Here is a 53,294-nt window from a genome sequence, read left to right as displayed (position 1 = left end):
GTCGATGTACTCGGAGGACGGCTCCGGGCAACGCGGGAAGGAGATGCTCTCGGACTTCTTCGATGCGTCGATCGCGGTCACGAGCTCGCTGCAGTTCGACATGGTCGACGCCATCGCCTGCGGGGACGAGGCGGTATTCCTCGGCACGCTGCGGGTCGGTCTCGGCGACAACGTGATGGACACCGACATCGTCATCAACTACCGCGTCGACGAGTCCGGGCTGCTGCGCAACCTTCGCGCCTTCTGGGAGTTCGAACGCGCGTCGGCCACCATCCACCCGGCGTCCTGATCGGCGCCCATCCCTACCGACGAGGAGACCTTCGCCGTGGATTTCTCGATTCCGATTGCGTTCACCCCGCTCGACCAGCTCGTCCCGCTCGCGCAGGCCGCAGAGCGTCTGGGGTTCGCCCGCATCACGCTCCCCGATTCCCTGTTCTATCCACGCTCACAGGAGAAGGAGTACCCGTACACCCCGGACGGCTCTCGGATGTGGGATGAGAACACCCCGTGGGTCGAGCCGTTCGTCGGCGCGATGGCGATGGCGCAGGCGACTTCGACGATCCGCATGTGCCCCTCGGTGGTCAAGTTCGGGCCACGGCAACCTCTACTTCTGTACCGGCAGGCCGCGTCTGTGGCAATGATGTCGGGAGGCCGGCTCGATCTCGGCGTCGGCATCGGCTGGGATCCCAACGAGTTCGAATGGTGCGGGGTGCCCTTTGCGAAGCGCGGCGCGCGGGTCGACGAGATGCTCGAGATCTTCCGCCTCGCCGGCACCGGCGATTTCTTCTCATACTCCGGCGAACATTTCTCGTTCGAGGAATTGAGCCTCGCTCCCGTGCCGCCGGATCCGATCCCCCTCTACATCGGTGGACACTCGAAGAAGGCGCTCGCCCGCGCCGCCAGAGTGGGAATGGGGTGGACCTCGGCGATGATCGAATTCGATCAGCTCTCCGACGTCATCGCCACTCTCGGCGAGAACCTCCGCGCCGCCGGCCGCAGCCTCGCCGACCGCGGGGACGGCAACCCGTTCGCGATTCAGGTCGTCTCGATGGACAAGTTCGGAACCGCCGGGTTCGCGGATCTCGCCGGGGCCGGGGTCACCGACGTCATCGTGATGCCGTGGATGATGTCGGGGCTCGGTTTCGACGCTCCCGTCGAGGACAAGATCGCAACGATGGAGACCTTCGCCGACAAGTACATCCGCGGCTGAGCGCTCAGCGCTCGTTACTCCCCCGCCGCGACTGGCCGAGACACTAGGGTCGGGGCATGACGGAATTCGACTCGAACGTGCTCGGACCCGACAGTGCTCTGCCCTCGTCGCTCGTCGAGGCGGCACGGGCCGCGGTGAGGGTCGAGGTGTTCACCGGCGCAGGGATGAGCGCCGACTCCGGGCTCGATACTTTTCGCGATGCCCAGACGGGCCTGTGGTCGAAGGTCGACCCGCAGGCGCTCGCGAGCTTGGACTCGTGGACACGGGATCCCGACCCGATGTGGGCGTGGTATTTGTGGCGGGCCACGCTCGCCCGGCGGGCCGCTCCGAACGCGGGCCACGAGGCAATCGCGCGCTGGGGCGCCGCCGACTCCGGCACAGACGTCCACGTGACGACTCAGAACATTGACGACCTGCACGAGCGCGGCGGCTCCGAGGAGGTTGCGCACCTCCACGGCAGCTTGTTCGATTTCCGCTGCACGATCTGCGAGAAGCCCGCGGCCGTGCCCGAATTCCCCGAAGAACCGGTCGAGCGACTCGCCCCGCCGGCGTGCTCACTGTGCGGCAATCCTGTGCGGCCCGGCGTCGTATGGTTCGGCGAGGCACTGCCGGTCAAGGACTGGGAGCGGGCGGAGGAGGCGATGCGCGGGGCGGACCTCGTCGTCATCGTCGGCACGTCCGGGGTGGTGACGCCGGCGGCGAATCTGCCGCTCATCGCACTGGAGCGCGGGGTGCCGATCCTCGAGATCAGTCCCGACGACACGGGGTTGACGTCGGTGTCCACGTGGTCGTGGCGCACGACCGCAGCGAAGGGCCTGCCGACGCTGGTTTCCGCCGCGGCCGACTAGCGAGGTGCGGGTCCGCCGACCAGCCCCTCGTCCCGAATATCGCCGAGACACCAGAGCAGCTCGCGATTGAGGTCCGCCGTCGCCTCGAGATGCATGAGATGGCCGGCGCGGCCGACGGTTCTGACGGCACGTACGACGTCATGAAAACGATGGAGCTTCTTGAGCGGCTCGCGCCCGTGAAAACCCTCGAGGTCCGGATCGTGCTCGGAGTAGAGGAAGTAGAAGGGCACCGGGTTGGTGGCGCGTTCGAATGCCTTGCGCGCAGCCCATTGGGCGTCGATCGCCCGATACCACTGCAAGGGGCCGGTGAATCCTGTGCGCGCGAACTCGTGCTCGTAGCGGTCCATCTCCGCGACCGAGAGCCACGGCCACGGCAGCGGCGGCGCCTCGGGCAGCGCATCGATGTACGCGGTTCCCGGCGGATGCATCCAAACGTCGAGGTAGTGGTAGTCGGCGGAGAGCGCCCAGAACACGCGCTCGAGAAAGGTTCGGACGTGCGCGTCCATCGACGCCTCGGCCCGGCCTGGATGCTGGAAATAGTCCATGTGGAAGAAGTGCCTGTCCGCCATCTCCGCGAAAGTCTCGCTCGGGGGACGGTCGCCAAGTGCGGCGACGAAGGGATTTTCGAACCCGATGACGGCGCCGACCCTTTCCGGCAGGAGGTGGCAGAAGTCGTAGGCCGCCGCGGCCCCGAAATCGAAACCGCAGAGCACCACTTTTTCGTCGGCGGCGATACCGGCGTCGTCGAGCACCGCCACGATGTCTCCGGTGATCGGCTCGGGCGCATAGTGCTGGGCGCCGACCGGCGCGCTCGACGCCCCGAATCCCCGCATGTCCGGAACGAGGACCCGCCAACCGGCCTCCTGTAGCACCGGGATCTGGCGATGCCAGGTGTAGTGGAAATGCGGAAAGCCGTGGAGCAGCACAACGGTCGGCGCCGGCTCCTGGAGCGGCCTCGTGGCCGCATCCGGCGGGCAGTCGAGGTATGCGATCGTGACGCCGTCTGCGGAACCTGCGGCGCGAACCTTCCCGCCGAACGCTTCTTCCATGTTCGTATTCCTCTCCTACGCGAACGTCGGCACCGGAATGGCCCTGTGGGTGCCTCCGATGCCGACGTGTGCGGTGTTGGTCGAGCCTCGCTTGTGTTGCCGGCGCCTAGTTCGCCTTGGCAGCAGGGCAGAAGCTCACGGGCCACTCGGTGATCCCGTTGAGCCATCCGGAGCGGAGACGCTTGCGGTCGCCCAGCGAGGCGATGTCCGGAAGGTGATTTGCGATCGCGTTGAAGATGAGCTCGATCTGCAGCTTCGCGAGGTTCGCACCCGGGCAGTAGTGCGGTCCGTTACCTCCGAAAGTGACGTGCGCGTTGTTCTCGCGGGTGATGTCGAAGTTAAACGGATCCTCGAAGACGTCTTCGTCGAAGTTGGCGGAACCGTAAGCCATGACGACGCGCTCGCCCGGCTTGATCGTCTTCCCGCCGATCTCGATCTCCTTGACCGCCGTGCGCTGGAACTGGGTCACAGGGCTGGCCCACCGGAGGATTTCGTCGTACGCCGTCTCGGGACGTTCGGACTTGAACAGCTCCCACTGCTCCGGATTGTCGAGGAATGCGATCATTCCGTGCGTGGTGGCATTACGGGTCGTCTCGTTGCCGGCGAATGCGAGGAGAATGAAGAACCAGCCGAACTCGTCCGGGGTGAGCTTGCCCCCCTCCACATCGGCGTGGACGAGCTTCGAGACGAGATCATCCTCGGGCTGAGCCTCACGCTTAGCTGCCATCTCCATGGCGTACTCGAGAATCTGCGCGGCGGCGGTCTGGGAGGCCTCGGCAACCTCGGGATCGTCGTAGCCGGCCATGTTGTTCGACCACTCAAACACCTTGAAGCGGTCTTCCTGCGGAATTCCGAGAAGCTCCGCGATGGTCTGCAGCGGCAGTTCGGAGGCGACCTCGACGATGAAATCGCCCGAGCCCTTCGCTGCCGCACGCTCGACGATGTCCTTCGCCCGGGCCTCGAGCGCCTCGCGCATCGATCGGATGTTGCGCGGGGTAAAGCCCTTGGAAATCGTCCGGCGACGCACCTTATGGTCTTCGCCGTCCTGGTTGATGATCAGCAACTTGATCATCTCGAGGACGTCGTCCTCGGTTCCGGGGGCGTAGCGCGGAATCGCCGTGTGCTGATTGGTGATGAAATAGTCGTTGGTGAGCCGGGAGATCTCCTTGATGTCGTCATACTTCGACGCGAGCCAGTAGCCATTGTCCTTGAAGCCGTCGCTGCCCGGCTCGATCTCGACCCAGTGGATCGGTTCGGCTTTCCGCAGTTCCGTCCATTCCGGGTGCGGAAGGCGCTTGGAGAACAGTTCCGGACTGGTGAAGTCGAACCCCGCGGGAATGGTGAGTTCGGGCGTAGTGGCGTTGGTCATCGTTGCTCCTTAGACGAAGATGCCCGTCCTAGATGAGTCGTCGGTTTCGCGAGAAAGTGCGTCCACACCCACTCGCCCCCTTCGAGAGAGAACCAAGTTCGGCCCGTCCAGGCGTTGTGACTCATCACACTTTCAAACCGTAATCTAGAACACGTTTCAGTGACCATACTAGAACATGTTTCAATAATGGAAGGGGCAGTTCCACGAGAAAGAACTCCTTTTCGGACAAACGTCCGAATACAGCGGTCGCCACAACTCGTCGGCGACCGTCAAATGCCGCTCTACCTGCGCGCACTCGATTCGCTCGCGCAGCCCACGAGGAAGGACCACCATGGGAAATCCCGTCATCGTCGAGGCAGTTCGCACCCCCATCGGCAAGGCGCGAGGCGCCCTCTCCGGCCTTCACCCGGCTCATCTTCTGGGCGCTTCACAGAAGGAAGTGATCAGGCGTGCGGGAATCGACGCCCAGCTCGTCGAGCAGGTGGTCGGCGGCTGCGTGACCCAGGCCGGCGCGCAGGGCAACAACGTCACCCGCGGCGCCTGGCTCGCGTCGGGGCTGCCGTGGCAGACCGCTTGCACGACGATCGATTGCCAGTGCTCCTCGGCCCAGCAGGCCACTCATTTCATCGCAAACCTCATCGCCGCCGGCGCGATGGACGCCGGGATCTCCTGCGGGGTCGAGTCGATGTCGTGGCTCTCGCTCCGCGCCGCGGTCGGAGACGGTTCCAATGGGATGCCACGTCCCGACGATTGGAATATCGACCTTCCCGACCAGTTCACCGCCGCGGACAGGATCGCTCAGCGCCGCGGGCTCACTCGCTCCGACCTCGAGGAGCTCGGCGTGGCATCGCAGAACAAGGCGAAGCGTGCATGGGACGAAGGGCGCTTCGAGCGCGAGACCTTCGCCGTCACCGCTCCCGAGCGCCAGAAGGACGGCACTTACACCGGTGAGGACATCACGGTCACCAAGGATCAGGGTCTGCGGGACACGACCGCGGAGGCGCTCGCCGGACTCAAGCCCGTGATCGAGGGCGGGATGCACACCGCGGGCACCTCGTCGCAGATGTCCGATGGCTCGGCGGCCGTGCTCCTCATGGACGAGGACGTCGCGAGGGCCCAGGGGCTGACGCCGCGCGCACGGATCACCCACCAGGCGCTCGTCGGCGGCGAGCCGGAGTTCCACCTCGACGGCCCGGTGCAGGCGACTGCGCGCGTGCTCGAGCGCTCGGGCATGTCCATCGGCGATTTCGATCTCTTCGAATGCAACGAGGCCTTTGCCGCGGTGTTGCTGAGCTGGGCCCAGGTTCACGGGCCCGACATGGACAAGGTCAACGTCAACGGCGGCGCGATTGCCATCGGTCACCCGGTCGGCTCGACGGGCGCCCGCCTCATCACCACCGCACTACACGAGCTCGAGCGCAGCGACGGCGAGCGTGCGCTGGTGACGATGTGCGCCGGCGGCGCACAAGCCTCGGCCTCGATCATCGAGCGAATCTAGGGCGCACTTCGCGGAGACCCGTTGGCACGGAAAGGGGTTGCAGATTCCCCGAAATGTGAACACACCTCTCCCGATGGGCACCTGAAAATATTCTGGGAATACACTGTATGACGTCGGCGGCGCTCGATCGCGTGGCCGACGCTTCATCCTCGGGCGGCTCAACTCTCGCCCCGAGCCGCCCGAATCTTCCCGGAGGACGAACGTGCGCTACGTACTACTGCATGGTCTGGCGTCATCGCCGAATGTGTGGTCCGCCGTCAAAATGCGGATGCGTAAGGAATTGTCGAATGGAAAGACCGACATTCTCGCGCCGACACTCGTTATGGACGGGTCCATCGAGGACGAGGCGGATCGGGTCGCCTCCGCGATGTCCGTGCCCGCGGCGCCCGGCACCATCGTCGGCCATTCGATGGGCGGGCTCGTCGCGGTCGCGCTCGCAGAAAGACGCCCAGAACTCGTCGAACGGCTCGTATTACTCAATTCCCCTACGTCCGTAGAGTCACGCCTGTCGTCGAAGCACCGGTCCGAGCGCGCGCTACGCAACCGCCGGATCGGCCCGGCGATGTGGCGGATGATGGGCGAGCGAGGCGCGCGACGCGGGCTGGCCAGCGCCTTCGCCCCCGGCTACCAGGTTCCGCAGCCCATTGTCGACGCGTTCCTGCGCACGCCGTACGAGACCTTCGTCGGCTCCACCGAGGCGATCGACACCTATCTCGCCGCGCAGCCGCTGGCGGACCGCCTCGCGGGGCTCGACGTGCCGGTCACCGTGCTCTTCGGTACCTCCGACCAGCGGGTGGATCCGTCCATTGCCCTCGAGCAGTACCGCAGCATCGACTCGGCCTCAGTGTCTGTGTCGGTGGCGGTGCACCCCATGTCGTACGTCGGGCACACGCCACCTATCGAGAACTCGCTCGCCACGTTCCGCGCGATCGTCAGCGACGACGACATCGCGGCCTACCTGCAGGAAGACCGCGACGAAGAGCCTTCGACCGCTGCTGACTAGCGAGCGCCGTAGACCGGCACCGGGGCCGGGGACTCGGCCAACAGCCCGGGGATGACCTCGGTGAGCTCCTCGGGAGCCCAGCGCTCGCCCTTGTCGGAAGCGGCGGCGCGCTGCCAGCCGTCGCACACGGTGACCTTTCCACCCTCGGCCTCGAATACCCGCCCCGTGACATCGGCGGCGGCATCCGAGCCGAGCCAGACGACCAGAGGAGAGACGTTGCCCGGGTGCATTGCGTCGAAGGACCCGTCCTCCGGCGCGGCCATCGCCGAGGCCATCTCGCCCCCCGCCGAGGTGGTCATGCGGGTTCGGGCCGCCGGCGCGATCGCGTTGACGTTGATCCCGTAACCGCCCATCTCGGCGGCTGCCTGAACGGTCAGCAAAGCGATTCCCGCCTTCGCCGCGGCGTAGTTGCCCTGGCCCACGGATCCGAAAAGTCCCGCGCCGGACGTGGTGTTGACGACGCGGGCCGCGCGCGGCCTGCCCGCCTTGGACTCTGCGCGCCAGTAATTCGCGGCGTGGTTGAGCACCGCGAAGTGGCCTTTGAGGTGGACGCGGGTGACGTTGTCCCAGTCCTGTTCGGACATCGACACGAGCATCTTGTCGCGCAGGAAGCCGGCGTTGTTGACGATGGTGTCGAGCTGTCCGTACGTGTCGACCGCCTGCTTGATAAGTCCTGCCGCCTGTTCCCAGTCCGCCACGTCCGCGCCGTTGACGACGGCCTCGCCGCCCGCGTCGACGATTTCCTGGACGACCTGCTCGGCGGGGTGCTCCCCGGTGTCCGCGCCGTCGAGACCGGCACCGAGGTCGTTGACGACCACCTTCGCGCCGGCAGCGGCAAAAGCGAGCGCATGCTCCCGGCCGAGGCCGCGGCCCGCGCCGGTGACGATAACTACGCGACCATCACAGATTCCCATGTGAATTCTCTTTTCTCCCGCTCTCAAACGGGTTCCGATCCTTGAATGAACAGTTGTGTCCCTGTGCCCGTGAAGGGCGGCCGTTAACCCTTGTTCGCCGTCGACGCATCGAGGAATGCGGGGCGTTCCCCTCCCCCGTGCACGAGCAGCTCCGCGCCGGTGATGAAGCGGGCGAGCGGCGAGGCGAGGAACGACACGGCGTGGCCCACGTCGACAGGGTCGGCCATACGCCCCATGGGCACGGTTGCGTCGACCGCCGCGATGCCGTCGCTATCGCCGTAGTGCATTTCGGCGAGCTCGGTCTTCACCGGACCGACAACCACCGAATTGACCCGGACGTGCGGCGCCCATTCGACCGCAAGCGAGCGCGTGAGCGAGTCGACCCCGGCCTTCGCCGCGCCGTAGGACGCCGTACCCGGAGACGGCCGGTGCGCCGATACCGAGGAAATGTTGACGATCGCGCCGCCGCCGGGCGTCTGGCCGGATGCTGCGTCCGACGTCATGACCCGGTGCGCCTCTTGGGAGACGGTAAGACCGGCCAGGAGATTGAGGGCGACGATCTTCGAGTGGAAATTGGCGCTGCCGTCGGCCGCCATGGCGAATGGGGCGCCGCCGGCGTTGTTGACGACGATGTCGAGCCTCCCGTGGCGGGCGACGATGTCGTCCATCATTCCGGCCACGGCCTGAGGATCGCGCAAGTCGGCGCTGTGGAATTCGAGGGCGGCCAGATCGGGGTCGTCGGCGGGGCGGCGCGCGCAGGTGATGACGGTCGCGCCCGCTGCGCTCATCACGCGCGAGATTCCCGCGCCTACGCCGCGGACGCCGCCGGTGACCAGCGCCACGCGCCCGGAGAGGCCGAGCCCTGCGAGGTCCACCCCGCTCGGCACCAAGGAAGAACTAAGCGATGCGTTCATAAGTGCTATCGTAACAAGCAAACCAAGCAAGCGTTTGGTTGCTTGCGGGGATTGCACCTCGAAGTTGTTGTGCGAAAGGTGACCGATGGGCATCAGTATCGAGAAGGATCCCGGCGGGGTCGCGACCATCACGGTCGACTATCCGCCGGTCAACGCCATTCCGTCGGCGGGCTGGTTCGAGCTCGCCGACACACTGCGTGAGGCAGGCCGGGACCGCGCGGTTTCGGTCGTCATCCTCCGCGCGGAGGGCAAGGGCTTCAATGCCGGCGTGGATATCAAGGAAATGCAGCAATTCGAGGGGTTCGACCACCTCATTGCCGCCAATCGCGGTTGCTACGCGGCCTTCGCCGCGGTGTACGAGTGCGAGGTTCCGGTAATTGCGGCGGTGGCCGGGTTCTGCGTCGGTGGAGGAATCGGTTTGGTGGGCAACGCCGATTCGATCGTCGCGTCCGAGGGCGCGAAGTTCGGTCTTCCCGAGGTCGACCGCGGCGCACTTGGCGCGGCCACACACCTCGCGCGGATGGTCCCGCCGCACGCGCTGCGCACGATGTACTACACCTCTACAAATGTGACGGCGGAGCAGCTCCACAGCTGGGGCACCGTGCACCGCGTGGTTCCCCGGGAAGAGCTCGACACGGCAGCGCGCGAGCTCGCGGAGCAGATGGCCGCGAAGGACACCCGCGTGCTGCGCGCCGCGAAGGAGGCGCTCAACGGCATCGATCCGGTCGACGTGAAGAAGTCGTATCGCTTCGAGCAGGGCTTCACTTTCGAGCTCAACCTCGCGGGCGTCGCCGACGAACACCGCGACGAGTTCGTCACCTCCGGCAAGAACCTCGACACCCGTTCGCAGAGCGACACAACTGGAAAGGACTCCTGAGCAGTGGACTTCACCCCACCAGCCAAGCGCGATAAGCGCTCCACCCTGGATGAGATGGTCGGCCGGCTCTCCGACGGCATGACGATCGGCATCGCAGGCTGGGGCTCGCGGCGCAAGCCCATGGCCCTCGTACGCGCGATCCTGCGCTCGGATCTCAAGGATCTGACCATCGTCGCCTTCGGTGGCCCCGACATCGGCCTACTGTGTTCGGCGGGCAAGGTACGGCGCGCCTACTACGGTTTCGTTTCGCTCGATTCCGCGCCGTTCTACGATCCGTGGTTTGCGCGGCGACGCACCGAGGGCTCGATCGAGGTGCGCGAAATGGACGAGGGAATGGTGCGCGCAGGCCTGCAAGCTGCCTCGCAACGCCTCCCCTATCTCCCGATCCGCGCGGGGCTCGGATCATCCGTGATCGACTTCTGGAAGGGCGAGCTCGCCACCGTCGACTCCCCGTACGGTTTCGAAGGCCCGATCGCGTCGACCGACGGCGCCAAGGAGACGCTCCTCGCCATGCCGGCCCTCCGGCTGGATGCGGCTCTCATCCACCTGGACAAGGCGGACAAATACGGCAACGCCGCCTACACCGGGGTCGACCCGTACATGGACGATCTATTCGCGAACTCCGCCGATCTCACCTTGCTCGAGGTCGACGAGATCGTCGATTCCGCCGACGAGCTCATCAACGAGGTCGGCGCGGAGCGCATGCTCCTTAACCGCATGCAGGTCGATGCGGTCGCCGAGGCGCCCGGGGGCGCGCACTTCACATTGTCCGGCTCACACCGGAGGGACGAGGCATTCCAGCGCCACTACGCGCAGGCCGCGAAGCAGGACGACACCTGGGAGGAGTTCCACCAGCGATTCCTGTCCGGGACCGAAGAGGACTATCAAACCGCGGTCAAGGCTTTCGCCGCCGAGAACGCCGTGAAGGGAGACGCCAAATGAGTACACCCTCGACAAAAATAGAACGTGCGGACTACTGCGCAATCGCCTGTGCGGAGATCTTCGCGGGGGCCGGCGAGATCTTCGCCTCCCCGATGACGCCGATGGCGACCGTCGGCGCACGGCTTGCCCGCCTGACGACCGAACCCGACCTCCTCATCTCCGATGGAGAGTCGAAGTTCCTGGGCTCGACGCCGCCTGTTGGAAAGGTCGAGGACCTCGAGGGGTGGATCCCCTTCGGCCGCGTCTTCGAGACCCTGGCTAACGGCAAGCGCCACGTCGTCATGGGCGCCAATCAGATCGACCGATACGGCAACCAGAACATCTCCGCCTTCGGGCCGCTCGACCAGCCGAAGCGCCAGATGTTCGGGGTGCGCGGCGCCCCGGGCAATTCCATCAACCATGCGACGAGCTACTGGGTGGCGAAGCACTCCACGCGCGTGTTCGGTGAGTCCGTCGACGTCATCTCGGGAATCGGCTACGACCGCTACGAGCACGGCGACCCGGCGTTTCGCTTCCACCACCTGCACCGCGTGGTGACCAACCTCGGTTCTTTCGACTTCTCCGGGCCAGGTGGAACGCTCCACGCGCGGACGTTGCACCCCGGCGTATCCGCCGACGAGGTGCGGGAGAACACGTCGTTCGAGGTCTCGGGCCTGGATTCTGCGGAATCCACGCGAGCCCCCTCGGAACAGGAGCTCTACGTCCTCAACGAGCTCGTCGACCCGAAGGGACTGCGTTTCCGCGAGGTTCCCCGGGAAGAGGACGCCAAGTGAGCGCGGCACCACTCGAGACCGATTTCACGTCGCTCGTCGGCATCGAATATCCCATCGTGCAGACGGGAATGGGCTGGGTGTCGGGCCCACATCTGACCGCGGCGACCGCCAACGCGGGCGGACTCGGCATTCTCGCTTCGGCGACCATGACCTACGACGAGCTCGAACAAGCGATCCGTCGCACAAAGGAACTCACCGACAAGCCGTTCGGGGTCAACCTCCGTGCCGACGCCGAGGACGCGGAAGCCCGCTGTGAGCTCATGATTCGCGAGGGCGTCAAGGTCGCCTCGTTCGCGCTCGCACCGAAACCGGAGCTCATCGCACGACTCAAGGACAACGGTCTCGTTGTCGTCCCCTCGATCGGCGCCGCCAAGCACGCGGTCAAAGTCGCCTCGTGGGGCGCGGACGCGGTCATCGTCCAGGGCGGCGAGGGCGGAGGCCACACCGGGCAGGTCGCGACGACGCTGCTACTCCCCTCGGTCATCGATGCGCTCGGCGGTCCCGGGAACACCTCGATCCCCGTCGTCGGCGCCGGCGGCTTCTTCGACGGGCGCGGCCTGGTCGCCGCACTCGCCTATGGCGCTTCGGGCATTGCGATGGGCACCCGCTTCCTGCTCACCTCCGACAGCCGCGTGCCCGACGAGGTCAAGGCACAGTACATCGAGCGCGGCTTGCAGGACACCGTGGTGTCGACGCGAGTCGATGGAATGCCGCACCGCGTACTTCGCACCGGGCTCGTCAACGCTCTCGAATCCGGCAACCCCGGAAAGAGCCTCGTCGCCGCGGTCCGGAACGCGCAGAAGTTCAAGTCGATGACGGGCATGAAGTGGCAGGCGCTGGCCAAGGACGGTCTCAACATGAAGAAGTCCTCGGACCGCACGTGGCAGCAGATCGTCATGGCCGCGAACACGCCGATGTTGCTCAAGGCGGGGCTCGTTGAGGGAAACACCGACGCAGGCGTTCTCGCCTCGGGTCAGGTTGTCGGCATGATTGATGACCTGCCCTCGTGCGACGAGGTGATACAACGCATCATGGCCCAGGCACACGAACGGTTGGCCGCCCTGCCCGGTCGCTGATCGGATCCGCAGGCTCCACGCACAACCGACAAAAGCGCCCGCAACCTGGAAATCTCAGGTTGCGGGCGCTTTCCGCGTGGGCGAGCGTGAGCCGGGTTAGTCGAGACGCTCGATGATCGTGACGTTTGCGGTTCCGCCGCCCTCACACATCGTCTGAAGGCCGTAGCGGCCGCCGCTGCGTTCGAGTTCGTTCAGCAGCGTGGCAAACAGCTTCGCACCGGTCGCGCCGAGCGGGTGGCCGAGGGCGATCCCGCCGCCGTTCGGGTTGACCCGATCGATGTCGGCACCGGTTTCGGCGAGCCATGCGAGCACAACCGGGGCGAAGGCCTCGTTGATCTCGACGACGTCTATGTCGTCGATGCTCAGGCCGGCCTTCTCGAGCGCGTACTTCGTCGCCGGGATCGGTCCGGTGAGCATCATGACGGGATCGTCGCCGCGGACGGTGAGGTTGACGATGCGAGCACGGGGCTTGAGACCGTACTTCTTCACCGCGTCAGCGGAGGCGATGATGCCGGCGGAGGCGCCATCGGAGATCTGGGAGGCGACGGCCGCGGTCAACGTCCCACCTTCGGCGAGCGGCTTGAGCCCCGCCATTTTCTCCATGGAAGTCTCGCGCGGGGTCTCGTCGACGGCGAAGTCGCCGAACGGAACGATTTCGCGTTCGAACTTCCCTTCCTTGATCGCCGCGAAGGCGCGCTCGTTCGAACGCAGCGCAAACTCTTCCATCTGCTCGCGGGACAGGTTCCACTTATCGGCGATCATCTGCGCGCCGCGGAATTGGGAGATCTCCTGGGTGCCGAAGCGCTCGGTCCATCCCTTCGAGCCCGTGAACGGATCGTCGAAGCCATACTCGCGGCCCGCCGTCATCGCCGAGGAAATGGGCAGGGCGCTCATGTTCTGCAGACCACCGAACACGACGACGTCCTGGGTCCCGGACATGACCCCCTGGGCGGCGAAGTGGATCGCCTGCTGCGACGAGCCGCACTGGCGGTCGACGGTGGTGGCGGGAACCTCGAGTGGGAGTCCGGCGGCAAGCCAAGCCGAACGGCCCACGTTGCCCGCCTGGGGGCCGATGGTGTCAAGGCAGCCGATGACTGCATCGTCGACCACCGCCGGGTCGAGCCCCGTGCGGTCGAAAACGGCCTTCAACACGTGCGCGCCCAGGTCCGCCGGGTGAACCGCCGACAGGCTGCCGCCGCGCTTGCCCACCGGGGTGCGCAGCGCCTCGACTACGAATGCTTCCTGAACCATGTGAACTCCTGGGTGATCGGTATCGGTATTAGTCGTCCGCAAGCCCGTCGAGGACTATGCGTAGGTATTGGTCGGCGATTTCTTCCTGCGAGACTTTGCCGCCCGGCCGGTACCAGCGGACGGCGACCCACACGGTGTCGCGCATGAAGCGATAGGTGAGGTTCGGGTCGAGATCGGCGCGGAACACGCCGCTCGCCTGCCCTGCTTCGAGAACCTCGATCCACATATCGCGGAACTCGCGGTTGCGTTGTTCGAGGTAGTCGAACCGGGAGATACCCTGCAGGTGTTTGACTTCGTCCTGATAGATGGCGACCTGGTCGCGGGAGTCGTGAATCGCCTGGAAAGAGGCGCGCACGAGCCGCTCGAGTGCATCTCGAGGTCCGTCGTTGTTCCGGACGATGTCGTCGTATGTCGCGAAGAGTCCGTCGAGAAAGCCCCGCAGTACCTCATCGACGATCGCTTCCTTCGACGAGAAGTGGTGGTAGAGACTCCCTGACAGGATGCCGGCGGCGTCCGCGATATGACGTACCGTTGTTGCGCGCACGCCCTGCTCAGCGAAGAGTCGGGCGGAAATCTCCAGCAGTTCCGCCCGGCGGGACTGTATCCCCCCGTGCTTCGCACGCGCCTGCTCCGTCTTTTGCGCCATACCGCCACTATAATCTAGCAAGCGCTTGGTTGGGACTGGGGTCGGGCGAAGACACCGACGCTTTTCACACCGAGATTTCGCCGCTCTCGGCCACCTCGCGCCGAAATGAACAAGGGAGCCCCACTGGACGCTTGGTTCAGATGCACTGGAGCACTTTAGGGTTCACAATCGTGAGATGGGCACTCGCTTTGGCTACACACTCATGACCGAACAGTCCGGACCGAACGAACTCGTCCGCTACGCAGCTTCGGCCGAACGCGCGGGTTTCGATTTCGAGGTCGCCTCCGATCACTACTTCCCGTGGCTCTCCGCACAAGGCCATGCACCGTATGTCTGGAGCGTGCTCGGAGCAGTGGCACAGGCCACCGAATCGATCGACCTGTGCACGTACGTCACGTGCCCGATCCTGCGGTATCACCCCGCCGTCGTAGCGCAGAAGGCGGCGACGGTGCAGATCCTCGCCGATGGCCGATTCATGCTCGGGATCGGATCGGGCGAGAACCTCAACGAGCACGTGGTCGGCCGCGGCTGGCCGGCCATTCATACCCGCCATGAAATGACCATGGAGTCCCTCGAGATCATTCGCGCCCTTCTCGCCGGCGGCATGGTCGACTACTCGGGCGAGCACTTTCGCGTGGAGTCCGCTCGCCTTTGGGACATTCCTGACGGCGGAGTTCCCATCGGCGTCGCGGCTGCGGGCTCCCGGGCCTTGGACGCCTTCGGCCATCTCGGCGACCACCTCATCGCCACCGAGCCAAATGCAGACCTCGTCGCGCAGTGGAACTCCATCCATTCCGGCAAACCCATCGGCGGCGGGTCGAGAGCGATCGGCCAGATCCCCATCAGCTGGGACCCCACCTCCGAGAAGGCGGCAGTCCAGAGAGCGCACGAGCAATTCCGCTGGTTCGCCGGCGGGTGGCCCGTCAACGCCGATCTCCCCACGACTGCCGGCTTCGACGGGGCCACGGCATTCGTGCGGGAGGACGACGTAGCAGAGCAAATCGCCTGCGGTCCGGACCTCGACGCAATGGTCGACAAGATCCGGCCCTACTGGGAGGCGGGCTTTACCGATGTCGCGTTGATCCAGATCGGCGATTCCACCCTGGACCGCTTCCTCGCCGAGGCCGCCGAACCGCTTCTCGCCCGGCTTCGAGAGGCCGCCCGGTAAATAACATCAACAACTTTGTTCCCGGCAATACCATTTGCGTGAAATTCGGTTTATACTCGCGTGTGACCTAGATCATGGCCGCGACCTCGGCGCGCGCCCCGAATCCTCAGAGGGATCTCATGTTTTCACGAATTCGCACTCGGGTCGCGGCCGTCGCCGCCACTTCCGCTCTCGTACTCGGCGCTTCGGCACTCGGCGCCGGCGCCGCGGGCGCTGTGACTAACGAATCCGCCGTCGACGCCAACGACGTCTCGGTGACCTTCAAGCTCGAATCCGGCGAGCTCGCCGGCAACTGCTATGCCGCCCTCGTCCCCACGGCCATCGCGCCGCAGTTCCTCGCGCTGATCTCGGGCCCGATCGACGTGGGCACCGCCGCTGACCTGTTCACTCGCGACGACGTTGTTACGCTCAATTCGGATCTCACAGGCCTCCCCACAGTTGCGCTCGCCGTAGTGGGCCGACAGTCTGCGAGCATGTCCGCAAAGGACGTGCCCAGCAACGTCTACACGCTTGCCACGTACTGCCTCGGAGACTCTGCCCCGGGAGTCAACCCGGCCGTCATCGTCGGCAACCCCATCGAGGCCGGGCTCGGCTCGATCCAGGCAGGCTCCTCGGGCGAGAACCTCGCCGCCGCCTCGGCTTCGCTGCCGACGCTGATCGGCCTCCTCGCCGGCGGCGGGATCAGCTAACTCCGCCCCACAAAGCACCACCTCTGACGCCGGACCTCCTGGAATTCCAGGAGGTCCGGCGTCAGGCGCGTTGAGAGGAAATCGAGACGACCTCGCCGGTCATGTAGGTCGCGTAGTCGGAGGCGAGCATCGCGACGGTCGCGGCGACCTCCCACACATCGGCGGCGCGGCCGAACGCCTCTTTCGCGGCAAGGGAGTCGAGCAGCTCCGAGGACGCGGACTTCTCGAGGAACTTATGCCGCGCGATGGAGGGCGCGATCGCGTTGATCCGCACGCCGAAGTCCGCCCCCTCGACCGCCGAGCACCTCGTCAGCGCCATGACCCCGGCCTTCGCGGCGGCGTAGTGCGCCTGCGCGCGCTGTGCGCGCCAGCCGAGCACGGACGCGTTGTTGACGATAACCCCGTTGTGCGGGACGTCGCGGAAGTAGCGAAGCGCGGCGCGCGTGGCACGGAAAGTCCCGTTCAACGTGATGTCGAGGACGCGATCCCAGTCCTCATCCGACATGTCGACGAGCTCCGCCTCGCCACCGAAGCCGGCGTTGTTGATGAGCACGTCGATCCGCCCGAGCTTCTCCGCGGCACCGGCGATAAGCGCGTCCACATCCGCCGTCGACTGCACGTTGCAGGTGATCCCGTCGATGAGCTGATCCGGGAACTCCTCCGCGAGCGCCGCGACGGATTCGCCGAGCCTGCGCTCGTGGAAATCGGACAGCACCACATCGGCGCCCTCCAGCGCCGCGCGCCGCGCGGATGCGAAGCCGATGCCGGTTCCGGCGGCCGCCGTCACGACCACCTTCTTTCCCGCCAGAAGGCCGTGCCCCGGGGTCTCGGGAGGAACGGTGGCGAGCGGGGATGCGGGGCGGTTGTCGTTGGTCACTGTGGCCTTGCCTCTCGTGGGAGTCCGAGTACGCGCTCGGAGATGATGTTGCGTTGGATCTCGTTGGATCCGCCGTAGATGGTGTCCGAGCGGGTGAACAGGAAGATTCGCTGCCACTCTGCGAGCTCGAGATGCTCGGGGTCGCGCAGGTCGTTCGCGTCACCCTCGGAGGTTTCGGTGGGCCCGAGCAGGCTCGGCGCGCCTTGGATCGCCATCGCGAGCTCACCGAGATCGCGGTGCCAGTTCGCCCACAGCAGCTTCGCCGCGGACGCGTTGCCGCCGGTGCTGTCGCGATCGGCGAGTGTGCGCAGCGCATGAGCGCGAATCACCTTGAGCCCGATCCACGCGTCGGTGATCCGCTCGCGAATCGCCGGGTAGCGCGCCTGACCGGTGTCCTTCGCGAGCTGCGTGAGCCGCTCCAGCTCGCGCGCGAAGCCGACCTGCTGGCCGAGCGTCGACACGCCGCGCTCGAACTCGAGGAGGGTCATAGCGACCTTCCACCCCTCGCCCTCGGCGCCGACTCGCATGTCCACGGAGGTTCGCGCGCCGTCGAAGAACACCTCGTTGAACTCGCTGGTCCCGGTGAGCTGCTGGATGGGCCGGATCTCCACCCCGTCCTGGTCCAGCGGGACGAGAAGGAAGCTCAGCCCCTTGTGCCGCTTGGATCCCTCCTCCGTCCGCGCGATGACGAACGCCCACTGCGACAGGTGCGCGAGCGACGTCCACACCTTCTGCCCGTTGATCACGTAATCGTCGCCGTCCCGCCGCGCCGTTGTCGCGACGTTCGCCAGGTCCGAGCCGGCGTTCGGCTCCGAATAGCCCTGCGCCCACAGCTCGTCGACCGCCACGATTCTCGGCAGGAACCGCCGCTTCTGTTCCTCTGTTCCGTGCGCGATGAGCGTCGGCCCCAGCAGCGTCTCCCCGAGATGGGAGACGCGCGCGGGCGCATTGGCCTTCGCGTATTCCTCGTGGAAGCGCACCTGTTGGGCAAGACTCGCCCCGCGCCCGCCGTACTCGGTGGGCCAACCCACGCACGTCCAGCCGGCGGCCGCCATGTGCCGCTCCCACTCCCTGCGCCGCGCAAAGAACTGGTGCTCGCTCCCCGGTCCGCCGGTGCCGCGAAGATCCGCGAAATCGCCGGTCAGGTTCTCGTCGAGCCACGCCCTGAACTCCCCCGCGAACTCCTCGGGGGTCTGCTTCTCGGCGCTCGGACGCTCCGGAAACTCTTCTGCCATACGCCCAGACTACCAAGCAATTGCTTGGTTGGTTCTCTGTGTCCCACCGCTGCCAACTTTTTCACCCATGACGTCGGACTTAAGGATTCTCAGGCCGATTTCCACCGCAGATAAGCGCAAACTGCACGTTGTTTCATACACTCATGACCATGACGATTCGAGGTATCCACCGAAATTCCCTGCGGACGAAGTCCGCCGCGGTCCTGGGCGCGGGCGTTCTCGCGTTGAGCGGCCTCGCCGCCTGCGGCTCCGACGACTCCGGCGATTCCGCAGGCGGGGCGGACCAGCACACCTCGTCAGAGTCCGCGGAGGTCACCGCGAACGAGGACGGATCCAACCCCGAGGCCGACGGCAAGCGCGCCGAGCGCGAGGAGAAGGCACTCGGCACAGACGAGGTCGAAGGACTTCCGCTGCAGGAAATCTCCAAGGAGCAGTTCGCGCAGACCGGGACGCTCACCGAGCAGCTCACCGGGAACACCTCGATGCATTCGGATCCGCCGGAGTGCGCGGATGTCTTCCAGAAGCTCCAGGGCACCGGCGGTGCCGACACGAGCGCCGCAGTGGGCCGGCTCGGCCAGGATCCGAATATCCCCGACACCGCCTTCACCCTCGTCCTCAACGATCCGTCGGCCACCGCAAACGACTACACCTCGGCCTTCGAGCAGTGCGGCGACGTGACGATGACTATGGACCTTCCCGGTAAGGACGGCCAGCCCCAGCAGATCACGTACACCATGACCAATGAGGTCACCGGCGCCGTCGCTCCGGAGGGCACCGAGGACTTCTTTGCCGTGAAGAACACCTCGAACGCCGATATCCAGGGCCAGCCCGTCACGTCCGGGATCTTCCTGGTCTCGGGCAACGTGGCTGGCACCGCGGTCCAGGTCAACGCGCAGTCCAACGCGGGCCCCATAACGCCCGAGGCCGAGCAGCGCGCCCTCGACCTGTTCAACCAGCAGGCCCAGAAGCTGCAGAACGCCTAGCTTCTCCGCTACTCCGTTCCCGTTCAGGAACATTCGGCCCGCCCGGTGCATCTATCTGGCGGGCCGAACCTTGGCCCACCGAAGATCCGGCATCGCGCCGGAATAATCGACCGACCACCCGACCGTGAAGGATCCACCGTGAACACCTCGCTTTCGAAGACCCGCTTCCGCCGCGTGACCTGCGCCGTCGCCGCCGTCGCAGCGGCTACTGCCCTGACCGCCTGCTCCACCGAGAACGAGGACGCGACCTCGGGAACCGGCACCGAGGAGCAGACTCAGGCCGCCGCTGGGGGTGAGGGTTCAGAGGAGAACACGGCACCCGACGCACCGTTGTCCGACCTCGTCCTCACCGGCGAGGAGGTCCCCGGCCTCAACTTCGAGCAATTCGGGGACGAAGAGTTAATCGGAAATGTCTTCGCCCATGCTTCGGAGGGAATCACGATCGAACCAGCCGAATGCAAGGATCTTGCAGACCTCCAGGCCAGCGACGCCGAGGGCTTGGTAGGCATGATGAGCCCGTTTGAAGACAATTCGAGCATGGTCACAGTCGGACTTTCACCCAATGTCGAACGCGCGAGCAAGATAGCCGAACAGGTGTCGAAATGCCCTCAGTTCACCACCGAAATCGACAATCACGACCTCATCATGGATGCCGCCGGGGGTGAGGATATGGAAATGCCGCCCGAGGTCCAAGAGATGATTCGCGATGATTTCGGGAAGAGCACTCAGAGCGCCACATCCACGGAGCTTGAAGCGCAGGCCCCGGAAGGCGTCGATGATTTCTTCGCTTACTACGTTGAAGGCACCACAACGACCATGGGCCAGGAATACCCCATCGCCCAAGCTCAGCTCGTTGGCGTAGTCGACGGCGTCCTCGTCGTTACCTCCAGCGGCCCTTTGTCGGGCTTTGATCCCGTTTCCGGAGAGCAGACGGGCAAACCCGGCGAGGCGAACAAGGAGTTGTACCGAGCCAAGGCCGAAGAAGTCTTCGCCGCACAGGTGGAGAAGATCCGCAACGCCTAACTCTCGCGGCACCGGACCACGCCTCATGGTTCCGGAGCTCAGAAAAAGCGAACCCTACCAAGCAGTTGCTTGGTAGGGTTCGCTTTTATGCGGCGCCGGCACTCACGGCGCAAGCACATTCGCGAGGCGCTAGGAGTTCCCATGACGAACACGGCTCAATCTTCCAACCTGCCTGTCGACGAAGTGGACACCACTCCCCAGGCACTGCGCCGCGCCGCGCGGTTGTGGCCGGACGGCGAGGCAGTCGCCGATGTCCAGTCGGGAGAGGACGTGCGGTGGACGTGGACCGAGCTCGCCGAGCAGGTGCGCACGTTCGCGGCCGCGCTCATCGAGGCCGGCCTTCAACCGGGCGAGCGTGTGCTTGTGTGGGCCCCGAACACGCGGCACTGGGTCGTCGCCGGGCTCGGGATCCAGTACGCAGGTGGCGTCCTCGTGCCCGCTAACACCCGGTACACGGGCGCCGAGGCTCTCGAGCTCATCGAGCGGACGAATGCGCCGGTGGCGGTCGTGGCCGGCGACTTCCTGGGGGCCGAGAGAATTTCGCAGCTCACCGAAGCTGCGGGCGGATCGCTGAACGGCACGCCCCTCAAGGTCGTCGTGCGCGTGCCCCTCGGCGGCACCGAAACCGCGACCTCCGACGTCATAAATGAATGGGATTCGTTCCTGGATACCGCGACCGACGCTTCGCTACAGGCGGCCGAGCGCCGGGCGGACGCGGTCGGCGCGTGCGACGTAGCGGACATCTTGTTCACCTCGGGCACGACCGGGAAATCGAAGGGAGTCGTCGCGCTTCATAAGCAGACGCTCGCTGGTTCCAGGGCTTGGGGTTCAAACGGTGAACTTGATGCGAGCGACCGCTACCTCGTGCTCAACCCGTTCTTCCATACCTTCGGATACAAGGCCGGCTTCCTCGTGTGCACACTCTTCGGCGCACGGATCGTGCCGCTCGCGGTATACAAGCCGGTGGAAGCGATGAGGCTCGTCGAAAGCGAAAAGATCACCGTTCTTCCAGGCGCGCCGACGATCTTCTCCACACTGCTGGACGCACCCGAACGCGCGGATTTCGACCTGTCCTCTCTGCGACTCGCAGTGACGGGCGCCGCGATCGTGCCCGTCGTGCTCGTCGAACGGATGCAGTCCGACCTCGGCCTCGACACGGTGGTCACCGCCTACGGCCTCACCGAATGCTCGGGCTTTGTCACAACCTGCCGACCGGAAGATTCCGACGAGACCGTTGCCAACACGTGCGGACGAGCCTTCGAGGGGATGGAAGTCAGGATCGACGAAAGTGGCGAGGTATTGGCTCGCGGGGCGATGGTCATGGCCGGTTATCTCGACGATCCCGAGAACACGGCGAAGACGATCGACACGGACGGTTGGCTCCATACCGGTGACGTCGGAGAGCTCGATTCACAGGGCAATCTTCGGATCACGGACCGGCTCAAGGACATGTACATTTCCGGCGGTTTCAACGTGTACCCGGCGGAGATAGAACAGACGCTCGCCCGACTCCGCGGGGTGACCGACTCCGCGGTCATCGGGATTGCGGACGAGCGTCTCGGAGAAGTCGGCAAAGCCTTCATCCAGCGCTCTACAGACGAAGAGGGGAAGGCGCTCACCCCGGACGCCGTGGCCGAGTTCCTCATCGACAAGCTCGCAGGCTTCAAGCGACCGCGCGAGATCGAGATCGTCGACGCCCTTCCACGCAACGCGATGGGCAAGGTCGTCAAACCCGAACTGCGTGGTCGCTGAGGCCCTGCAGCTGGCCACCGCCTAAGCGCGGCGAAGGCGCAGCGAATTGAGCACCACGAACACGGAGGAGAACGCCATCGCCGCGCCGGCGATCATCGGCGTGAGTAGCCCGGCCGCCGCGACCGGAATCGCCGCCACGTTGTAGGCGAACGCCCAGAACAGGTTCCCCTTGATGTTCGCAAGGGTCTTCCGCGACAGCGAGATGGCCTCTGCGACCTTCCGCGGATCTCCGCTCACGAGCGTGATGTCCCCGGCCTCGATCGCGGCGTCGGTGCCCGTGCCCATCGCGATCCCGAGATCCGCGCGAGCGAGGGCAGGCGCATCGTTTACCCCATCGCCGACCATCGCAACGGCGACGCCGGCCTCCTGCAGCTCGCGCACCTTGTCGAGCTTGCCCTCGGGCATTACGCCCGCGATCACATCTTCTGCGGCAATCCCGACCGCACGCGCCGCGGCTTTCGCCGAGCCCTCGTTGTCTCCCGTGAGCAGAGCCACGTCGAGGCCTTGACGGCGCAGAGCCTCGACCGCTTCGCGCGCCTCGTTTTTCGGCTCGTCGGCGACGGCGATGATTCCGGCCGGTTCGCCGGCTGCGTACACGGCCACGACGGTGGCGCCGTCCGCTTCCAGCTCCGCCGCCCTCGCTGCGAGTCCGGCGTCCTTGCCCGCGGGGAGCCGCGAAAGTGATGCGGCCCTGCCGGCCTGTACTTCTACGCCGCCAACCCGGCCGACAACGCCGCGACCGGCGATGGATTTGAATGCCTGGAGCTCGAGCTCGGGAACGCCGCGCTCAGCCGCCCCGCTCACGATCGCACGGGCAATGGGGTGCTCCGAGCCTGATTCGACGGACGCCGCGAGAGCGAGCACGTCGGCGTCATCCCGCGACGGGGCGGGGACGACCGCGCGCAGCGCCATCTTGCCTGTCGTGAGGGTGCCGGTCTTGTCGAAGACCACCGTGTCGACTCGGCGCGTCGATTCGAGCGCGCTGGGACCGGAGATGAGAATGCCGCGTCGGGCGCCGTTACCCGTGCCGACCATGAGCGCCATCGGAGTCGCCAGGCCGAGCGCACAGGGGCAGGCGATGATGAGCACGGCGACGGCCGCGGTGAACGCGGGAACGAGGTCTCCCCCGATCGCCCACCAGGCGCCGAACGTCACGACCGCAATCGCGATGACCACCGGCACGAACACCGAGGAGATCCGGTCGGCGAGGCGCTGCACGGGCGCCTTCTCGGTCTGCGCGTCCGAGACCATCTGCGCCATCTTCGCGAGCTGGGTATCCGACCCGACTCGGGTGGCGCGCACGATGAGACGTCCCGACGTATTGAGTGTCGCGCCGGTGACCCGGTCCCCTGCGACGACCTCGACCGGCACGGATTCGCCCGTGAGCATCGACTCGTCGACTGCCGACTCACCGCTTTCGATACGCCCGTCGGTGGGAATGGTCTCCCCGGGGCGCACGACGAAGAGGTCGCCGACCTCGAGTGCGGCGGCCCGGATCCGTTTCTCTTCCCCGTCTTCGAGAACCGTCGCATCACTTGCGCCGAGCTGCATGAGCGCCTTGATGGCGGCGCCGGCCTCCTTCTTCGAGCGCGCCTCGATCCAACGCCCGAGCAGGATGAAGGTGGTGACGCCGGCTGCGGCCTCGAAGTAGATCATCTCTGCGGCGTGGCCGCCGGGACGGAGCGTGAATTCGTGGCTCAGGCCAACGGCACCGGCATCGCCGAAAAACATCGCCCACAGGCTCCACAACGTGGACATTCCGACGCCGAGCGAGACGAGCGTGTCCATGGTGAAGCCGCCATGGCGCAGATTGAGGGCCGCGGCTCGGTGGAACGGCCACGCGCCCCAGGTCACCACCGGTAGTGACAACGCGAGAACAACCCATTGCCAGTAATCGAACTGGAAGGGAGGAACCATCGACAGGACGATGACCGGAACCGTGAGGGCTGCCGAGACGATGAACCGTCGGCGCAGGTCCGCGGCCGCATCGCCCGAAGCGGAATCGCGGAGCCCCCGTCCACCGGCCTCAGGCGCCGAGGCGCCATAGCCGACCGATTCGACGGCCTCGACCAATTCCCCCGGATCGGTCGACTCGGGGTAACTGACGCGCGCCGACTCCATCGCGAAGTTGACCGTGGCCTGCACGCCGTCGATCTTGTTGAGCCTGCGCTCGATGCGTCCCGCGCACGAGGAGCAGGTCATGCCTTCGATATCGAGATCGATCTGGGACATGGCCTCGGCAAGCCCCGCTTCGGCGCCGCTCTTTTGTGCCGTTGCCATTTCGCTTGGTTCCTTTCGCTTGGCTATTCCCCGGTGTGTTTTTCGCGCTCGCCGCAGTCGGGGCTAGATGAGTAGGTTGTCGCCGAGTCCGGGTTCGCCGTCCGGCGCCACGGAGTAGCCCGCGCCCTTGACCGCTTCTTCGATCGACTCACGCGGGATCTCCGTGGCCGAGGTGATCTCGACATCGCCCGAGCCGAGGTCGACCGCGACGTCCTGCACGTTCGGCACTTCCTTGAGCGCCCCGGAAACCGAGCCGACGCAGTGCTGGCAGGTCATCCCCTGGACGTTGACTGTAGTCTTCATGCTGATCGTTCTCCTTTGTCGGAATTCGTTGTTGGTTTAGCTCTTGACCAGGCGAGCCACGGCCTGCGATGCCTCGTGCACCTTGACGGCGGCCGCCTCGTCCCCTTCGCGGGCCGCGGCCACAACGCAGTGGCCGAGATGGTCCTCGAGGAGTCCGATGGACACCGATTTGAGCGCCGAGGACACCGCACTGATCTGCGTGAGTACATCGATGCAGTACTCGTCTTCGTCGACCATTCTCTGTAGCCCGCGTACCTGTCCCTCGATGCGCTTGAGACGGCGAAGGTAAGCCTCTTTGTCCTGCGCGTATCCGCGTGACGGCGGGGCGGCCTGAGCCTGGCCGGGCTCCGTGTTCGCGTGTTCTGTGTGCTCGTGTGCCATACCTCTTGTGTACCCCTAGGGGGTATGCAGCGCAATCTTCCAGGCGGATTTTATACCCTATGGGGGTATTTACACGACGACAGCCGGGTCTCGCACATGCACTGCGATCCGCAGAACGAGATCCGGCGACACGCCTCTGCCGGGAACTGGTAATCTACCAACCAAGCACTTGCTAGGTTAGGAGAACGTGCAGGTCATGGCAGAAGAACAGACTCCAGCCCCCATCCCACCGGTCCTCTCGTCAGACGACTTAGGCCCCGAGTCGAGCCCTATCGCGTACGAGGTTTCCGCGGGCACCGCGTACATCACGCTCAATCGCCCCGAATATCGGAACGCGCAGAACTCGGTCATGACGTACTCGCTCGACAATGCGTTCATCAAGGCCGTGGAAGACGCCGAGGTGCAGGTCATCGTGTTGCGCGCGAACGGCAAACACTTCTCCGCAGGGCACGACATCGGAACACCGGAACGCGATTTCGACACCCACTACGAGAACAAGGCCACGCTGTGGTGGGACCACACCGATCGCACGGGCGCGGACCAGCGGCTCGCACGCGAGATCGAGGTCTACGCCGGGATGTGCCGCCGGTGGCGCGAGATCCCGAAGCCAGTGATCGCGCAGGTCCACGGCGCGTGCATCGCCGGCGGGCTCATGCTCGCGTGGATCTGCGATTTCATCGTCGCCTCCGACGACGCGTTCTTCTCCGATCCGGTGGTGAAGATGGGCATCCCCGGCGTCGAGTACTTCGCACATGCCTTCGTCCTCGGCCCGCGCCGCGCGAAGGAGATCCTCTACACCGGTAGACGGTTCACCGCGGCCGAGGCGGAGAAGTGGGGCATGCTCAATCACGTCGTGCCTCGTGAGGAACTGCAGGACAAGGTCGACGAGATCGCCGGCGAGATCAAGACGATGCCGCCGATGGGCCTGGCACTCACGAAGAAGGCGGTCAACGTCTGCGAGGACCAGATGGGCCTGCACAACTCGTTGAACTCGGCGTTCGGCTGGCACCACTTCGCGCACTCGGCAAACGCCGAGGCCTCAGGCGGGGACTCGCTGGGCGGAATGAACGCCCGCTCGATGCGGGACACCGCGAATGCAGGCAACACGGGGGCGACGGGCGGCAACGAGACCGCCACCTCCGACGTCAAGAATGGGGGTTAGACGGCGTGGATCTCGAACTGAACCAGTCCGACCTGGACTTCCGCACGGAGGTGCGGGAATGGCTCGAGGCCAACGTGCCCGCCGAGCCGCTACCAAGCATGGACACTGCCGAAGGCTTTGAGGCCCACCGTGCGTGGGAGGCGAAGATGGCGGCGGACCGCATGTCGGTCGTCTCGTGGCCCGAGGAGTACGGCGGCCGCGACTGCGGGCTCACGGGGTGGGTGCTCTTCGAGGAGGAGTATTACCGTGCGGGGGCGCCAGGCCGGGTGAGCCAGAACGGGATTTTCCTCCTCGCGCCGACGCTGTTCGAGCACGCGAACGCCGAGCAGCTGGCGCGGATCATGCCGCGGATGGCGCGAGCGGAGGACGTGTGGGCGCAGGCGTGGTCCGAACCCGAATCCGGCTCGGACCTGGCCTCGCTACGCTCCACGGCGAAACGTACCGAGGGCGGCTGGCTGCTGTCGGGCCAGAAGACGTGGTCCTCGCGCGCTAGCTTCGCCGATATGGGGTTCGGACTATTTCGCACGGACCCCGAGCAGTCGCGACACCGCGGACTCACCTACTTCATGTTCGACCTGCGCGCGGACGGCGTGACCGTCCGGCCGATCGACCAACTCGACGGCGAGCCCGGCTTCGCCGAGCTGTTCCTGGAGGACGTGTTCGTTCCCGACGACCCGGCGGATCCGGGTGCCTCCGGGGTGATCGGCGAGGTGAACAACGGCTGGAAGGTCGCGATGTCGACGGCGAACAACGAACGCGGTCTCTCGCTTCGCTCGCCGGGACGCTTCCTCGCGACCACCGACAGGCTCGTCCGACTGTGGCGCGAAAAATCCGGCGACCTCGACGCACGCGAACGCGGCGCCGCCGGGGACCGCGTCGTCGACGCGTGGATCGGCTCGCGCGCCTACGAGCTGTCGACGTGGGGCACGGTGACGACGCTGAGTTCCGGCGGACAGCTCGGCTCGGAGAGTTCCATCAACAAGGTGTTCTGGTCCGAATGGGACATCGCCACCCACCAGACCGCCCTTGATCTGCTCGGCCCGGGCGGCGAACGCGCGGATGAGAAGTGGCAGGACGGCTACCTCTTCGCGCTCGCCGGCCCCATCTACGCGGGCACGAACGAGATCCAGAAGAACGTGATCGCCGAGCGTCTTCTCGGCCTGCCGAGGGGGAATCGATGAAGTTCGCACTCGATGCGGAAACCAAGGAGTTCGCGGCCAGCGTCGACGAAATGCTCAGGCGCGCAGACGTGCCCGCAGCGATCCGCGCGTGGAACGACGGCGATACCGCCGCCGGGCTGTCCGTGTGGGGCAAGCTCGACGAGCAGGGCGTATTCGCTCTACTCGCCGACGAGGAGTCCGGCGGCATGGGCGCTACGGTCGTAGAGGGCGTGGCGATTGCCGAGGTCCTCGGCCGCCACGGCGTGCCCGGACCCGTCGTCGAGTCGATGTTCGTCGCCCCGGCGCTCGGCACGCCTGTCGCAGATGGCCCGGTCACGGTCGCCGCGCCGCCGGTCGCCCCGTTGGCTGCCGGCGCGGATGTCGCATCGTCGGCATTCCATCTCGCCGCTGATGGCACGGTATCCGCGGCCGAGCTCGGCGAACTCGAGCGCTCGGTGGACCGTGCGCGCACGCTGGCCACGGCCACTGCCGGCGACTCCGTGGGCTCGGCCGATCCGGTCGACGTCGTCAATCACGGCGCGCTCGGCACCGCCGCGGTGCAGCTCGGCCTCGCTTCGGCGATGCTCGAGATGTCGGTGGAGTACGCGAAACAGCGTGCACAGTTCGGCCGGCCGATCGGCGAGCAGCAGGCCATCAAGCACAAGGCCGCAGACATGGCGATCGCCATCGAGATGGCCCGGCCGCTCCTATGGGCCGGCGCCCTCGCGATCGCCGGAAATCCCGGCGCGCCCGCGGCCGCGGTAAGGGACGTCTCCGCCGCCTACGTGGCGTGCGGCGATGCGGCGAACCTAGCGCGCCGCGACGCGCTGCAGATCCACGGCGCCATCGGGTACACGATGGAGCACGCGCTCGGCCTCTACCTCACGAAATCCCACGCCCTGCGCGCGGCATGGGGCTCGCCCGCATACCACCGCGGCCGGATCCTCGACGTGATCGAATCCGAGGGCGCTCGATGAGCGCCGCCGAGGACGCCGCGCTCGCCCCGGGCGTCGACACCCCCGACCAGGCCGCACTGCGCGATTCGGTGCGGTCGCTGCTCGACAAGCGCGCGGGCAGCGAGGACATGCGCGCGGCTACGCGCACCGAGCACGGATACGACGAATCGCTGTGGTCCGCACTTGCCGGGCAGATCGGCGCCTCAGCCCTCGGCATCCCGGAGGCCTATGACGGCGCCGGCGCGTCGTATCTCGAGACTCACCTCGTCGCCGACGAGCTCGGCCGCTCCCTCGCCCCTTCCCCGCTGCTAGGGTCCGCGATACTCGCGGGATACGCGCTGCTCGCCTCGGGTGACGAGGCCGCGTGCGCGGAGCACTTGCCGCATGTGGCGTCCGGCGTCATATACGGGTTGTGTTGGTCCGGCGAGGAGGGATGGCATGCCCCGGGCGTCGCGTTCGACGGAGCGGCGCTGTCGGGAACCGCGCACTATGTACTCGGCGGCGACTACGCCTCTACATTGATAGTGGTGGCCTCCGATGCGGACGGTTTGCCCACGCTCCACGCATGCCCGGCGGACGCCGAGGGCGTGGGTATCACCCGCGTGCCCGTGATGGATCCGACGCGCACACTGGCCACGGTCCGATTCGACGGGGTCCGTGCGACGCAGCTCGGCATGCGCGAGGAGACGATGAGCCTGCTGAACGCCGTCGCGTGGGCGGCGGTGAGCGCGGAGGCGGCCGGCGCGGCGAAGGCGCTCGTCGAGCGGACCGTCGACTATACCTCGCAGCGCAAGCAGTTCGGCCGGGAGATCGGCGGCTTCCAGGCGCTCAAGCACCGGATGGCGGACATGTACGTCCGCTCGGAGACCGCGCGCTCGCTGTCGTACTCGGCCGCCGCCGCGGTGGCCCGCGCGTTCGAGATCGGCGGCAGCAATGCCGCTCATGCCGCCGCCTGCGACGCCGAGATCGAGGCGGCGGCCGCGAAGGTCTACGCGACCAGGTCACTGTCGTGGATCGCCGGCGAGGCGATCCAGCTCCACGGCGGCGTCGGCATCACCTGGGAGTACGACGTGCACCTGTTCTTCAAGCGGGCGCACGGGCTCGCGACGCTCTTCGGCCAGCCGCACGAACTCGCCGAGGCGCTCGAGCCCGCGGCCGGCCTCCGCCCGTGAGCTAGCGGTAGATGGACTTGAGGTTCTGGTACGCGGCCAGTCCCTCGGGCCCGAGCTCTCGTCCCATGCCGCTGTGCTTGACGCCGCCGAACGGCGCCACCGGGTCCGGGATGTAGCGGTTGATGCCGATCGTTCCCGTGTTCACGCGCGAGGCGACGTTGCGGGCACGCTCGGGGTCCGAGCTCCACACCGTTCCGCCTAGCCCGTACTCGGATTCGTTGGCGATACGCACGGCGTCGGCGTCGTCGTCGTACTGGATCACCGAGAGCACCGGGCCGAAGATCTCCTCGCGCGCAATGGTGTCGGAATTGTTGACGTCGGCGAACACGGTCGGCGAGACGAACCAGCCGCCGTCGCGACCTTCGGGCCGCCCGCCGCCGGTCGTGATGCGGCCGCCCTCTGCCCTGCCCTTCTCGATGTAGCCCTCGACGCGGCCGAGATGCGTCTGCGTGGCCATCGGGCCGATCTGCGTGGCCGGGTCGAGCGAATCGCCGACCGCCATGGACCCTGCGAACGCGGTAAGCGCGTCGACGACCTCGCCGTAGCGGGACTTCGGCGCGAGGACGCGGGTGCCGAGGAAGCAGGTCTGGCCGTTATTCACCAGCGTCGAGACGAACAGGTCGTTGCCGATCGTCTCGAGATCGAGCTCGGCATCGTCGAGCACGATCGACGCGGACTTGCCGCCGAGCTCGAGGGTGACCGGGCGCAGGAGGCGACCACACACCTCGGCGATCTTCTTGCCCGCCGCGGTGGAACCGGTGAACGCGACCTTGTCGATTTCCGGATGCTCGACGAGGTAGGCGCCCTCGTCGCGCCCGCCGGGCACGATGTTGACGACGCCCGCCGGCAGTCCTGCGGCCTCGGCGGCCTCGGCGAGGACGACGGAGTCGAGCACGGTCTCCGGGGACGGCTTGATCACCATCGTGCAGCCGGCGGCGAGGGCCGGTGCGTACTTGAAGGCCGCGAGGGACTGGGGGTAGTTCCACGGCACGATGGCGCCGACGACACCGATGGGCTGGCGCTGCACCTCGACGACGCCGCCCATCATGCCCTCGCGCAGGTCGGGGGTCTGCTTCTCGATGAGATCGGCGTAGTACCGCAGCAACGTGGCCGGGTACACGGCCTCCATCTGGCCGGCGATGGTGACGGGCATGCCGTTCTGCGAAGAGACGAGCGAGGCGATCTGCTCACCGCGCGCTTCGAGTTCATCGGCGAAGCGGCGCAGGTGCGCGGCGCGCTCGGCCGGCTCAAGCCCGGACCAGACGCTCGGGTCGTCGAAGGCCTTGCGCGCGGCGGACACTGCCGAGTCGATGTCGGCGCGGTTCGCGAGCGGTACCGAGCCGATCTCCTCGCCGGAGTTCGGCGATACGACGGTGATCTTCTCGCGGCCGTTCGGCTCGCGCCACTGGCCGCCGATGAATAGGGTGCCGTGTTCTGTGACGGTCTGGTCCGAAAGTGCGCTACTCAACGTGGGCACCTCTTCCCGATAGTGATTCACATCACATAATCAGTGACGTGCTCCCATCGTTGCACCGCGCGCCGGGGTCCGGAGTGTTCAATTTCTGTACGTTTCCGCCGCTTTCCCGCGCACCCCGGCGTTCCATTCATACGGAAGCCCGTCACCGATGAGCTCGAATCTCCCCACCGCTTGCTGCTTGTAGACGACGGGATTATGCACGGCGAGGGTTCGCGCGTTACGCCAGTGCCTATCGAGACCGAGCGATTCCGAAGAGAGCGAGGCACCGCCCACGTCGAAAAGGTCGGTAATAGCACCAAGGACGAGCGGGGTCAGCGCGACCTGCGCTTCCGCCGCTGCCAGCTCCGCCTTGTCGAGTAGCTCGGGATTTTCCGCGGTCTCCGCTGTTTCGAGCACCGCGTCGAGCGCGTCGGCGACAGAAAGCACTGTGGCGCGGGCGACGAACGCCGCCGAGTACGCGCGGCCGAGGACGGCCTGCACGAGCGGGTCCTCGCGGGGCAGATCGGCGGGGGCATGGCTATAGGTCCGCGTGCGACCCGCCACCCAGTCGCGCACGTCGTCGGCGGCCCGCCTGAGGATCCCGGCGAGAGCAGCGAGATGGAACAGCTGCAGATAGGCCGAGCTCGCGGTGCGCCCTTCGGTCCCGTAACCGTCCGGTGCGACGTCGGCGGCAGAAACGTGCACGTTCTCGTAGACCGAGGTTCCCGACCCTGTGAGCCGCTGGCCGAACCCGTCCCAATCATCGAACTGGGTGAGCCCGGGCGCGTCCGTGTCGACGGTCGCATAGACGCGCTCGCCGTCGAGGTCGGCGGCGACGGCGATGGCGTCGGCGTACAGGCTGCCGGTGCTGTAGAACTTCGTGCCGTTGAGAAGGTAGCGGTCGCCGTCCCGGCTGAGCGTGGTCTGGTAGCGGTCGACGGAGCCGGCCCCCTTCTCGGAGATGGCGTTGCCGATGATCTCGCCGGCTGCGACGCGTTCGAGCCCGCGGGCGTCGCCGGAGAGGATGTAGCCCTCGGCGACGAAAAAGTGGGCGCGCAGCGCCTGGGTCACGTTCGAGTCCGCGGCCGACAGGTCGATCAGTAGGTCGAAGAGTTGGCGCACAGACGCACCTGCTCCGCCCAGGGCCTCGGGCAATCGCACGGCGCCGAACTTCTCGGCCTTGAGCGCGGCGATCTCGGCATGCGCGAGTTCGCGGTCGCGGTCGCGGCTCGCCGCCCCTTTCGCGATGTGCGCGAAGATCGGCCGGAACCTCGCGGAGAGCTCCGCCGCTGCTTCCGTCGAAGACGTGGTGTCGGTGGTCGGTGTGTCGAGTTCAGAGGTGATCATCGATGGGTTCCTTGTCTCTACGCCCCTCGCGGAGGCGTCGTCGTGGGAGTTGAGGACGTCCGACGTCATACGTGGGTTGAAGCGGTTACCTGCGGGGATGCGGCCGGCACTGCGGTCCGGCGCCCTTCGAAGGTTCGGACGAACCTGACGACGTCCTCCTCACCGCGCAGCCCGAGCACCGGGCCGGGCACGCTGAGCAGGTCGAACAGAGCAGTGCCGGCGGCGGGGTTCTCGGCGGCACGACCGAAGAAGGACCCCACGACCTCCGCGTATTTCGGATCTCCGAGGAAAAGCGACGTCGCCTCGACCGAAGGCTTGCCGTGGCGCTCCCAGTGGGTGTCGAACAGCCTCGTGAACAGCTCCTCGTCCCATTCGCCCGGCTGCTCGCGGAGAGCGTCGGCCAGCGCGGCGACCTGAATCGCGCCGAGCTGCGCGCCCTGCCCCGCGATCGGGTCGACGGCGATCGCGGTGTCTCCGAGGGAGACGAGGAGGCCGCCGGAGTCCGTACGCGCAACGGGGCGCCGCACGGTCGGCGTCACGGCACCCTTGAGCCACGAGTATTCGTCCGAATCGATCACCTCGAGCGCATCGATCTGCGGCGCCACGTCGGGGAAGAGCCGGTGATGCTGTGCGCGGAAGATGTCGAGAGCGGAAGCCGAGTCGCGGGCCTCGCGGTAGGCCTTCTCGGACTCGGACCCGAATCGCGCGAACCCGAGGAGGACCCACGCGGGGCCCGCATCCTTGTGCAGGTACGGGCCGACGAACACCTCTCCCTCCTCCGCGTCGATCGAAAGCAGCGCGCTGCGTTCGTTCTCGGTGCGCCCCGGGAAGCGCACATCGCCTCCGTCCGCAGGACGCACGGTCACGGTGAGCAGATAACGCTGCGGTTCGGAATAGGGGCTGCGCTCGGCGTCGACGGGGAACCGCTCGGCCAATCCCCCTTTGCCGGTCGCGACGAACGTCACGTCGTTCTCGCCTGCGATCCTGTCGAGTTCCGCGTCGTCGACGCGGCGGTGTGCAAAGCTGCCGCCCTCGTCGAGGAATAGCCCGATGCGGTCGTCGGCGCGCAGCCGAACGTCGACCGACTGCGCCTCGTAGTCATACGGGGCGTCGAAGGTCGGTCCACCGTTCACCGTGACGGCGCTGGTCGCGAATGCGGCGTCGGCGCCGTAGCGGTCTCCCTCGATCCGGGCGTCGTGTGAGCGGGAGTCGCCGAAGAGGATCGCCGTGCCCGTCGCCGGCACCGCGTCACGGAGTTCTTCGCGCGTCCGCTCGCTGTACAGAGTGACGTCGAAGCCCGCTCGTTTCAGGGCCAGCGCGGCACTCGCGCCGACGATTCCCGCGCCGACAATGGCGATACTTCGTCGTGGTGTCGCTTCGTTTCCTGGCGTTTCCGATGGGCCGTGTGTGCTGGGGTGTTGTGTCATGCCTCGGCACTCTAGGAAGCCCCGCTCGGCCGTGCCCATCCTTGAAATCGGCGGCGGAGAAACCGTTGCGCGCCCCGCCTTCGGGCTGCTATCGGGCGCAAACTCGCCGGAATTCGGCCCTCGCACGCGAATTCATTCGAAAATGGCTACCACGCGAAGAACGGCGATTCCCCCAGCTCCGTCGCGATTCTTTCTGCCGTCGTGGACTTTTCGGATGGACTCATTTGGATCTCATTGAATTATTGGTCCATTTTTATCGAACAGTGCACCTATGCTCATAGGTTATGGATACCCATATTTGGCCGGAGGTATACGCCTCGGCCACCTCCGGCCCGCGGTCAGGGAGGCGATGATGCTCGACTTCATCACCTCGCGGTGGGCCGATATCGCGTTCCGCGCCTACCAGCATGCGAGCCTCGTCATCCAGGCCGTCATCATCGCGACAATCATCGCCTTGGCCATCGCCGTGCTCGTCACCAGCTATCAGCGCCTGGCCCCGTTCGCCAACGGCATCTCGGCCGTCGGGCTCACGATCCCCTCGTTCGCGTTGCTTGGCATGCTCATCCCGCTGGTTGGCATCGGCACGCTTCCCGCGATCCTCGTCGTGATCTTCTACGCGATACTCCCGATTCTGCGCAACGCGGTCGTCGGACTCCAGAGCGTGGACAAATCCCTCATCGAGTCCGCTCGAGGGATGGGCATGAGCCCCACCGCGGTCTTCTTCCGCGTCCGGCTGCGAATCGCGTGGCCGGTCATCATGACCGGCGTACGCATCTCCACACAGATGTCGATGGGCGTCGCCGCGATCGCGGCCTATGTTCTCGGACCGGGCCTCGGCTCGTACATCTACACAGGCCTGTCGCAGATCGGCGGCCTCAACGCACTCAACTTTGCCCTTGTGGGCACCATCGGCGTCATTATCGTCGCGCTTATCGTAGACGCGCTGCTGGTTCTCGTTTCCCGCTTGACCACCTCGAAGGGACTTCGCGCATGAGCAACAGTCACGAGGCAGCAGGTTCGACCACCGGTGTCGAGATCCAGCTGCGCAGCATCGAAAAGCGCTACCCGGGGCAGGCCATGCCCGCCGTCCAGGAGCTCTCGCTGACGATCCCCGCGGGCGAGATGGTGATGTTCGTCGGACCGTCCGGCTGCGGCAAGACGACCTCGCTGAAGATGATCAACCGCCTGATCGAGCCGACCTCCGGATCCATCACGATTGGCGGGAAGGACATTACCCGCAGCAATCCCACCGAGCTCCGCCGTCAGATCGGGTACGTGATCCAGGGTGGTGGGCTGCTGCCGCATATGACGGTCAAGCAGAACATCGGGATCGTGCCCGGCCTGCTCGGCTGGTCGAAGAAGAAGATCGCAGACCGCACCGACGAGCTGCTCGACATGGTCGGCCTCGATCCGTCCGTGTACCGCGACCGTTTCCCGCGCGAGCTCTCGGGCGGGCAGCAGCAGCGCGTCGGCGTCGCCCGCGGTCTCGCGGCCGATCCGCCGGTCATCCTCATGGACGAGCCGTTCGGCGCGGTCGACCCGATCACCCGCACACGGCTCCAGGACGAACTCATGTCGATCCAGTCGGAGCTGCGTAAGACCATCGTTATCGTCACCCACGACATCGACGAGGCCGTGAAGCTCGGCGACCGCATCCTCGTCCTCGCCGAGGGCGCCGAGATCGCCCAGTACGACACCCCAGAGGTCATCCTCGGTGCACCGGCGAACGACTACGTCGCGGACTTCGTCGGCGCGGGGTCGAAGCTCAAGCAGCTCACGCTCATGCGCGTCAGCGACGCCGAGCTCCACCAGCCCTCGATCTGCCGCGTCGGCGACAACGTGTCCGAGGTGATCGAACGGGTCACCGCCGAGGGAAACGAGTCGGTGATGATCCTCGACGACCGTGACCGCCCACGCGAGTTCCTGTTCCTGCGCACCCTGCGCAAATGGGACACGGTGCCCGCGATCGACCCGGAGAACGCGCCGATCGTCGACCACCGAGCCACCCTCAACGACGCGATGGACCAGATGCTCGAGTCCTCGCACGCTGCGGTGTCGGTGACCAAGCGTGGCAAGTTCATCGGCAACGTCTACTTCGATTCGGTGACCGCGCTGCTTCGCCAGTCCCAGGAGAGCGCGGCGACGGCCACCGAGGAGGAGGGCGAGTCATGAGCAGCCCGGCTTCCGACACAGACTCCGGCACCGCAGCCGGCGAACTGGCGGCTCCCCCGAAGAAGCGACCGCGAATCAGCGCCGAGGACCGCGGACTACTCCTCGGCATCCCAATTCTCGTCGTCGTCATCCTCGCGGGTTGGACCATCTGGCGGATGACCGCCGATCTGGACGACGTCGAGTCGCGCCAGCTCGCGTGGGGCAATGTCCTCCACCTCACGTGGCAACACATCGTTCTCGTGGTGATCTCCGCGCTCATCGTCATGGCTCTCGCGGTACCCCTCGGAGTGCTCCTCACGAGACGCTCGACAGCTTTCCTCTCGCCGATCTTCATGGGGATCGCCAACGCCGGCCAAGCGGCGCCCGTCATCGGCGTCGTCGTGCTGCTGGCGATCTGGCTCGGCTTCGGTACCCCAGTCGCCGTCCTCGCGCTGGTCATCTACGCGTTCCTGCCGGTCCTGTCGAACACGATCACGGGTCTGCGCAGCATCGATCCATCGCTGAAGGAATCGGCACGCGGGATGGGCATGTCCACGTCGCAGGTACTGTTCCGTGTCGAGCTGCCGCTTGCGGTCCCGGTCATCATGACCGGTGCGCGCACGGCGCTGGTTCTCCTCGTCGGTGCCGGCGCCTTCGCGACGTTCATCGATGCCGGCGGACTCGGCACGCTCATCAACACGGGAATCACGCTGTACCGCTTCTCGATCCTCACCTCGGGCGCCATCCTCGTCGCCGTGCTCGCGCTCATCATCGAGTGGGTCGGCCGCGTGATGGAACTCGTCTTCAAGCCGAAGGGGCTCTGAGAAACATGGCCTTGGGCATCTCCCCCAGCTCCGCCGCACGATCCGTTCATGACGCCGGACGCCGAATCCGCAAGATCCTCGCGGCACTTGTGTCCCTTCTCCTCGCGGGCGCCCTGGCCGCCTGTGGTCTCGGAACGGCCGGCGGCTACACGCCGAGCGGCACCCTCGCCGGGCCCATCGCGGACATCGATCTCGACGGCGCAACGGTGTCGGTCGGTTCGAAGAACTTCACCGAGCAGATCATCCTCGGCAAGATGGCCGTGTCCTTGTTCGAGTCTGCCGGCGCGCAGGTTCAGGATCTCACCAATGCTCCGGGCTCGAACACCTCGCGTGAGGCGATGCTCTCGGGCGACATCACTTTCGCGTGGGAGTACACGGGCACCGCGTGGGTGTCATACATGGCGGAGGACAACCCGATTCCGGACGAGCGCAAACAATACGAGGCGGTGCGCGATAAGGATCTCGCGGAGAATAACCTCGTCTGGCTGCCGCCCGCCCCGATGAACAACACCTACGGCTTCGCCCTGACGCGGGCGAACGCCGAACGCCTGGGCATCTCCAAGCTGTCGGAAATATCGTCGGTGCCCGAGAACGAGCAGTCCTTCTGCGTGGAGTCCGAGTTCGCCTCACGCAACGACGGTTTCCAGCCGATGCTCGAGACCTACGACATCCCCGCTCCCCCGGCCGACCGGGTCTCCACCCTCGATACCGGCACCGTCTACGCGGCAACGGCAGGCGGCACATGCACGTTCGGCGAGGTGTTCACCACCGACGGGCGAATCCTCGCTCTCGATCTCGTCGTGTTGGAGGACGATCGCCAGTTCTTCCCCAAGTACAACCTGTCCGGCGTCGTCAACGGCGAGCTCATCGACGAGTACCCGCAGATCGCCGACCTGCTCGGACCGGTGAGCGAGAAACTCACCAACGACGTCCTCCTCAAGCTCAATGCGAAGGTCGACGTCGACGGCGAAGATCCGGCGGACGTCGCCTTCAACTGGCTCACGCAGGAGGGCTTTATCGAGGGGTAGGCCGCGCCGAGGAGCCACGCGTTAGGCTGGGCACATGCATTCGTTTTCCGATGTTCCCCAGTCCGGCGGCTCCCTCGGCGACGGCGTCGTCCTGCTGGACGTTCGCTCCGACGACGAGTGGTCGGACGGCCACGTCGATGGCGCAGTACATATCCCCCTCCAAGAACTGCCCGAGCGAGTGTCGGACATTCCGGAGGGGGATTTGTGGATCCACTGTGAGGTCGGTGGCCGTGCCTCACAGGCCGCTCAATATCTCGCCACCCAGGGCCTCGAGGCCCGCGTGCTCGGCGAGAACATGCTCGGAGCACAGGGCGCGGGCTTCACGGTCGTCCGCGGTTCATAGCCCGCCGGTCGACCTCTAGAGCCAGGTGTACGGCCCGGACGAGGTGATGAAGTTCTCGAGCTCTTCCATCTCGGGAGTCGGGTCGACGACGTCCTCCTCGAGGCGCAGGTACGCGCCGCGGTAGAACAGCAGCGGGCGGTCCGTGCGGTCCGTGGGCCCGAGGTCGCTGACCCTGCCGTAGACGACCCAGTGGTCTCCGCCGTCGATTACCTTCTCGATCGTGCAGTCGAACCACGCCATCACCCCGTCGATCACGGGCGAGCCGAGCGGACTCGGCGTCCAATCGATGGATGCGAACTTGTCCGCCCCGCGTTTGCCGAACGTCGAGCAGACGTCCTGCTGATCCTCGGCGAGGATGTTCACCGCGAATCGCCCGACGGCCTCGATGCCCTTCCACGAGCCCGAGGACTTCATCACGCAGAACAGCACGAGCGGCGGGTCGATCGAGAGCGCGCAGAAACTCTGGCACGCGAAACCGACGGGCGCATCATCGTGCACCGCCGTGATCACCGTGATTCCCGTACAGAACTGCCCGAGGGCATCTCGTAGTTCGCGGCCACTGAACCGCTGCTCGGCCTCGGCCACTTCGTCGTCCGCCATGAGCGTGCCTCCCTAGGCTGTCTACTTGAATCCGATCGAGAAATCGTGGCCCCACAGCGACACGGCCGTGGACTCACGGGCGACCCAATCATCGTCCTCCACCTGCAGCCCCTCGCAGCCGAATTCGCAGTCGAATCCGCCCGGGGTCTTCATGTAGAAGCTCATCATCAGGTCGTTGACGTGCCGGCCGATCGTGGCCGACATCTTCACGTTGCGCCGTGTCGCGCGGTCGAGCGCAAGCCCGACATCGTCGGAACCATCCACCTCGACCATGAGGTGGATGATCCCCGTCGGGTTCGGGAACGGGGTGAACGCCAGCGAGTGGTGCCGCGGGTTGCAGCCGAGGAATCGCAGCCACGCGGGTTCACCGTCGGCGGGACGCCCGACGATCTCCGGAGGCAGCGACATCGAATCGCGCAGCGAGAACCCGAGCACGTCCCGATAAAACTCGAGCGCCGCAACCTCGTCAGGCGTAGAGAGCACGATGTGCCCGGCCCCCTGGTTCCCGGTCACGAAGCGGTGCCCGTAGGGCAGCTCGAGCCGGCGGGAGAAGAACTTCATCGTGTGGTAGATCTCGAGCTCGAACCCGGCGGGATCGGTGCACAGAATCATACCGTGCACCATGCGTTCGCGCTTGAGCTCCTCGGGCGCCTCGCGCCATTCGATGCCGGCGCCGTCGAGCCGCGCCTTCACATCGTCGAGCTCGCTCTCGTTCGCACATTCCCAGCCGACCGCGCCGAGCTTATCGGTCTCGCCCTTTTCGATGATCCAGCGGAACGGGTAGTCGTCCATCCGCAGAAATAGCTTGTCCGGATCGTCGCTCTTGCCCAGCGCCATCCCGAGCACCTTGGTCGCGTAGGTCGCCCACGCCTCCATGTCGGTGCCGTAGATGTGCACGTAGCCGAGATTCTTGATGGCCATCGATTCCTCTTTTCGTCCCTAATCCCCGCCACCTATGACGTCGGAGGTGCCCGCTCTCCCGGCGAGCCGCCTCCTCCGCCGTCATAGGAATGGTGGTTACACCATCGAGTCGGTGACCTTCTCGCCGAATTCATTCTGTCCGTACGAGATGAACGCCTTGGTCGCCTCGTTCGCCGCGTGCACGCGCCCGGCGTTGGCGTCGCGCCAGAAGCGCTGGATCGGCGAGGTGTCCTGCAGCGCGCGGGCGCCCGAGTTCTGGAACAGCAGGCCGATCGAGTCGATCGAACGTTGCGTCGCGCGCACCTGATCGCGGCGGGCGCGGGTGCGCAGGTCCATGTTCGGGGTGTCGCCGTTTTCGACGAGCGCCTGCTCCTCACGGACGTTGCGCATGAGCTGCAGCCATGCGGCGTCGATATCGCCGGCCGCCTCGGCGAGGCGCACCTTCGCGAATGGATCGTCCTTGACCTTCGTGCCGAACGCCGCGCGAACGCGATCGCGCTGGTGCTCGCGGTGCACGTCGTAGCAGCCGAACGCCATACCCACGATCGGGGTGGAGATCGTCGTGGGGTGCACGGTGCCCCAGGGCATCTTGTAAATCGGGTTGTCGTTGCGTTCCAACCCCGGGGAGGTGCCCTTGCCCATATCCCCGAAGGACAGCACGCGGTGCTCGGGGATGACCGCATCCTTGACCACGATGTCGTTGGAGCCCGTCCCCTTGAGGCCCGCCACGTGCCAGACGTCGTCGATCTCATACTGGTCACCCTCGACGAGGAAGGTGCAGAAGTCGACCATCTTGTCGTTCTCGTCGAGCACGGGCCCGCCGACGAACACCCAGCTGGCATGCTGGCAGCCCGAGGACCAGGACCAACGGCCGTTGAGCACGAGGCCCTTCTCGGTCTTCTTGGCCGAGCCCATCGGTGCGTACGAGGAGGAGATCCTCACGTTCGGGTCCTTGCCCCACACGTCCTCCTGCGCCTGCTGCGGGAACAGCGCGAGGTGCCAGTTGTGGATGCCCACGATCGATGCGCACCAGCCGGTGGACGGGCAGGCCAAGGCGATATTCCGGGCCGCCGTGTAGAAGACCTCCATATCCGCCTCGTAGCCGCCCCACTGCTTCGGCTGGACGAGCTTGAAAAAGCCCGCCTCCTCCAGCTCCTCGATGTTCTTCGGGTGAACCTTGCGCAGATCTTCCGTCTCCTGCGCGCGTTCGCGGAACCCATCGAGCAGCGCATCTATCCGGTCGAGCACCTCGTGGCTGACGCCGGACGAGCTGGACTCCAAGAGTGTGGCCATGGCTTGTGCACCTTTCCGTTCCGCCGGGATCGTCGCCCCCGGCGGGGCTGTTGACGGTAAGTATCGAGCAATCGTGAAGCCCGGGGCGGATTTCGCTGTCCACATCGCGGCTTCGTTGCTACTATGTCTAGAGTAGAACACGTTCTAGTTTTTCACTACTCGTTTCCCGCAGAAACCTTCCATTAACACCGGGGAACGTGCCATTATTCAAAGAACTGGCTCGTGTTGTAAGCGTGCGGACACTTCTATAACCTGTTCTCATTCCGCCGCTTCTCGCTCTAGGAGGATCGCGATGACAGCACCGACGAAACCAGCCGACTCCGGCGCCCAGCCCGGAGGCGGCGCGCGCGAGATCGATACGGGGATGACCCGCACGCGCTACGCGCGGGGTTGGCACTGCATCGGCCTCGCCGAGGACTTCCGCGACGGCGAGCCTCACGGGGTGGAGGCGTTCGGCACCAAACTCGTCGTCTGGTCGGACCAGGCCGGCGAGCTCCACGTGCTCGACGGCTACTGCCGCCACCTCGGCGGCGACCTCACCCAGGGATCGGTAAAGGACGGCAATATCGCCTGCCCGTTCCACGATTGGCGCTGGGGCGGCGACGGCAAATGCAAGGGCATCCCGTACGCGAAGCGCGTTCCGCTGCGTGCGCGCACCAAGGCGTGGCTCACGATGGAGCGCAACGGGCAGCTGTTCGTGTGGCACGACCATCAGGGCACCAAGCCCACGGAGGAGGAGACCGCCGCGATCCCGGTTCTCGACCAGGTCGACAGCGACGAGTGGACCGATTGGGTGTGGAACACGATCTACATCGACAACGCCCCGGCCGCCGAGATCGTCGACAACGTCGTCGACATGGCGCACTTCTTCTACATCCACTACGCGTTCCCGACCTACTTCAAGAACATCTTCGAAGGCCTCACCGCGACGCAGTACCTCAACACCCGCAACCGCCCGGACAAGGATCCCACCGGCGGCAAGTACGGAGAGACCCTGCTGGAGTCCGTGGCCGCGTACTACGGCCCGAGCTACATGATCAACCCGCTGACGAACACCTACGGCGACTTCAAGACCGAGTCGATCCTCATCAACTGCCACTACCCCGTCACGCAGAATTCCTTCGTGCTCATGTACGGGCTCATGGTGAAGAAGCCCGAGGGCCTCGATGACGAGATGTCGATGAAGATGGCGAAGAAGGTTGCAGAGTTCTTCGGTGAGGGCTTCCTCCAGGACGTCCGCATCTGGCAGAACAAGACCGGCATCGCCAATCCGCTCCTGTGCGAGGAGGACGGCCCGGTCTACCAGCTTCGCCGCTGGTACGACCAGTTTTACGTCGACCGCGAGGACGTCACCGAGGAGATGACCCAACGCTTCGAGTTCGAGGTCGACACCTCCGCCGCCAACGAGTACTGGGAGGCCGAGGTCGCCGAGAACCTACGCAAGCAGGAAGAGGCGACGGACTCCGAAACCGCGACAAAGGCATGAGTTCCCCTGACACCGAGGGGCCTCGGGCGTCCGGTATCGATCCGGACGAAGCAGCCCGGGCCATCGAGGATGCCTTCGGCGGCCACGGCGAGCACGGCCGGGATGTGCCACCCAACCGGCGGCGCCTGGGTGAATCCGATAATCGCCGTGCCCCGACCTTCGACGACGACCCCGATCGCCGCGCCCGTCTGGACGCGGACACCGAGAAGGATCGCGACACTTACACGCGTGCTGGTTACCAGCCAGTAGAGTGCCGGTATTGTCATGCCGAGGTGAGTGTTCGCAAGAACAGCGAAAAGCACACCTCGGTTCAGTGGCCGGCCGAAGCGGTGTCCACGTGCCCGATGCGGGATCGCTGGTCGGAGGAGAAGGACGCCACGTGTCCGCGGATGCGCCAGTCGATCAGGCACGCGTACGCCGAGGGCATCCTCACCTTGTCCTCCGGGGTCGACCCGGAAGACGAAGAGCACATGGTCAATCCCTTGCACTCGGGCAGCGAAGAGAACAACTGAAAGGACCCTCCTTCAGACATGAGCGAGACTCCCACACCGCAGCTCGGCTCCTTCGTCCGCGAGCTCAAGGTGGCCGACGTCATTGCCGAAACCCCTGACGCCACATCCATCGTCTTCGATATTCCCGAAGGCGACGAAAAGGAGTTCCGCTACAAGGCCGGCCAGTTTCTCACGCTCCGAGTGCCGTCCGAGCGCACCGGATCGGTGGCGCGGTGCTATTCGCTCTCGAGCGCGCCCGACGAGGATTCCCGGCTCAAGGTCACCGTCAAGCGCACGCGCGACGGCTATGCATCGAATTGGCTGTGCGACAACGTCGAGGCGGGGATGTCGATCCACGTGCTCGCCCCCTCGGGGATCTTCACCGTCGACAATTTCGACCAGGACCTCATTCTTCTCGCCGGCGGCTCGGGCATCACCCCGGTGATGTCGATCTTGCGTACCGCGCTCGCGCGCGGCACGGGCCACATCGTGTTGTTGTACGCGAACCGCGACGAGGGATCGGTGATCTTCGCCGAGCAGCTTCGCCAGCTACAAGAGGCGAACCCGGACCGGCTGTCGGTGATCCATTGGCTCGAATCGCTCTCGGGGCTCGCCACGCCGGAGATGATCGGCAATATCCTCCAGCCGGTGGCGGCGAAGCGGCACACCTACATGTGCGGGCCGGGCCCGTTCATGGAATCGGCGCGCGCCGGCCTGCGCCGTTCGGGTGCCGACATGCACCTCATCCACCAGGAGGTCTTCTCCTCCATCGAGGGCGACCCCTTCGCCGAGGTCGTCATTTCCGAGCCCGCCGAGGGAGACGACGAACCGGCGACAGCGATCGTCGAGCTGGACGACGAGGTCCACGAGGTCTCGTGGCCCCGCAACACCCCGCTCCTCGACGTACTGCTCTCCCAGGGGATCCAGGCTCCGTTCTCGTGCCGTAAGGGCGAGTGCTCGGCGTGCGCGTGCATCCTCAAATCCGGCGACGCCGAGATGATGCACAACGGAATCCTGGAACCCGAGGAGGTCGAGGACGGATTCGTCCTCGGCTGCCAGCTCCTGCCCAAGAGCGACAGGGTGGAGATCACCTACAACGAGTAGCGAGGCGGCGCTACGCGTAGAGCTCGTCGGCGTGGGCCGCGAACCACTTCTCGATGTAGGACATGTCGATCCCCTCGGCCTTGCTGCGGAGCTCGTACATCTGTGCGCCGTCGACGGCCTCTCGGAGGATATCGGCATGCCCCGAATGGCGGTGGAGCTCCTCGAGCGTGTGGTGAAAGGCCCACCGCACGTTGAAGCTGCCCATGCCTTCCGGGAACCACGGCGCGTTCGGCACGGCAACCTCGGCATCGAGGTCGGCCGAGGCGAAAGCCCGGAGGCCGGCCGCCGCGAACTCGTCGAACCGGCGAAGAAGGTCGGCCGCGGTCTCCTCGTCTCCGATCGCGGTGGCGGCATCCCCGTCGCGCATCGCCTCGGCCGCCGTCATACCCGCAAAGGGGTCGACGGGGCCGGAAGCGGCCCGCTTGCCCCAACCGTCGACGACCTCCCCCATGTGGAGCAGGAGCCAGCCGAGCGTGAGCTCCGAGCTCGCGATGGGCGCGGCGCGAAGCTGGTCGATGTCGAGTTCGAAGAAGACATCGCGGGCGTTCTGGATTGAGTGCTCGAGTTGCGCGACGAGCGTGTCCTTCTCGGTGGACAGGGTAGGTGCGAAGAGTGGCATTGCCTCGTTCCTTTCGGTGCGGTGTGGGCGGTACGAGAACCACGTTCCACCCCATACCGGACAGATTCGATCCGGTATCTCGTTTAGGCTCTAGCCATGACCGATTCCGTCGCCACCACCGAGCGCCTCCTCGCTCTGCTCGACATGCTCGGGCGGCGCACGATGTGGACGGGCGCCGAGTTGGGAGACGAGCTCGGCATCACCGAACGCACGGTCCGGCGCGACGTCGAGCGGCTGCGCTCGCTCGGCTACCGCATCGAATCCGCACAGGGCGCCGGCGGCGGGTATCGCCTCGGGATCGGTCGCCGGCTCCCTCCGCTACTTCTCAATGACGGCGAGGCGGTGCAGCTCGCCGTGGCGCTGCGAACCGCGGTGAGCGCCTCTTCGGACACCTCCGGCGGCGCGGCCGAGAGGTCCGACGATGCGCTCAGCGCGCTCGCGAAACTCGAGCAGCATATGCCGTCGAGGCTGCGGGAACAGGTGGCGGGAATCGTGCGCGGCTCCGTGGCACTCGACAGTGCCCGGAGGGCACCGGACGCCGATGTGTTGTTGGGGTTCTCGCGGGCGATCAGGGACACACTGCTGGTGGGCTTCGCCTACGTCAACGGGCAGGGGGTGGCCAGCGCTCGGCGCGCCGAGCCCTATCGGCTGGTGGCCTCCGCTGGGCGCTGGTACGTGCAGTGTTTCGACCTCGATCGCGAGGGATGGCGCTCGTTCCGCGTCGACCGGATCACCGAGCTAAAGGCGAGTGGCCGCCGGTTTACCCCGCGCCCGGAGATTCCCGCCCCGCAAGAAGCGATCGGCGCGGCGCGACCAGCACTGACCTGGCCTGTTGCGGTCCGACTGCGCATCGCCGCCGCGCCGGAGGAGGTTCAGCGCCTGGCGGGTGGCACCTATACCGAGGTCGAACCAGATGCGGACCGACCCGGCCACGCGCTGTTCCGCACCTCCGGAAGCGATGTCGAGACTATCGCCTTCCACCTGGCGAGCTTCCCGTGGGAATTCGAGGTCCTCTCCCCACCCGAGCTGCGCCCCGCCCTGGCCGCGGTCGCGAAGCGCCTGGCCGCAAGCGCGGAACGAAACCGGCCATAGTGCAATAGAATCAGACGCCGTGTGGTGGCGGGAGTCGGAGAAGCGAGGATGGGTACCGGTTTCCGGCGTGCTCATCGCGATGCTGACTCTGGCCTGCCTGGCGTTGTCCGCGTTGATAGCCCTCGCCCCGCCCGGGTCGGGGTCCCGCTACGCAGGCTCCTCCGTCGACCCCGATCACGTCCCGAGCGGCAACGAGCTGATCGACGCCGCCGTCACGGCCACCGACTGCCGCACCGGCGGGGCGCTCATCGTTCTCGGCCCCACCGTGCCCACGCCCTCGTTCTGCACACCGGAGTTCAAGATCCCCCGGCCCGAGCGGTTGCGCGCGCCCGAGCGATCGATCGTCGTTGTGCGCGTGCCGGGGCATACGTTCGGCACGAAGAACTCCGGCGACCCTGTCCCGGGGCTGTCGCTGATCAAGATGCTCATGGCCGACTGGGTGCTGAGCAATCGCGATCCGGACTCGGACGAAATCGCCCGGCTCAAGCGCATGATCGTCGACTCCAACGACGAATCGGCCGACAAGATCTGGGAGAAGTACGGCGAGAAGATGATCACCGAGCAGGTGCGCAAGTACCACCTGAAGGACACGAAGCCCGAGGACCACCGCTGGGGGTATACGGAGTCGAGTCTTCCCGATCTCGCGCTGTTCGTCTCGACCCTCCGCGCCGAGAACCCGGGCTCACCAGTGTTGTGGTGGATGCGCTCCCCCGCGCGCAAGGCCGCCGATGGGACTGTGCAGTACTGGGGCACCGGGACCCTGCCCGGCGTATACGGGTCCAAGTACGGCTGGGACAACGACGGCTCCGTAGTCGCGAGCCTGTCCTACGGTCCGGGATTCGTCGTCGCCTCGTTCACGATCGGCGACGCCGATGACCAGACGGAGGACGTCCACGAGGCGATGGCCCGCGTGCCGTATTTCCAGCGGCAATACGCGCGAAGGACGCAGGAGGACATCTTCACCGTCGAGGCGCTCGCCCCGGGAGAATAATTTTCGCCCACGAAATTCCCCCACAAGCCACGCTCGATTGGGGGACAGTGTCTATAGGAGCGCCGCAGGCGCGAAACCCACTTACCCATTCGATCCGGCGCAGCCGAAGGGGGAATCGTTGATGGAGCTTTCCCTCAACCAAGATCAGCTCGATTTCCGCGACCTCGCACGCGATTTCCTCGACGCGGAGGTCGTTCCGCACCGCCGGGATTGGGACCGCGCGGAGCGTGTGGACCTCGCCGTCATCCCGAAGATGGCGGAGATCGGATTCTTCGGTCTCACGATCCCCGAGGAGTACGGCGGTTTCGGCGGCGACTACATCTCATATTGCATCGGCATGGAGGAACTCGGCCGCGCGGACTCGGCGATCCGCGGCATCGTATCCGTGTCGACGGGCCTGGTCGGCAAGTCGATCCTCGCGCACGGGACCGAGGAACAGAAGCACGAGTGGCTCCCCCGAATCAGCTCGGGCGAAGTACTCGGCTGCTTCGGGCTTACCGAACCGGGGAACGGTTCGGACCCGGCCCACCTGCGCACGCGCGCGGTTCGGGACGGAGACGATTTCGTCATCAACGGGTCGAAGATCTTCATCACCAACGGCACGTGGGCGCACCTGTGCCTCGTGTTCGCACGCACCGGCGGCGAGGGGCACAAGGGAATCTCCGCGTTCCTCGTGCCCACCGATACGCCCGGGTTCTCCGCGACCGAGATCCACGGCAAGCTCGGACTGCGCGGCCAGGCGACGGCGGAACTCGGTTTCACCGACATGCGCGTGCCGGCCTCGGCGATGCTCGGGGCCGAGGGTCAGGGCTTCTCCATCGCCCTGGGCTCCCTCGACAAGGGCCGCGTCTCCGTCGCCGCGGGATGCGTCGGAATCGCCATGGGGTGCCTGGAGGAATCGGTCCGGTATTCCACCGAGCGCGAGCAGTTCGGCCGGCAGATCGCCTCCTTCCAGATGATCCAGGAAATGATCGCCCGGATGTCCGTCGACGTCGACGCCGGGCGCCTCCTCACCTACCGCGCCGCGCACCTCATCCAAACCGGCGAGAAGTTCGGAGTCGCCGCGTCCAAGGCTAAATACTTCGCCTCCGAGGCAGCCGTGCGCGCCGCCAACGACGCAATCCAGATATTCGGCGGCTACGGATACATCGACGACTACCCGGTCTCCAAATACCTGCGCGATGCGCGCGTGATGACGCTCTACGAGGGCACGAGCCAGATCCAGAAGCTGCTCATCGGGCGCGCGGAGACCGGCGTCAACGCCTTCACCTGATCGGCGCTTTCGCGCCGCCTGGCCACCACTTCCACATGGAGAACGTAGTGACTCTTCCCGACACACCCACCCTCGACGTCGAAGTGACCGAGCGCATCGCCGTCGTCACCATCAACCGCCCCGAGGTACGTAACTCGCTCTCTCGCCAGGTCCTCGACGACCTGAACGCGGTGCTCGCCCACGCCGAGCAGGACGATGCGATCGGCGCCCTCGTGTTCACCGGCGCGGGCGACAAGGCCTTCGCGGCGGGCGCCGACATCACCCAGCTGCAGAACTACACGCCCGCCTCGGCTTTCGAGTCGTACATGCAGCGCACGTACGACGCGATCGAGCAGTTCGGCAAGCCCACGATCGCCGCCGTCAACGGCTATGCCCTCGGCGGCGGCTGCGAGCTCGCCATGTCCTGCGACATCCGCATCGCTTCCTCGCGCGCGAAGTTCGGCCTGCCCGAACCCACCCTCGGCGTGCTGCCCGGAGCCGGCGGAACGCAGCGCCTCGGCCGCCTCGTGGGCGTCGGGCGCTCCATCGAAATGATCCTCACCGGCCGCTTCGCAGACGCCGAGGAGGCGCTGCGCATCGGGCTTGTCACGTCGATCGCCGAGCCCGACGAGCTCCTCGCGGCCGCGCGCGAGACCGCCTCCACGATTCTCGCGAAGGGGCCGCTCGCGGTTCGTCTCGCGAAGCTCGTCGTGCGCACGGGCCTGGACGCCGACCAGGGCACAGGACTCGTCGTCGAGCGCCTCGCCCAAGCACTCCTCTACGGGAGTAGCGACAAGGCCGAGGGTGCCGCCGCCTTCCTCGACAAGCGCACACCGGAATTCACGGGGGAATGATGTCCGAGCAACGAAGCATCAACTCGGTTCTCGTAGTGGGCGCCGGAGCCATGGGTTCCCAGATCGCCATGGTCTGTGCACTTTCCGGGTATGACGTCGTACTCAATGACATTTCCGGCGAGGCCCTGGACCGCGCCGTCACTTCGCTCCGCAGCCGCATGCAGCGCAAGATCGACAAGGGCACGGCCACGTCCGCCGAGATCGACGAGGCATTCGCGCGGCTACGTACCACCGACGTGCTGGACGAGGACTCGTGCGCCGTCGACCTTGTCATCGAGGCTGCGATCGAGAAGCTCGACATCAAGCGCGAGCTGTTCTCCGAACTCGAGCGCCTCGCGCCCGCGGGCGCGATACTCGCCTCGAATTCCTCGAGCTTCGTGCCTTCGGCGATAGCCACCGAACTCCGCGAGCGGGGCCGCTTCTGCAATATCCACTTCTTCAACCCGGCGCTGGTCATGCGCTGCGTCGAGGTGATCCGCGGTCCGGAAACCTCGGACGACACGATCACGACAGCGGTGAACTTCGTGCGCAGCATCGGCAAGGAGCCGGTGCAGCTCGACAAGGAAATCTCCGGCTTCGTCGCCAATCGGATCCTCGATGCGGTGCGCACCGAGGCGGTGTCGCTGTACGAGGGCGGCTACGCGTCGTTCGAAGACATCGATCTCGCCTGCCGCACCGCGCTCGGTTATCCGATGGGCCCGTTCGAGCTCATGGATCTCACCGGAATCGACATCGGCTACTACTCCCGATCGCAGCGTTTCGCCGACAGCGGAGACCCCGCGGACGCCCCCGCACGCAGCGTCGCCGCGCTTGTGGATCGCGGCGACCTGGGCCGGAAGACCGGTAAGGGCTGGTACGTCTATGACGAATCGGGAGTCAAGTCCGGGCCGAATCCGGACGCCTAGCGCCGCAACCTACGCGCTTTCGAGGCTCCCCTCGCGCTGCAGCTCGAGGGCGATGTCGATGAGCTGGTCTTCCTGCCCGCCGATGAGCCCGCGCTCGCCGGCGCGCAGCAGGATGTCCGCCGTCTTCACGCCGTACCGGCCGGCGTGCTGCTGGGCGTGCTTGAGGAACGAGGAGTAGCAGCCCGCGTAGCCGAGCATCATCGCGTCGCGATTGACGAGGCACTCGCTCGGCATCATCGGCGCGACCACGTCTTCCGCGGCGTCGGCCATCTTGAAGAAGTCCACCCCGGTGGTGATACCGAGCTTGTCGCACACACCGACGAGCGCCTCTACGGGTGTATTGCCAGCGCCCGCGCCGAAGCGTCGGGTAGATCCATCGATCTGCTGCGCGCCGGCACGGATAGCCATGATGGAGTTCCCGACCCCGACGTCAAGATTCTCGTGCCCGTGGAACCCGACCTGGGCGTCGTCCCCGAGCTCGGCCACCAGCGCGGACACGCGGTCGGAGACCTGCTCCATGACGAGTGCGCCGGCCGAGTCGACGATGTACACGCACTGGCAGCCGGCGTCGGCCATGATTCGGGCCTGCTTCGCGAGGACCTTCGGAGTCTGGGTGTGGCTCATCATGAGGAAGCCGACGGTCTCCAGGCCGATCTCGCGGGCGTAGCCGAAATGCTGGATCGACACGTCGGCCTCGGTGCAGTGTGTGGCGATGCGGCAGATCTGGCCGCCGTTGTCACGAGCGGCGAGAATGTCGTCCTTGATCCCGACTCCGGGGAGCGAGAGGAACGCGATCTTAGCGTTCTTCGCGGTCTCTGCAGCGGCCTTGATGAGCTCCTGCTCGTTGGTTCGGCCGAAGCCGTAGTTGAACGATCCGCCGCCGAGGCCGTCGCCGTGTGTCACCTCGATGACCGGCACGCCGGCGCCGTCGAGCGCACCGACCACCGACACGATGTCCTCGCGGGTGAACTGGTGACGCTTGTGGTGCGAGCCGTCGCGCAACGAGGAATCGGTAATCCGAATATCGAGGTCCGCCGAGAAGGCGCGAGCATTCGCGTTGATGGGATTTGTGGTGTCCATGGCGTCCTCCTAGACCCCGATCTTCGACTTGGCGATCTCTTCGCCGACCTTCGTGGCGGCGGCGGTCATGATGTCCAGGTTTCCCGCGTACTCGGGCAGGAAGTCTCCGGCGCCCTCGACCTCGACGAAGATCGCGACGCGCGCCATTCCGCCCGAGGTCTCCGACGGCGGATCGAACTGCGGCTCCTGCAGCAACCGGTATCCGGGCACGTACTCCTGGATCTCCTTCTCCCTCTTGCGGATAGACGTGGTGATGAGGTCCTGGTCCGCGTCCTCCGGGATCGAGCAGAAGATCGTGTCGCGCATGATCACCGGCGGATCCGCGGGGTTGAGAATGATGATGGCCTTGCCCGTGCGGGCGCCGCCGATCGACTCGATCGCGTTCTTCGTGGTCTGGGTGAACTCGTCGATGTTCGCCCGAGTGCCCGGGCCGGCGGATTCGGACGACACCGAGGCGACGATCTCGGCGTACTCGACAGGTACGACGGAGCTCACCGCGTGGACCATCGGGATCGTCGCCTGGCCGCCGCAGGTGACCATGTTGGTGTTCTTCGCCTCCACGTGGGAGGTGAGGTTGGCCGGCGGGATCACCGCGGGGCCGATGGCAGCCGGGGTGAGGTCGACGGCGACAATGCCCGCCTCCTCGTACTTCGGAGCGAACTCCTTGTGCACGTAGGCGCTGGTGGCCTCGAAGAGCAGGTCCGGGGTCTCGCCGCCGGCGGCGATCGAGTCGAGGAGCTCCTGCGCGCCGTTCGACATGCAGGTGAGCCCGTGCTCGCGGGCTCGCTTCATGCCCTCGGAATCGGCATCGATGCCGATCATCCACTTGGGTTCGATGTATTCGCTGCGCTCGAGCTTGTACATCAGGTCGGTCCCGATGTTGCCCGAGCCGACGATCGCGGCGGTGAGGGTGCGCGAGTCGCTCATAAGTCGTTTCTCCTTGGAGGGAAGTCTCTTCAATTGATGAGGGAAAGTAGTGATCCGACTAGACGAAGTCGAGAGTGACGCTGCCGAGTCCTTCGAACTCGGCGCGGACATGGTCGCCGGGCTCGACGTCCTCGGCGCGGATCGCCGTTCCGGGCAGCAGCACGTCGCCGGCGCGCAGCCGCACGCCGAAGCTCGAGACCTTCCGCGCCAGCCACGACACCGCGTTGAGGGGATTGCCGAGCACCGCGTCCGAGCTTCCGGTCGCGACGTGCTCGGAGTTCTTGTGCATGTCGACGCGGATGGAGGCGACGTCGATATCGGACATCGCGACCCGCTGCTCCCCGACGATGTAGCCACAGGAAGACGCGTTGTCCGCGATCGTGTCGGCGAGGGTGATCTTCCAGTCCGCGATCCGCGAGTCGATGAGCTCGATCGAGGGCACGACCCATTCGATGTATTCGGGCAGCTCGTCGTCGGACACCCCCTCTGCGGGCACGTCCTTGCCGAGGATGAACGCGACCTCGAGCTCGACGCGAGGGCGACACAGCTTCGAGGTGTCCACCGGGACCGACTCGGAGTACTCCATGACGTCGAGGAGGTGGCCGTAGTCGGGTTCGCCGACGCCCATCATTTTCTGCATCGCCACGGAGGCGAGGCCGACCTTGTGGCCGGTGACCTTCGCGCCCGCGTCGATACGGCGCCGGATGTTCACCAACGCCACGGCGAACGCGTCGTCCGGCGTCATACCCGGATGCGTTTCGGTAAGCGGAGCGATGGGCTCGGCCCTGGTCTCGGCATCCCACAACGACTGCGCGAGATCGGTGATCTGCGCATCGCTGAGTGTGAGGTCCTGCTCGCTCATCGGGGTTGCCTTTCGCTCGCGGTTCGGACCCCAATTGTCTGCGCGCAGGGCACCTTTCCACGCCCGTTGATCCAGCCAGTGGAACAGGCGGCGGGCCGAGCGGGCGGCTATTCCTCCGTACGCTGGGCTTTTCGGAAGGCTCGGGTGGCGCTCTCGCAGATTTTCTTCAGGCTCGTCACGTGATCCTGCGGACGGAACGAATCGACCGGACCGGACACCGACATCGCGGCGCCCGGCACCGCCCCCTTGCCCCACACGGGTGCCGCGACGCAGCTCAGCCCGAGGGTGGCCTCCTCGACGTCGTAGGCCAACCCGGTCTGCCGCACGACGGCAAGCTCGGCGCGCAGCGAGGCCGGATCGGTGACCGAGAATTCCGACCAGGGAACGAGCCCTCTACTTATGGCGAGATCAATGGCGCTCTCGTTGTAGGCCATCATCGCCTTTCCGACGCCCGTGCAGTGCCCGGGCACGCGCCCGCCGATGCGCGAGGGCGCGGCCACACCCGTTACCGAAAACAATTTGTTCGCATAAACCGCGTCGGCGCCGTCGAGATACGCCAGGTGCACCGTGCAGCGCGTCCGCTCGAACAGCGCGGCCAGGAATGGCGTGAGCGTCTCGGCCACCAGCTCATGGGTCGTGCTCAATGACGTCGGACCACGGTCGAAGAACAGCGGTCCGAGCCTGTAGCGATCGCCAACCCGCTGCACGGCGCCGTTCTCGATAAGGCTGC

General features: G+C 66.1%; 53 protein-coding genes. 31 read left to right on the top strand and 22 right to left on the bottom strand.

The annotated features are described in order from the left end of the window. The 3 genes from K8V11_RS03425 to K8V11_RS03415 all read left to right on the top strand — a co-directional run. A partial coding sequence (locus tag K8V11_RS03425) for a nuclear transport factor 2 family protein (protein ID WP_303910815.1) occupies positions 1 to 289 on the top strand: 289 nt, incomplete at its 5' end. 36 nt (positions 290 to 325) lie between these two features. Continuing rightward, positions 326 to 1,210: a TIGR03619 family F420-dependent LLM class oxidoreductase gene (locus K8V11_RS03420; protein ID WP_303910814.1), complete on the top strand. Its 885-nt coding sequence runs from the start codon at positions 326 to 328 to the stop codon at positions 1,208 to 1,210. A gap of 56 nt (positions 1,211 to 1,266) precedes the next feature. Then, positions 1,267 to 2,058 carry an NAD-dependent deacylase gene (locus tag K8V11_RS03415; RefSeq protein WP_303910813.1) on the top strand — a complete coding sequence of 264 codons (792 nt, stop codon included), beginning with the start codon at positions 1,267 to 1,269 and terminating at the stop codon, positions 2,056 to 2,058. On the opposite strand, the gene K8V11_RS03410 is transcribed toward K8V11_RS03415, so the two are convergent. Both K8V11_RS03410 and K8V11_RS03405 read right to left on the bottom strand, forming a co-directional pair. Continuing rightward, a complete protein-coding gene (locus tag K8V11_RS03410; RefSeq protein ID WP_303910812.1) occupies positions 2,055 to 3,107 on the bottom strand; it encodes an alpha/beta hydrolase in 1,053 nt (350 codons plus the stop codon). The two genes, K8V11_RS03415 and K8V11_RS03410, sit on opposite strands and share 4 nt — an antisense overlap. Before the next feature lie 106 nt (positions 3,108 to 3,213). Next, positions 3,214 to 4,476: a cytochrome P450 gene (locus tag K8V11_RS03405; RefSeq protein ID WP_303910811.1), complete on the bottom strand. Its 1,263-nt coding sequence runs from the start codon at positions 4,474 to 4,476 to the stop codon at positions 3,214 to 3,216. A gap of 331 nt (positions 4,477 to 4,807) precedes the next feature. Here K8V11_RS03405 and K8V11_RS03400 point away from each other — a divergent pair, with 331 nt between their 5' ends. Together K8V11_RS03400 and K8V11_RS03395 are read left to right on the top strand one after the other, a co-directional pair. Beyond that, positions 4,808 to 5,974, top strand: a complete 1,167-nt coding sequence (locus K8V11_RS03400) for a steroid 3-ketoacyl-CoA thiolase (protein ID WP_303910810.1) — start codon at positions 4,808 to 4,810, stop codon at positions 5,972 to 5,974. A 202-nt stretch (positions 5,975 to 6,176) separates the two neighbouring features. Beyond that, complete coding sequence (locus tag K8V11_RS03395) at positions 6,177 to 6,977, top strand: alpha/beta fold hydrolase (protein ID WP_303910809.1); 801 nt, start codon at positions 6,177 to 6,179, stop codon at positions 6,975 to 6,977. Here K8V11_RS03395 and K8V11_RS03390 read toward each other — a convergent pair. Next, positions 6,974 to 7,891, bottom strand: coding sequence for an SDR family oxidoreductase (locus K8V11_RS03390; protein ID WP_303910808.1), 918 nt, complete (start codon positions 7,889 to 7,891; stop codon positions 6,974 to 6,976). The two genes, K8V11_RS03395 and K8V11_RS03390, sit on opposite strands and share 4 nt — an antisense overlap. Before the next feature lie 83 nt (positions 7,892 to 7,974). Then, the gene (locus K8V11_RS03385; RefSeq protein WP_303910807.1) at positions 7,975 to 8,805 is read right to left on the bottom strand and encodes an SDR family oxidoreductase; all 831 of its coding nucleotides are present in this window, start codon (positions 8,803 to 8,805) and stop codon (positions 7,975 to 7,977) included. Between the two features lie 85 nt (positions 8,806 to 8,890). Between K8V11_RS03385 and K8V11_RS03380 the strand changes: the two genes are divergently transcribed. From K8V11_RS03380 to K8V11_RS03365, 4 genes are read left to right on the top strand one after another with little or no spacing between them, the layout of a single operon-like run. Then, positions 8,891 to 9,682: an enoyl-CoA hydratase family protein gene (locus K8V11_RS03380; RefSeq protein ID WP_303910806.1), complete on the top strand. Its 792-nt coding sequence runs from the start codon at positions 8,891 to 8,893 to the stop codon at positions 9,680 to 9,682. A gap of 54 nt (positions 9,683 to 9,736) precedes the next feature. After that, the gene (locus tag K8V11_RS03375; RefSeq protein WP_303910817.1) at positions 9,737 to 10,624 is read left to right on the top strand and encodes a CoA transferase subunit A; all 888 of its coding nucleotides are present in this window, start codon (positions 9,737 to 9,739) and stop codon (positions 10,622 to 10,624) included. Further along, positions 10,621 to 11,397 (top strand): CoA-transferase subunit beta, encoded by a 777-nt coding sequence (locus K8V11_RS03370; protein ID WP_303910805.1) that lies wholly within the window; start codon positions 10,621 to 10,623, stop codon positions 11,395 to 11,397. Before K8V11_RS03375 ends, K8V11_RS03370 begins: the two co-directional genes overlap by 4 nt. Continuing rightward, a complete protein-coding gene (locus tag K8V11_RS03365; protein ID WP_303910804.1) occupies positions 11,394 to 12,473 on the top strand; it encodes a nitronate monooxygenase family protein in 1,080 nt (359 codons plus the stop codon). Before K8V11_RS03370 ends, K8V11_RS03365 begins: the two co-directional genes overlap by 4 nt. 96 nt (positions 12,474 to 12,569) lie before the next feature. Here the strand turns inward: K8V11_RS03365 and K8V11_RS03360 are convergent, their stop codons facing one another. After that, positions 12,570 to 13,724 (bottom strand): acetyl-CoA C-acetyltransferase, encoded by a 1,155-nt coding sequence (locus K8V11_RS03360; protein ID WP_303910803.1) that lies wholly within the window; start codon positions 13,722 to 13,724, stop codon positions 12,570 to 12,572. A gap of 28 nt (positions 13,725 to 13,752) precedes the next feature. Then, positions 13,753 to 14,370 (bottom strand): TetR/AcrR family transcriptional regulator, encoded by a 618-nt coding sequence (locus K8V11_RS03355; RefSeq protein ID WP_303910802.1) that lies wholly within the window; start codon positions 14,368 to 14,370, stop codon positions 13,753 to 13,755. Positions 14,371 to 14,545: 175 nt separating this feature from the next. Here K8V11_RS03355 and K8V11_RS03350 point away from each other — a divergent pair, with 175 nt between their 5' ends. Together K8V11_RS03350 and K8V11_RS03345 are read left to right on the top strand one after the other, a co-directional pair. Then, on the top strand, positions 14,546 to 15,538 hold the full coding sequence (locus tag K8V11_RS03350; protein WP_303910801.1) for a TIGR03557 family F420-dependent LLM class oxidoreductase: 993 nt from the start codon (positions 14,546 to 14,548) through the stop codon (positions 15,536 to 15,538). A gap of 119 nt (positions 15,539 to 15,657) precedes the next feature. After that, the gene (locus K8V11_RS03345; RefSeq protein WP_303910800.1) at positions 15,658 to 16,227 is read left to right on the top strand and encodes a hypothetical protein; all 570 of its coding nucleotides are present in this window, start codon (positions 15,658 to 15,660) and stop codon (positions 16,225 to 16,227) included. 61 nt (positions 16,228 to 16,288) lie between these two features. On the opposite strand, the gene K8V11_RS03340 is transcribed toward K8V11_RS03345, so the two are convergent. Beyond that, positions 16,289 to 17,104 (bottom strand): SDR family oxidoreductase, encoded by an 816-nt coding sequence (locus tag K8V11_RS03340; RefSeq protein ID WP_303910798.1) that lies wholly within the window; start codon positions 17,102 to 17,104, stop codon positions 16,289 to 16,291. Next, positions 17,101 to 18,339, bottom strand: a complete 1,239-nt coding sequence (locus tag K8V11_RS03335) for an acyl-CoA dehydrogenase family protein (protein WP_303910797.1) — start codon at positions 18,337 to 18,339, stop codon at positions 17,101 to 17,103. The genes K8V11_RS03340 and K8V11_RS03335 overlap by 4 nt, the downstream gene beginning before the upstream one ends. A gap of 149 nt (positions 18,340 to 18,488) precedes the next feature. Here K8V11_RS03335 and K8V11_RS03330 point away from each other — a divergent pair, with 149 nt between their 5' ends. The 3 genes from K8V11_RS03330 (at position 18,489) to K8V11_RS03320 (ending at position 22,097) form a co-directional block, all read left to right on the top strand. Further along, positions 18,489 to 19,322, top strand: a complete 834-nt coding sequence (locus K8V11_RS03330) for a hypothetical protein (RefSeq protein ID WP_303910796.1) — start codon at positions 18,489 to 18,491, stop codon at positions 19,320 to 19,322. A gap of 138 nt (positions 19,323 to 19,460) precedes the next feature. Next, positions 19,461 to 20,345, top strand: coding sequence for a hypothetical protein (locus K8V11_RS03325; protein WP_303910795.1), 885 nt, complete (start codon positions 19,461 to 19,463; stop codon positions 20,343 to 20,345). Between the two features lie 141 nt (positions 20,346 to 20,486). Then, positions 20,487 to 22,097: a FadD3 family acyl-CoA ligase gene (locus tag K8V11_RS03320; protein WP_303910794.1), complete on the top strand. Its 1,611-nt coding sequence runs from the start codon at positions 20,487 to 20,489 to the stop codon at positions 22,095 to 22,097. A gap of 21 nt (positions 22,098 to 22,118) precedes the next feature. Here K8V11_RS03320 and K8V11_RS03315 read toward each other — a convergent pair whose 3' ends face one another. The 3 genes from K8V11_RS03315 to K8V11_RS03305 form a co-directional block, all read right to left on the bottom strand. Further along, entirely contained in the window at positions 22,119 to 24,377 is a 2,259-nt protein-coding gene (locus K8V11_RS03315) for a cation-translocating P-type ATPase (RefSeq protein WP_303910793.1), read from the bottom strand. A 63-nt stretch (positions 24,378 to 24,440) separates the two neighbouring features. Continuing rightward, entirely contained in the window at positions 24,441 to 24,680 is a 240-nt protein-coding gene (locus tag K8V11_RS03310) for a heavy-metal-associated domain-containing protein (RefSeq protein WP_303910792.1), read from the bottom strand. A gap of 36 nt (positions 24,681 to 24,716) precedes the next feature. Beyond that, complete coding sequence (locus K8V11_RS03305) at positions 24,717 to 25,061, bottom strand: metal-sensitive transcriptional regulator (RefSeq protein WP_303910791.1); 345 nt, start codon at positions 25,059 to 25,061, stop codon at positions 24,717 to 24,719. Positions 25,062 to 25,257: 196 nt separating this feature from the next. Here K8V11_RS03305 and K8V11_RS03300 point away from each other — a divergent pair, with 196 nt between their 5' ends. Genes K8V11_RS03300 through K8V11_RS03285 form a run of 4 tightly spaced genes read left to right on the top strand, consistent with a single transcriptional unit; the run spans position 25,258 to position 29,511 of the window. After that, positions 25,258 to 26,223: an enoyl-CoA hydratase gene (locus tag K8V11_RS03300; protein WP_303910790.1), complete on the top strand. Its 966-nt coding sequence runs from the start codon at positions 25,258 to 25,260 to the stop codon at positions 26,221 to 26,223. Positions 26,224 to 26,228: 5 nt separating this feature from the next. Continuing rightward, on the top strand, positions 26,229 to 27,404 hold the full coding sequence (locus K8V11_RS03295; RefSeq protein WP_303910789.1) for an acyl-CoA dehydrogenase family protein: 1,176 nt from the start codon (positions 26,229 to 26,231) through the stop codon (positions 27,402 to 27,404). Then, the gene (locus K8V11_RS03290; protein ID WP_303910788.1) at positions 27,401 to 28,360 is read left to right on the top strand and encodes an acyl-CoA dehydrogenase; all 960 of its coding nucleotides are present in this window, start codon (positions 27,401 to 27,403) and stop codon (positions 28,358 to 28,360) included. Before K8V11_RS03295 ends, K8V11_RS03290 begins: the two co-directional genes overlap by 4 nt. Beyond that, positions 28,357 to 29,511, top strand: coding sequence for an acyl-CoA dehydrogenase family protein (locus K8V11_RS03285; RefSeq protein WP_303910787.1), 1,155 nt, complete (start codon positions 28,357 to 28,359; stop codon positions 29,509 to 29,511). Before K8V11_RS03290 ends, K8V11_RS03285 begins: the two co-directional genes overlap by 4 nt. Position 29,512: 1 nt before the next feature. On the opposite strand, the gene K8V11_RS03280 is transcribed toward K8V11_RS03285, so the two are convergent. From K8V11_RS03280 to K8V11_RS03270, 3 genes are all read right to left on the bottom strand, one after another. Then, a complete protein-coding gene (locus tag K8V11_RS03280) occupies positions 29,513 to 30,979 on the bottom strand; it encodes an aldehyde dehydrogenase (protein ID WP_303910786.1) in 1,467 nt (488 codons plus the stop codon). An 87-nt stretch (positions 30,980 to 31,066) separates the two neighbouring features. Further along, entirely contained in the window at positions 31,067 to 32,314 is a 1,248-nt protein-coding gene (locus K8V11_RS03275; protein WP_303910785.1) for an acyl-CoA dehydrogenase family protein, read from the bottom strand. A gap of 65 nt (positions 32,315 to 32,379) precedes the next feature. Beyond that, complete coding sequence (locus K8V11_RS03270) at positions 32,380 to 33,741, bottom strand: NAD(P)/FAD-dependent oxidoreductase (protein ID WP_303910784.1); 1,362 nt, start codon at positions 33,739 to 33,741, stop codon at positions 32,380 to 32,382. A gap of 352 nt (positions 33,742 to 34,093) precedes the next feature. Between K8V11_RS03270 and K8V11_RS03265 the strand changes: the two genes are divergently transcribed. From K8V11_RS03265 to K8V11_RS03245, 5 genes are read left to right on the top strand one after another with little or no spacing between them, the layout of a single operon-like run. Continuing rightward, positions 34,094 to 34,735: an ABC transporter permease gene (locus tag K8V11_RS03265; protein ID WP_303910782.1), complete on the top strand. Its 642-nt coding sequence runs from the start codon at positions 34,094 to 34,096 to the stop codon at positions 34,733 to 34,735. Next, the gene (locus tag K8V11_RS03260; protein ID WP_303910781.1) at positions 34,732 to 35,913 is read left to right on the top strand and encodes an ABC transporter ATP-binding protein; all 1,182 of its coding nucleotides are present in this window, start codon (positions 34,732 to 34,734) and stop codon (positions 35,911 to 35,913) included. Before K8V11_RS03265 ends, K8V11_RS03260 begins: the two co-directional genes overlap by 4 nt. Further along, the gene (locus K8V11_RS03255; protein WP_303910780.1) at positions 35,910 to 36,716 is read left to right on the top strand and encodes an ABC transporter permease; all 807 of its coding nucleotides are present in this window, start codon (positions 35,910 to 35,912) and stop codon (positions 36,714 to 36,716) included. Before K8V11_RS03260 ends, K8V11_RS03255 begins: the two co-directional genes overlap by 4 nt. A 5-nt stretch (positions 36,717 to 36,721) precedes the next feature. Then, positions 36,722 to 37,744, top strand: a complete 1,023-nt coding sequence (locus K8V11_RS03250; protein WP_303910778.1) for a glycine betaine ABC transporter substrate-binding protein — start codon at positions 36,722 to 36,724, stop codon at positions 37,742 to 37,744. A 34-nt stretch (positions 37,745 to 37,778) separates the two neighbouring features. Further along, complete coding sequence (locus K8V11_RS03245; RefSeq protein ID WP_303910777.1) at positions 37,779 to 38,087, top strand: rhodanese-like domain-containing protein; 309 nt, start codon at positions 37,779 to 37,781, stop codon at positions 38,085 to 38,087. Between the two features lie 15 nt (positions 38,088 to 38,102). Here the strand turns inward: K8V11_RS03245 and hsaB are convergent, their stop codons facing one another. From hsaB to hsaA, 3 genes are all read right to left on the bottom strand, one after another. Beyond that, complete coding sequence (gene hsaB, locus K8V11_RS03240; protein ID WP_303910776.1) at positions 38,103 to 38,687, bottom strand: 3-hydroxy-9,10-secoandrosta-1,3,5(10)-triene-9,17-dione monooxygenase reductase subunit; 585 nt, start codon at positions 38,685 to 38,687, stop codon at positions 38,103 to 38,105. Between the two features lie 21 nt (positions 38,688 to 38,708). Continuing rightward, entirely contained in the window at positions 38,709 to 39,608 is a 900-nt protein-coding gene (gene hsaC / locus K8V11_RS03235; protein ID WP_303910775.1) for an iron-dependent extradiol dioxygenase HsaC, read from the bottom strand. Positions 39,609 to 39,704: 96 nt separating this feature from the next. Beyond that, complete coding sequence (gene hsaA / locus K8V11_RS03230) at positions 39,705 to 40,901, bottom strand: 3-hydroxy-9,10-secoandrosta-1,3,5(10)-triene-9,17-dione monooxygenase oxygenase subunit (protein ID WP_303910773.1); 1,197 nt, start codon at positions 40,899 to 40,901, stop codon at positions 39,705 to 39,707. A 292-nt stretch (positions 40,902 to 41,193) separates the two neighbouring features. Here hsaA and K8V11_RS03225 point away from each other — a divergent pair, with 292 nt between their 5' ends. The 3 genes from K8V11_RS03225 to K8V11_RS03215 are packed head-to-tail and all read left to right on the top strand — an operon-like array spanning position 41,194 to position 43,982. Continuing rightward, on the top strand, positions 41,194 to 42,387 hold the full coding sequence (locus K8V11_RS03225) for a Rieske 2Fe-2S domain-containing protein (protein WP_303910772.1): 1,194 nt from the start codon (positions 41,194 to 41,196) through the stop codon (positions 42,385 to 42,387). Then, a complete protein-coding gene (locus K8V11_RS03220; protein WP_303910771.1) occupies positions 42,384 to 42,899 on the top strand; it encodes a hypothetical protein in 516 nt (171 codons plus the stop codon). The genes K8V11_RS03225 and K8V11_RS03220 overlap by 4 nt, the downstream gene beginning before the upstream one ends. Positions 42,900 to 42,917: 18 nt before the next feature. Then, positions 42,918 to 43,982: a ferredoxin--NADP reductase gene (locus K8V11_RS03215; protein WP_303910770.1), complete on the top strand. Its 1,065-nt coding sequence runs from the start codon at positions 42,918 to 42,920 to the stop codon at positions 43,980 to 43,982. A gap of 10 nt (positions 43,983 to 43,992) precedes the next feature. On the opposite strand, the gene K8V11_RS03210 is transcribed toward K8V11_RS03215, so the two are convergent. Beyond that, on the bottom strand, positions 43,993 to 44,601 hold the full coding sequence (locus K8V11_RS03210) for a DUF664 domain-containing protein (RefSeq protein WP_303910769.1): 609 nt from the start codon (positions 44,599 to 44,601) through the stop codon (positions 43,993 to 43,995). A gap of 96 nt (positions 44,602 to 44,697) precedes the next feature. Between K8V11_RS03210 and K8V11_RS03205 the strand changes: the two genes are divergently transcribed. The 5 genes from K8V11_RS03205 to K8V11_RS03185 all read left to right on the top strand — a co-directional run bounded on the left by K8V11_RS03205 (position 44,698) and on the right by K8V11_RS03185 (position 49,695). After that, entirely contained in the window at positions 44,698 to 45,693 is a 996-nt protein-coding gene (locus tag K8V11_RS03205) for a YafY family protein (RefSeq protein WP_303910768.1), read from the top strand. A gap of 19 nt (positions 45,694 to 45,712) precedes the next feature. Continuing rightward, a complete protein-coding gene (locus K8V11_RS03200; protein ID WP_303910767.1) occupies positions 45,713 to 46,684 on the top strand; it encodes a hypothetical protein in 972 nt (323 codons plus the stop codon). A 121-nt stretch (positions 46,685 to 46,805) separates the two neighbouring features. Next, positions 46,806 to 47,957 carry an acyl-CoA dehydrogenase family protein gene (locus K8V11_RS03195; protein ID WP_303910816.1) on the top strand — a complete coding sequence of 384 codons (1,152 nt, stop codon included), beginning with the start codon at positions 46,806 to 46,808 and terminating at the stop codon, positions 47,955 to 47,957. Positions 47,958 to 48,004: 47 nt separating this feature from the next. Further along, the gene (locus K8V11_RS03190; protein WP_303910766.1) at positions 48,005 to 48,790 is read left to right on the top strand and encodes an enoyl-CoA hydratase/isomerase family protein; all 786 of its coding nucleotides are present in this window, start codon (positions 48,005 to 48,007) and stop codon (positions 48,788 to 48,790) included. Continuing rightward, positions 48,790 to 49,695 (top strand): 3-hydroxyacyl-CoA dehydrogenase family protein, encoded by a 906-nt coding sequence (locus tag K8V11_RS03185; protein ID WP_303910765.1) that lies wholly within the window; start codon positions 48,790 to 48,792, stop codon positions 49,693 to 49,695. Before K8V11_RS03190 ends, K8V11_RS03185 begins: the two co-directional genes overlap by 1 nt. Positions 49,696 to 49,704: 9 nt before the next feature. Here K8V11_RS03185 and dmpG read toward each other — a convergent pair whose 3' ends face one another. From dmpG to K8V11_RS03165, 4 genes are all read right to left on the bottom strand, one after another. Then, positions 49,705 to 50,775, bottom strand: a complete 1,071-nt coding sequence (gene dmpG / locus K8V11_RS03180) for a 4-hydroxy-2-oxovalerate aldolase (protein ID WP_303910764.1) — start codon at positions 50,773 to 50,775, stop codon at positions 49,705 to 49,707. A 9-nt stretch (positions 50,776 to 50,784) separates the two neighbouring features. Beyond that, on the bottom strand, positions 50,785 to 51,702 hold the full coding sequence (locus K8V11_RS03175; RefSeq protein ID WP_303910763.1) for an acetaldehyde dehydrogenase (acetylating): 918 nt from the start codon (positions 51,700 to 51,702) through the stop codon (positions 50,785 to 50,787). Between the two features lie 58 nt (positions 51,703 to 51,760). Further along, positions 51,761 to 52,564 carry a 2-keto-4-pentenoate hydratase gene (locus K8V11_RS03170; protein WP_303910762.1) on the bottom strand — a complete coding sequence of 268 codons (804 nt, stop codon included), beginning with the start codon at positions 52,562 to 52,564 and terminating at the stop codon, positions 51,761 to 51,763. A gap of 107 nt (positions 52,565 to 52,671) precedes the next feature. Then, on the bottom strand, positions 52,672 to 53,294 hold a 623-nt coding region (locus tag K8V11_RS03165), incomplete at its 5' end, for an IclR family transcriptional regulator (protein ID WP_303910761.1).

The organism is Dietzia timorensis (assembly GCF_020742175.1).
Lineage (GTDB): Bacteria > Actinomycetota > Actinomycetes > Mycobacteriales > Mycobacteriaceae > Dietzia > Dietzia timorensis_A.
The sequence above is the reverse complement of the archived record's forward strand: the minus strand, read 5'-3'. Positions and strand labels throughout refer to the sequence as shown.

Bases quoted from the DNA above. Each gene is read 5' to 3' on its own strand.
- K8V11_RS03315 (WP_303910793.1), bottom strand. From the start codon at position 24,377: ATGGCAACGGCACAAAAGAGCGGCGCCGAAGCGGGGCTTGCCGAGGCC.
- K8V11_RS03175 (WP_303910763.1), bottom strand. From the start codon at position 51,702: ATGAGCGACTCGCGCACCCTCACCGCCGCGATCGTCGGCTCGGGCAAC.
- K8V11_RS03400 (WP_303910810.1), top strand. From the start codon at position 4,808: ATGGGAAATCCCGTCATCGTCGAGGCAGTTCGCACCCCCATCGGCAAG.
- dmpG (WP_303910764.1), bottom strand. From the start codon at position 50,775: ATGGACACCACAAATCCCATCAACGCGAATGCTCGCGCCTTCTCGGCG.
- K8V11_RS03330 (WP_303910796.1), top strand. From the start codon at position 18,489: ATGACGATTCGAGGTATCCACCGAAATTCCCTGCGGACGAAGTCCGCC.
- K8V11_RS03215 (WP_303910770.1), top strand. From the start codon at position 42,918: ATGAGCGAGACTCCCACACCGCAGCTCGGCTCCTTCGTCCGCGAGCTC.
- hsaA (WP_303910773.1), bottom strand. From the start codon at position 40,901: ATGGCCACACTCTTGGAGTCCAGCTCGTCCGGCGTCAGCCACGAGGTG.
- K8V11_RS03320 (WP_303910794.1), top strand. From the start codon at position 20,487: ATGACGAACACGGCTCAATCTTCCAACCTGCCTGTCGACGAAGTGGAC.
- K8V11_RS03205 (WP_303910768.1), top strand. From the start codon at position 44,698: ATGACCGATTCCGTCGCCACCACCGAGCGCCTCCTCGCTCTGCTCGAC.
- K8V11_RS03370 (WP_303910805.1), top strand. From the start codon at position 10,621: ATGAGTACACCCTCGACAAAAATAGAACGTGCGGACTACTGCGCAATC.
- K8V11_RS03265 (WP_303910782.1), top strand. From the start codon at position 34,094: ATGCTCGACTTCATCACCTCGCGGTGGGCCGATATCGCGTTCCGCGCC.
- K8V11_RS03250 (WP_303910778.1), top strand. From the start codon at position 36,722: ATGGCCTTGGGCATCTCCCCCAGCTCCGCCGCACGATCCGTTCATGAC.
- K8V11_RS03275 (WP_303910785.1), bottom strand. From the start codon at position 32,314: ATGATCACCTCTGAACTCGACACACCGACCACCGACACCACGTCTTCG.
- K8V11_RS03380 (WP_303910806.1), top strand. From the start codon at position 8,891: ATGGGCATCAGTATCGAGAAGGATCCCGGCGGGGTCGCGACCATCACG.
- K8V11_RS03285 (WP_303910787.1), top strand. From the start codon at position 28,357: ATGAGCGCCGCCGAGGACGCCGCGCTCGCCCCGGGCGTCGACACCCCC.
- K8V11_RS03270 (WP_303910784.1), bottom strand. From the start codon at position 33,741: ATGACACAACACCCCAGCACACACGGCCCATCGGAAACGCCAGGAAAC.
- K8V11_RS03355 (WP_303910802.1), bottom strand. From the start codon at position 14,370: ATGGCGCAAAAGACGGAGCAGGCGCGTGCGAAGCACGGGGGGATACAG.
- K8V11_RS03385 (WP_303910807.1), bottom strand. From the start codon at position 8,805: ATGAACGCATCGCTTAGTTCTTCCTTGGTGCCGAGCGGGGTGGACCTC.
- K8V11_RS03185 (WP_303910765.1), top strand. From the start codon at position 48,790: ATGTCCGAGCAACGAAGCATCAACTCGGTTCTCGTAGTGGGCGCCGGA.
- hsaB (WP_303910776.1), bottom strand. From the start codon at position 38,687: ATGGCGGACGACGAAGTGGCCGAGGCCGAGCAGCGGTTCAGTGGCCGC.
- hsaC (WP_303910775.1), bottom strand. From the start codon at position 39,608: ATGGCCATCAAGAATCTCGGCTACGTGCACATCTACGGCACCGACATG.
- K8V11_RS03210 (WP_303910769.1), bottom strand. From the start codon at position 44,601: ATGCCACTCTTCGCACCTACCCTGTCCACCGAGAAGGACACGCTCGTC.
- K8V11_RS03300 (WP_303910790.1), top strand. From the start codon at position 25,258: ATGGCAGAAGAACAGACTCCAGCCCCCATCCCACCGGTCCTCTCGTCA.
- K8V11_RS03225 (WP_303910772.1), top strand. From the start codon at position 41,194: ATGACAGCACCGACGAAACCAGCCGACTCCGGCGCCCAGCCCGGAGGC.
- K8V11_RS03220 (WP_303910771.1), top strand. From the start codon at position 42,384: ATGAGTTCCCCTGACACCGAGGGGCCTCGGGCGTCCGGTATCGATCCG.
- K8V11_RS03245 (WP_303910777.1), top strand. From the start codon at position 37,779: ATGCATTCGTTTTCCGATGTTCCCCAGTCCGGCGGCTCCCTCGGCGAC.
- K8V11_RS03335 (WP_303910797.1), bottom strand. From the start codon at position 18,339: ATGGCAGAAGAGTTTCCGGAGCGTCCGAGCGCCGAGAAGCAGACCCCC.
- K8V11_RS03260 (WP_303910781.1), top strand. From the start codon at position 34,732: ATGAGCAACAGTCACGAGGCAGCAGGTTCGACCACCGGTGTCGAGATC.
- K8V11_RS03170 (WP_303910762.1), bottom strand. From the start codon at position 52,564: ATGAGCGAGCAGGACCTCACACTCAGCGATGCGCAGATCACCGATCTC.
- K8V11_RS03345 (WP_303910800.1), top strand. From the start codon at position 15,658: ATGTTTTCACGAATTCGCACTCGGGTCGCGGCCGTCGCCGCCACTTCC.
- K8V11_RS03410 (WP_303910812.1), bottom strand. From the start codon at position 3,107: ATGGAAGAAGCGTTCGGCGGGAAGGTTCGCGCCGCAGGTTCCGCAGAC.
- K8V11_RS03255 (WP_303910780.1), top strand. From the start codon at position 35,910: ATGAGCAGCCCGGCTTCCGACACAGACTCCGGCACCGCAGCCGGCGAA.
- K8V11_RS03360 (WP_303910803.1), bottom strand. From the start codon at position 13,724: ATGGTTCAGGAAGCATTCGTAGTCGAGGCGCTGCGCACCCCGGTGGGC.
- K8V11_RS03390 (WP_303910808.1), bottom strand. From the start codon at position 7,891: ATGGGAATCTGTGATGGTCGCGTAGTTATCGTCACCGGCGCGGGCCGC.
- K8V11_RS03310 (WP_303910792.1), bottom strand. From the start codon at position 24,680: ATGAAGACTACAGTCAACGTCCAGGGGATGACCTGCCAGCACTGCGTC.
- K8V11_RS03305 (WP_303910791.1), bottom strand. From the start codon at position 25,061: ATGGCACACGAGCACACAGAACACGCGAACACGGAGCCCGGCCAGGCT.
- K8V11_RS03405 (WP_303910811.1), bottom strand. From the start codon at position 4,476: ATGACCAACGCCACTACGCCCGAACTCACCATTCCCGCGGGGTTCGAC.
- K8V11_RS03290 (WP_303910788.1), top strand. From the start codon at position 27,401: ATGAAGTTCGCACTCGATGCGGAAACCAAGGAGTTCGCGGCCAGCGTC.
- K8V11_RS03350 (WP_303910801.1), top strand. From the start codon at position 14,546: ATGGGCACTCGCTTTGGCTACACACTCATGACCGAACAGTCCGGACCG.
- K8V11_RS03415 (WP_303910813.1), top strand. From the start codon at position 1,267: ATGACGGAATTCGACTCGAACGTGCTCGGACCCGACAGTGCTCTGCCC.
- K8V11_RS03195 (WP_303910816.1), top strand. From the start codon at position 46,806: ATGGAGCTTTCCCTCAACCAAGATCAGCTCGATTTCCGCGACCTCGCA.
- K8V11_RS03375 (WP_303910817.1), top strand. From the start codon at position 9,737: ATGGTCGGCCGGCTCTCCGACGGCATGACGATCGGCATCGCAGGCTGG.